This is a genomic window from Bartonella sp. MM73XJBT (assembly GCF_028618465.1).
Classification (GTDB): Bacteria; Pseudomonadota; Alphaproteobacteria; order Rhizobiales; family Rhizobiaceae; genus Bartonella.
In genome coordinates, this window is the sequence record NZ_JAQISY010000003.1 from 57,672 (window position 1) to 115,342 (window position 57,671).

Consider the following 57,671-nt stretch of genomic DNA (forward strand, 5'->3'; position numbering starts at 1 on the left):
TTGATCCACAAGGCAATGCTAGTACAGGGTTGGGAATAGATCGTAATAACCGTCCTTTGTCTTCTTATGATGTTTTGGTTTCAGGAATTTCCGTGACAAAAGCCGCTTTAAAAACAGCGGTTCCCAATCTTCATATAGTGCCTTCTACACTTGACCTTTTAGGTGTAGAAATGGAAATTTCTTCATCAAAAGATCGTATACAACGATTACGTAAGGCTCTCTATGATGATCCGCAAATGGAGAAAAAATACAGTTATATCTTAATTGATTGTCCCCCATCTCTTAATCTTTTAACTCTCAATGCTATGGGAGCTGCGGATTCTGTTTTGGTTCCTATGCAATGTGAATTTTTAGCTCTTGAGGGCTTAAGTCAATTGCTTGAAACAGTCAAACAAGTACGGTCTGTACTTAATCCATCCCTAGAAATTCAAGGTATTGTCCTCACGATGTATGATGGACGAAATAATCTTTCAAATCAAGTTGTTGAAGATGTACGTTCTTTTATGGGAGATAAAGTTTATCGTACCGTTATTCCAAGAAATGTGCGCGTATCAGAAGCACCTTCTTTTGGTAAACCAGTATTGCTTTATGATCTCAAATGTGCAGGTAGCCAAGCTTATTTACGTTTAGCATCGGAGGTGATTCAACGTGAAAAACAAGCGCATGCTGCCGCTTAAAAATGTAAAAAAATAATTTTTGTAAAGAAAACTCAAAGAGTGAAATTATGAATGATGATCAATCAAAAAAAAGACTGGGACGTGGATTAGCAGCATTGATTGGTGATATGAGTTTAAACAACAGTCTTATACGTTCACCTAATGCTGAAAAATTAACAGAGTTCAGTAAAGTTTCTGCACTTTCGGAGAGATTTGTTCCTCTTGAATCCATTTCGTGTAATCCACACAATCCGCGGCGCCATTTTACTGAATCAGAATTGGATAATTTGGCGCAATCAATTCGTCAGCATGGTGTTGTTCAACCTGTCATTGTAAGACCTTTACGTGATCACCCTCAGCGATTTGAATTAATTGCTGGTGAACGGCGGTGGCGTGCTGCACAGCGTGCTCATTTAAGTCAATTGCCGGTGATTGTTCGTGATGTGGATGATAAAACAGCTTTAGAATTGGCAATTATTGAAAATGTTCAGCGTGCTGATCTTAATCCCATTGAAGAAGCAATGGGATATGAACTTTTGTTGAATGAACATGGTTATACACAAGCAGATTTAGCACAAGTCATTGGAAAAAGCAGAAGTCATGTGGCAAATACACTTCGTTTGTTAAAGTTACCAGAAAAAGTGCAACAATTTTTAACCGATGGGCAACTTTCTGCCGGTCATGCGCGTTGTCTTATAACCGTTGATAATCCACAAGATTTAGCCGAAAAAATTATTCGTGAAGGTCTTTCAGTGCGCCAAACAGAAATACTTGCCTATGAGCAAGCTAATCCTAAGGTCAAAAAACGAACCTCTGTAGAAAAAGATGCAGAAACAAAATCTTTAGAAAAGTTACTTGCAGATGTCATCGGAATGAAGGTCATTATTCGACATGGTAAAAAAGGTGGTGATTTAAAAATACACTACTCTTCATTAGAACAATTAGATGATATTTGTCGCCGTTTGCAAAGTTAAAAAATTATTTGAAATAAAAAGAGCTCTTTTAACAACTGCTTTTTAGAATTTTGATGATTCTGTACATATGTTTTTTTGCAAATTCAATGTTGCTTGAAGGTAAAATATTTTGTTCATGAAGAGAAATTTCTTCATCTGTAAGCACATTTAATGTTGCTTGAAGTGCTAAGAGACCAACAACAAATTCTTTGGCTGTGAGATTATTTTCTTTTAAAAGACTCATAAGTTTTGTTTTATGAGAGATATAAGCGATATATCCTTCAATACTATCGTCATGCGTAATAATATCATTTTTTGCATCGGATATTTCTGACTCTGAAGATAAATTTTTACATTCTTTTCCAATTTTTTCTAGTTTTAAAAGAAAATCTTCTGTTAAAGGATAATTTGCAACGAGAGGTGATGTAAAGGAAGCTTTATTTGTTGTTTCTTTGGTTTCTTGAGCGTATGATGCAAAGGGAAAAAGGAAAAGAAGGCATAATACAAATTTAAACATGATTAAAAATTGTCCTTTCTTTTTCTGACTTCAGCAAAGACTTCTTCATCAGCTTCTTTTTCCATGGCAAGATTTTTTCTGATTACAGGGTCATCCCAACGAAGAAAGGGGTTTGTCGCTTTTTCTTGTTCTAAAGTGACAGGGAGAGTCATGGCATTTTTTTTGCGCAACAAAAAAACTTCTTCTGCTCTTTGATGAAGTTTTTGATTATCTGGATCAAGGGTCAATGCAAAAAGAGCATTGGTTTTGGTGTATTCGTGTCCACAATAAAGAAGTGTTTCATCGGGAAGTTGACGAATTTTCTTTAAAGAATCTAGCATTTGTGCTGGTGTTCCTTCGAAAAGACGTCCACAACCAAGTGAAAAAAGTGTATCTCCAGCAAAGAGTAATTTTTCTTCAGGAAGATAGTAGGACAAAGCTCCTAGTGTATGACCAGGTGTTGAAAGCGCTAAAATTGTCTGAGTGCCAAAGAAAAAACTTTCATCAGGATAAAGAGTTTTATCAAGATAAGAAATTTTTTCTTTTTCTGCTTCTGGTCCGATAATAATAGCTTTATAGACTTGTTTTAACTCTGCTAGTGCCTCCACATGGTCGTGATGGTGATGTGTTACAAAAACAGTCTGAAGTGTCCAATTACGGCGTTTTAAGGCATTATGGATAGCTTTACTTTCAGGAGCGTCAATAGCGGCTGTACAACCGCTTTTTTCATCATGAATGAGTACTCCAAAATTATCTTCTCGACAAATGAACTGTTCAATCAACATCTCTTCTCTCCATGAACAGTGTAGGTGATAAATAAAAAAAATAATTTATAATGATGGATATATTTTGTTTAAAAATCAGATTTGTCCTTTTCTGGAAAAAGTCCCTGTGAATGTTTTAGTATAAGAGGCATTTGAGTTAGCATGAAAATAACTGTTAGGGGCATAACACCAAAGACTTTAAAACTGGTCCAAAAATTATCACTGAAATTACGCCAAATTATTTCATTTAAAAGAGCAAGAAAAATGAAAAAAAACGCCCAACGATAGGTAAGTTTTTGCCATCCTAAATCATCAAGTTTTAAAGTAGAATCGAGAGCATAACGCAACAATGGTTTTTTAAAAAACATACCACCAAAAAGAATAACCGCAAATAAGCTATTAATGATTGTTGGCTTCATTTTAATAAAAGTATCATTATGAAGCCAAAGAGTTAAAAATCCAAAGACGAGAACAAATATTCCTGAGATGAGAGGCATTATGGGAATTTTTCGTGCAAGAATCCATGATAAGCCTAATGCAATAATGATTGCTACCATAAAAATAGCTGTGGCAGGAAAAATAGGTTTATGAAAATTTTTAAAAAGCCCAATATTGTTTATCAACCATTCACCTTTATAATTGGCAAGGAAAAAAACAATCAATGGTCCCATTTCTAAAAGAAATTTCAGTGTTGGTGAAAAGGACGCTTTTTGATTGTCATTGGTATTTTCCGCGTTGGGACTATTATGCGAATTGGTTTTTAATGAAGTTTTTTTCATGCGTATCTTCCTGCGATTGTTTCGGCAAAATCAGAAGCAGAAAAAGGTTGAAGATCCTCGACATTCTCTCCTATACCGATAAAATAAACGGGTAATTTATATTTTGCTGCAATGGCAACAAGAATTCCTCCCCGTGCACTACCATCAAGCTTTGTCATGACTAAACCGTTAACACCGGCAATATCGCGGAAAATATCCACTTGATTGAGCGCATTTTGTCCGGTGGTGGCATCTAGCGTTTGGAGAACTGTATGGGGGGCTTGGGGAGTGTGTTTCTTCAAAACACGGATAATTTTTGCTAATTCATCCATCAATTCAGTTTTATTTTGTAGACGTCCAGCGGTATCGATAATCAAGACATCACTGTTTGCTTTTTTGGCTTTTTCATAAGAATCAAATGCTAAACTTGCAGCATCTGCTCCTAGTTTTGTTGAAATAACAGGAGAACCTGTGCGTTCACCCCAAATATGCAACTGTTCAATAGCAGCAGCGCGAAATGTATCACCAGCAGCGAGCATCACTTTTAGTCCTCCTGCGGTAAGTTTTGCTGCAATTTTCCCAATAGTAGTTGTTTTTCCAGTACCATTTACACCAACCAGTAAAATAACATGAGGCTTATGATTAAGATCAAGTTCTAGTGGAATTGCAACAGGTTCCAAGACTTTTTTGATTTCATCTGTCATAATGGTGTAGATGTCATCTGGAGATAAATTCTTCTCATAACGACTGGAAGAAAGATTATCCGTAATACGTGTAGCAGTTTCAACACCAAGATCTGATTGAATCAGAATATCTTCCAGCTCTTGTAATGTATCTTCATCAAGCTTTCCTTTAACAAAAAGATCACTAATTGATCCGCTTAATCTTTGTGAAGAAAGAGCTAATCCCTTTTTTAGGCGTCCAAACCATGGTGTTTTTTTCTGTTCAATAGAGGATACAGAGGAAAATTCTTCAATTTTCTTCTCATGGACAGTATCTGTGACAATTACTTTTCCAGAAAGGGGAATTTTTCTAGTATCGTCTTCAACAGATGGAGTTTTCTCATCATATTTTGCAGATGGTGTCTTTTGATTTTCTATTTGTTCTGTTTTTTCTTTCTCTATAGAGAATTGTTCGTTTTTGGTGTTTTCAGTTTCTTTTGCTTTATCATCTTCATAAGAAGGTGAAACTTGTTCTTTTTCTCGTTCTTCAGATTTTTTAAAAGAAAATATTTTTTTGATAAAAGATTTTGTCATAAGGGTTTCCTGCTCAAGCTGCATTTAATTTTGGAAGGACAGCAATCAATTTATTGCCATCATGGTCAATAATAAGGGCTTGAACAATTGTTCCAGCTTTTGCACCTTTAATTTGTGTCAGAGTATAATCTTCTGTTCGTCCAATTTCATCTTTTTCAACGAGAATTGTTTGCTGGCTATTTTGTAAGCTAGCAAGATGCCTTTGGTAAGCTTCCTCACCTACTTCGCGTAATCGTTGTGCACGCATCTTAATTATTTTACGATTGATTTGTGGCATTCGCGCGGCAGGTGTTCCTTCTCTTGGACTAAAAGGAAAAACATGGAGGTGTGTTAAATGACAATCATTGACCAAGGAGAGGCTATTTTGGAACATCTCTTCTGTTTCGGTGGGAAAACCTGCAATTAAATCTGCGCCATAAACTATAGTGGGACGTTTGGAGCGCAATTCTTGGCAAAATTGAATTGCATGTTCGCGCAAATGTCGCCGTTTCATTCTTTTTAAAATCATATTATCGCCTGCTTGCAAAGATAAATGTAAATGTGGCATGATTTTTGTTTCATAGGCTAAAAGATTGATAAGTTCTTCGTCTGCTTCAATGGAGTCAATTGACGAAAGACGTAATCGAGGCAAGTCAGGAACATGATGTAAAATAGCAGAAGTTAATTTCCCTAAAGAGGCTTTTCCAGGCAGATCATGACCATAGCTTGTCAGATCGACACCTGTTAAAACGACTTCTTGAATACCGTTATCTATGAGCCGTTTAATTTGTTCAATGACAGCACCCATGGGAACTGAACGCGATGGTCCGCGCCCATAAGGGATAATGCAAAAGGTACAGCGATGATCGCATCCATTTTGCACTTGTACAAAGGCACGTGTGCGTTCTTCCATCCCGCTCACCATATGTGGAGCAATTTTTTGCACTTCCATGATGTCATTGATGCGCAACTTTTCGGAATGGTTGATGCCAAAATCAGGAAGTTGACGATAAGAATGGGCATGGAGTTTGTCCTCATTCCCTAAAACAAGATCCACTTCTGTCATTGAGGCAAAATTTTGCGCTTCTGTTTGTGCTGCACATCCCGTGACAATAATACGTGCATGAGGATTTTCTCGTCTCGCTTTGCGGATAGCTTGTTTTGCTTGTCGCACAGCTTCTGCAGTAACAGCACAGGTGTTAAAGATGATCGCACCGTCTTTGAGTTGATCTAGCCCTGAAGAAGTGCTTTCTTTGCGTATAATTTCTGATTCGTAGCTGTTTAGTCGACAACCAAATGTTACAATTTCTATAGCCATCAAAAGTGATCCTTTTTATAGCTCCCTGTTAAAGGGTTTAAAAAACCACTAAATTCATATTCAATTGGGCCGGTCATGATAATATGATCATCTTCTCTGTAAAGAATATTAAGTATTCCTCCTGGTAAATTCACATCGATATGGCGGTTTGTAAGTCCACGTCGATAAGCAGCCACCGCACTCGCACAAGCAGCGCTTCCACATGCTTGCGTTAATCCAGCTCCTCGCTCCCATGTGCGTAAATTTAGGCTTTTCTTTGACGTGACATGAACAATGGAGATATTACATCGTTCTGGAAAAAGAGGATCATGTTCAAGTTTTGGTCCATATTTTTCTAATGGAAGATGTTGAATATCGCTCTCAATAAAAAAAATAGCGTGGAGATTGCCGATGGATACAAGGCTTGCATCTTTTAAGGGACCAGCAGTAATATCGACGTGATTGGTATCGACTATTTCACGTGAAACAGGCATCTCTTCTGCATTGAAATTTGGGCTCCCCATGTCAACAGAAATGAGATTATCGGTTTGGCGTTTACCTTCAATAATTCCAGCAGATGTTTCCAATCGAAAGCTCTCACCAAAATTATGATCTGTAAGCCATGCAATGACACAACGCGTACCATTACCACAGGCTTTAGCCATTGAGCCATCAGAATTCCATATTTCAAGGCGAAAATCAGCCTCTTTTTTTGTGGCGGGGTGAAGTGCCATAATTTGATCAAAATGCGTTTGAGAATCTGCTGATAAGGCAAGAATTGCTTGTGATGTCAGAGCATGTGTGCTGTCACGCATATCAGCAACAATGATTTGATTTCCAAGACCGTTCATTTTGCTGAAGGGTGTTTTCATGAAATTTCTCTATTTTTATTGATTACCCACAAAAGATATATGACTGAATATCTTATAAATTTCTAGTACTTAATAGATAGAAAACAGGTGGAGGAATTATTTATCATTTAAAATAGGCAATTTTCATCCTGTTTTTTTTTAATTTGTTAATGTATCTTTGTAAAATGCCATATAACAAATGTTCACTCATTTCTTTGAGGGAGCTTCTTTATTGTCGTGGGAAAGAGTATAGATATGTCATTTTCAAGGGTTTCATTTTTCGTTGCACTATCAACAGTTATATTTTTAGGGGGATGTTTAACATCGCGCTTTGACAGTAATGATAGTAACAACACATTAGAAGTTTTTTATCCACTTCAACAAATAGAAACAGAAGTGATACCTGATGTATCCTCTTCTTCATTGGCTGTTGAAGCAGCAGATGCTTCGATGTATGAGAAAGGAGATTCTCAGAGTGATGGACGAATGGCTAGCCTTGAATTGCCAAGTAGTGCTGTTGATTTATTTCCTGCAAGTATTGCTGGGGTGTGGAATCTTTCTATGGGGGGAAAAGTTTGTCGAATTGCAACGCCACAAACAAAATTTGGACAAGGATACCGTGCTGGGCCCTTACACTGTCCAGGAATCCTTTCTCAAGTAAAGTCGTGGGCTGTTAAAGGGAAAAAATTATATTTCTATAATAATTCAGGGCGCGTTATTGTTGCCCTTTATTCTTCCAATGTTGATCGTTTTGAAGGACGTACACTTGATGATCGTCCCGTTATTTTAAGCCGTTAGAGCGCTTTTGACCATTTATAAAAATAAGAAATAGATGTACGGGTTTGTGAAGAAAACATCTATTTTTTATTGAAAGTGGTTTGAAAAAGGTTGTTTTATGACTTCGATTTCAATGCGTTATAAAGAGCTTATCTTAAAAGGAGAAATCAGTTTTGATCCTGCTCAATTGGCTTTGACAAAATCTTTTGATCATTTATTACAAAAAATTACAGAACAAAATATTTCCCACCCTCTAGCATTTTGGCGTTTTTTCAAGAGAAAAAAACAACCATTGTCTTATGTTTCAAGACAAGATGAAGGGGATACTTCCTTTCAGGGGCTGTATATTTATGGTGAAGTAGGACGAGGCAAAACCATGCTGATGGATTTGTTCTTTTCTTGCTTGCCGCTGGAGCATAAAAAGCGCGCCCATTTTAATGATTTCATGGCTGATATACATGAGCGTATTAATTTTTACCGTAAAGCATCAACACACAAAAAAGTTGGACAAGATAATCCTATTTTAGCTGTTGCCCAAGATCTTGCACGGGAAGCCAAAGTGCTTTGTTTTGATGAATTTAGTGTCACGGATATTGCTGATGCAATGGTGCTTGGTCGCCTTGTTGCTGCTTTGTTTGAGAAAGGGGTTTTCTTTGTTGCGACTTCAAATGTTGCTCCTGATAATCTTTATTATAACGGTTTAAATCGAGAGCTTTTTTTGCCTTTTATTCAAGCTTTGAAAACACATGTTCGCGTTTTTAATCTTGATGCAAGGACAGACTATCGGCTTGAAAAATCAAATCTACAACATGTGTATATAACGCCATTAGGGGAGCAGACAGATGAATACATGAATCAGGCTTGGGTACTAGCACTGCAGGGACACAAAGAAACATCTGATGAACTTTCTATAAAAGGGCGTCTTATTCCTATTCCACGTGTCGGTGCAGGTTGTGCACGCTTTGATTATCAAGATTTATGTGCAAAGCCTTTGGCCGCAGCTGAATATTTAGCATTAGGGGAACGTTATCATACGGTTTTTGTCGATAATGTACCGGTGATGGATGATACATATCGCAATGAAACAAAACGATTTATTTTACTTATTGATGTTCTTTATGAGCGCCACATAAGATTATTTATGTCAGCGGCGACGAAACTTGAGGATTTATATCAGGGGCATGCGCAGACGTCCGAAACATTTGAATTTCAGAGAACACAATCGCGTCTTTTTGAGATGCAAAGCGAAGAGTATTTAAAAGTTTGGGCAGAACGTTTTTTTATTTAAAGGGAAAAGTTGATTGTCGTTTTATCTTTGCGTAAACTTTAAGAATAATAACTCTTTGAATTTAAAAGAAGTGTAATAATTCTGTTGTATTTTTTAAAAATTCACTTTATCGATAAATCTATAGTAGTTTTCTAATAGCATGTTTGCGTGGAGGATTATGGCTTCTATGAAGTAAAGAAGTTGAGTGAATTTCATCTTTTTTTTCTTTTGAAGATATTGTTAAAATATGGCTAAAAGCAAAGAAAATATTTAATACCGGCGCTGGTAAGTATAGATTGAGTTTTCTAAAGTTAGGAAAAATAAAATGGCACGGAAAAAAATAGCTCTGATTGGTTCGGGTATGATCGGTGGCACTTTAGCACATATGATTGGGCTTAAAGAGCTTGGTGATGTTGTCTTGTTTGATATTGCAGAAGGTATGCCTCAGGGGAAGGCTCTTGATATTGTCGAATCTTCACCCGTTGACGGTTTTGATGTCAGTTTAAAAGGTGCAAATGCTTATGAAGCAATTGAGGGGGCTGATGTTGTTATTGTAACAGCAGGTGTTGCACGCAAACCAGGTATGAGCCGTGATGATCTTCTAGGCATTAATTTAAAAGTCATGGAACAGGTTGGTGTTGGAATTAAAAGATACGCGTCTTCAGCGTTTGTTATTTGTATTACTAACCCCCTTGATGCAATGGTATGGGCATTGCAAAAATTTTCAGGTCTTCCTGTGCATAAAGTGGTTGGTATGGCTGGTGTTCTTGATTCGGCACGTTTTCGTTATTTCTTATCTGAGGAATTTAAGGTCTCTGTTAAAGATGTGACAGCGTTTGTTTTAGGAGGGCATGGTGATTCAATGGTGCCTTTGGTGCGTTATTCAACGGTTGGTGGTATTTCTTTGCCTGATCTTGTGAAGATGGGTTGGACCACACAAGAAAGAATTGATCAAATTATCCAACGCACCCGTGATGGTGGTGCAGAAATTATTGGTTTGTTAAAAACAGGTTCTGCTTTTTATGCACCAGCAGCTTCTGCTGTTTCTATGGCTGAGGCCTATTTGAAGGACACTAAGCGTGTTGTTCCTGTTGCAGCTTATCTTTCAGGACAATATGGAGTAAACGATACCTATGTGGGTGTTCCCGTGGTGCTTGGGGCGGGCGGTGTTGAGCGGGTCATTGAAATTGATCTTGATAAAGAAGAAAAAAGTGCTTTTGAATATTCAGTGAATGCGGTTAAGAAGCTTTGTGAAGCTTGTATCGCTCTTGTACCTAGTCTTGCATAAATTGAGCAAGATTCTGTTCATTAAAATAGAGTATTTGAAATATTAGGACTTAAAAATTAATTCAAGTAATTCATAAAAGAAAAGGACAAATGCATGAATATCCATGAGTATCAGGCCAAACGTCTGCTTCATGAATATGGAGCACCAATTGCAAATGGTGTTGCTGTTTATTCTGTAGAGCAAGCTGAAAAATGGGCAAAGAAATTGCCTGGACCTCTTTATGTGGTTAAAAGTCAGATACATGCTGGTGGTCGTGGTAAAGGTAAGTTTAAAGAACTTGGTTCTGATGCAAAGGGTGGTGTTCGGCTTGCAAAATCCGTTGAAGAAGTTGTTGCAAATGTTCAAGAAATGCTTGGTAAAACTTTGGTAACCAAACAAACTGGTCCAGAGGGTAAACAAGTCAATCGTCTTTATATTGAAGATGGTGCCGATATCGAACGGGAGCTTTATCTTTCTCTTTTGGTTGATCGCAGTGTTGGTCGAGTAGCGTTCGTGGTTTCAACAGAAGGTGGAATGGATATTGAAACGGTCGCTGAAGAAACACCAGAAAAAATATTAACTCTACCCATTGATGCTACACAGGGCGTTACCTCTGATGATTGTGCAAGGCTTTGTGATGCATTAGAATTGCAAGGGTGTGCAAGAGAAGATGGAGAAAAGCTTTTTCCAATTCTCTATAAGGTGTTTTGTGAAAAAGATATGAGCCTTCTTGAAATCAATCCGCTTATTGTGATGAAAGATGGTCATTTGCGGGTTCTGGATGCAAAAGTTTCTTTTGATAATAATGCTCTGTTTCGTCATCCAGATATTTTGGAATTGCGTGATACTTCAGAAGAAGATCCCAAAGAGATCGAAGCATCAAAGCATGATCTTGCTTATGTCGCTCTCGAGGGCACAATTGGTTGTATGGTCAATGGTGCCGGTCTTGCTATGGCGACAATGGATATCATTAAGCTTTATGGAGCTGAACCAGCAAATTTCCTCGATGTTGGTGGTGGAGCTTCAAAAGAGAAGGTAACTGCTGCTTTTAAAATTATTACGGCTGATCCCAATGTTAAAGGTATTTTGGTCAATATTTTTGGTGGTATTATGCGTTGCGATGTCATTGCTGAGGGTGTGGTTGCTGCTGTTCGCGAAGTTGGTTTAAAGGTTCCTTTGGTTGTTCGTCTTGAAGGTACGAATGTTGAGCAAGGTAAAGCAATTATCAGTGACAGTGGTTTGAATGTTATTCCCGCTGACGATTTAGATGATGCTGCTCAAAAAATTGTTGCAGCCGTGAAGGGAGCTTAAGCGATGTCGATTCTTGTGAATAAAGATACAAAAGTTCTGGTTCAAGGGCTTACAGGAAAAACAGGAACATTTCATACAGAACAAGCACTTGCTTATTACGGCACGCAAATGGTTGGTGGTGTCAATCCTAAAAAGGGTGGTGAGACATGGGAAGGCTCAAAAGGTGAAACCCTTCCTATTTTTGCGAGTGTTGCAGAAGGAAAAGAAAAAACAGGCGCTGATGCTTCCGTTATTTATGTTCCTCCTGCAGGGGCAGCGGCAGCTATTATAGAGGCTATTGATGCTGAGATCCGTTTGATTATCTGTATTACAGAAGGCATTCCTGTTATGGATATGGTGAAAGTAAAGGCAAGGTTGGAAAAATCAAAATCACGTCTCATTGGTCCTAATTGCCCTGGTATTCTTACACCAAATGAATGTAAAATCGGTATTATGCCTGGTTCTATTTTTAGAAAAGGCTCTGTTGGAGTTGTTTCACGGTCAGGAACTCTAACCTATGAAGCAGTCTTTCAAACAAGTCATGAAGGTCTTGGGCAGACAACAGCGATTGGTATTGGGGGGGATCCTGTTAAGGGTACCGAATTTATTGATGTGTTGGAAATGTTTTTAGCAGATGATGAAACGCAGTCTATTGTTATGATTGGTGAAATTGGCGGTTCTGCTGAAGAAGAAGCAGCACAGTTTCTCCAAGATGAGGCAAGAAAGGGTCGCAAAAAACCGGTGGTTGGTTTTATTGCTGGTCGTACAGCTCCTCCAGGGCGTACAATGGGGCATGCTGGTGCTGTTATTTCGGGTGGAAAAGGTGGAGCAGAAGATAAAATTGCTGCTATGGAAACAGCTGGAATTCGGGTTTCTCCTTCACCATCACAGATAGGCAAAACCTTGATGTCGGTTTTGAAGGGCTAAAAGAAAACTTTATCAGAATAAGGATATATTCTTATTCTGATAAAATATTAGATGTAAAAAGGTGAAAGCTTTTTTGAACTTTCTGATTTTCGTTTGTTTTGCAAGCGTTTAAAGGTCGAAAAAAGATATAAGGAGACGGAATAAATGTTCCGGATAGGTATATGGCAAGGCAGGACGAGATAAATAGTCTTTTTGCACAAACGTCGTTTCTGTATGGTGGAAATGCGGATTACATAGATCAACTTTATGCAGAATATGAAAAGGATCCCAACAGTGTAGATTCACAGTGGCGTACTTTTTTTGAAAATCTGCATGATAAAAAAGAAGATGTTCTCAAAAATGCTGAAGGGGCAACATGGCAACGTAATCATTGGCCATTAAAGGCAAATGGTGAGCTCGTCTCTGCTCTCGATGGCGATTGGTCTGTTCTTGAAAAACATGTTGGTGATAAATTAAAAGAAAAAGCAGCAACGGGTGTTACCCCAAAAGGAGCAAGTTTTAGCGAACAAGATATTATTCAAGCAACGCGTGATTCTGTTCAGGCACTTAGAATGATTCGTGCTTTTCGAACACGGGGGCATCTTCGTGCACAGCTAGATCCTCTTCAATTGGCGGAAAAACTTGATGATTACAAGGAACTTTCTCCAGAAGCGTATGGTTTTACTCCTGCTGATTATGAGCGTCCAATTTTTATTGATAATGTTTTAGGCTTGGAATACGCAACTATCCCACAAATGCTAGAGATTCTCAATCGTACCTATTGTTCAACAATTGGTATGGAATATATGCATATTTCTGATCCTGCTCAAAAAGCATGGCTTCAAGAGCGTATTGAAGGACCAGATAAACGCATTTCCTTCACATCGGAAGGTAAAAAAGCTATCCTTAACAAACTGATTGAGGCAGAAGGGTTTGAACAGTTTTTAGATACAAAATATAAAGGAACAAAGCGTTTTGGACTTGATGGAGGTGAAGCACTCATTCCTGCTCTTGAACAAATTATTAAATGTGGTGGTGCTTTGGGAGTGCAGGAAATTATTTTAGGAATGGCTCATCGTGGTCGTTTAAACGTTCTTTCACAAGTGCTCGCAAAACCACATCGGGCTATTTTTCATGAATTCAAAGGGGGGTCTTATAAGCCGGATGATGTAGAGGGGTCGGGTGATGTTAAATATCATTTGGGGACTTCTGCTGATCTTGAATTTGATGGTAAAAAAGTTCATTTATCGCTTTTGGCAAATCCCTCTCATCTTGAGATTGTTGATCCGGTTGTTATTGGAAAAGCGCGTGCTAAACAAGATCAACTTGTGGGGCGTATGCAGACTGATTCACTCCCATTGAATGAACGTTCAAAGGTTTTACCATTGCTTATTCATGGTGATGCTGCTTTTGCAGGGCAGGGGGTTATTCAGGAAACTTTTGGACTTTCAGGTCTTAAAGGTTACAGCGTTGCCGGCTCTGTCCATGTGATTATTAATAATCAGATTGGTTTTACAACTGATCCACGCTTTTCGCGTTCTTCACCGTATCCATCAGATGTAGCAAAGATGATTGATGCGCCAATTTTCCATGTGAATGGTGATGATCCTGAGGCGGTTGTTTTTGTTGCAAAAGTAGCGACAGAATTTCGTCAAATTTTCCATAAACCGGTAGTGATTGATATGTTCTGTTATCGTCGTTATGGGCATAATGAAGGTGATGAACCTTCCTTTACGCAGCCCCTTATGTATAAGGCTATCCGTAATCACAAAACGACTCTGCAACTTTATGGAGATCAGTTAGTAGCAGAAGGGGTGGTTGCTCTAGAAGAGATTGAACAGCAAAAAAAACTATGGCGTGATAAACTTGAAGTTGAGTTTGAAGTAAGTACTTCTTATAAGCCGAATAAAGCAGATTGGCTTGATGGGAGTTGGACGGGTCTCAAAGCTTCTACGAGTGCCGATGAACAACAGTGTGGAACAACTGGTGTTGAATTAAAAACTTTACAGGAAATAGGTAAAAAACTTGTCGAGATTCCAGCAGATTTTCATGTTCATAAAACCATTCAACGCTTTTTGAGTAATCGTGCTAAAATTTTTGAAACCGGTGAGGGTGTTGATTGGGCAACGGCTGAAGCTCTCGCTTTTGGCTCATTGTGCTTAGAAGGAGCACCCGTTCGCCTTTCCGGTGAGGATGTTGAACGTGGAACTTTTTCACAACGGCATTCAGTTCTTTACGATCAAGAAAACGAAGCACGTTATATTCCTTTAAATAATTTGCAAAAGGGACAGGCATTTTATGAGGTTGTTAATTCGATGCTTTCTGAAGAAGCTGTGCTTGGTTTCGAATATGGATATTCTCTTGCTGAGCCACGAGGATTAACGCTTTGGGAAGCACAATTTGGTGATTTTTCTAATGGTGCACAGGTTATTTTTGATCAATTTATTTCGTCTGCGGAACGTAAGTGGCTTCGTATGTCTGGTCTTGTATGTTTGTTGCCTCATGGTTTTGAAGGGCAAGGGCCAGAGCATTCTTCAGCACGTTTAGAGCGTTTTCTGCAACTTTGTGCGGAAGATAATATGCAGGTTGCAAATTGCACGACACCTGCAAATTATTTTCATATTTTACGTCGACAGATTAAACGTGATTTCCGTAAACCATTGATTTTAATGACACCAAAATCGCTTTTACGCCATAAAAGAGCAGTTTCCTTTCTCAGTGAAATGGGACCAGAAATGGGTTTTCACCGTTTGTTGCTTGATGATGCTGAGGTTCTCAAAGATTCTGTGATTAAATTGCAAAAGAATAATAAAATTCGCCGTGTCGTTCTTTGTACTGGAAAGGTTTATTATGATCTTTATGAAGAACGTGAAAAAAGGGGGATTGATGATGTTTATTTGCTTCGTGTTGAACAGCTTTATCCTTTTCCTGCGAAAGCCTTGGTGGATGTGTTATCGCGCTTTTTGCAGGCAGAAATTGTTTGGTGCCAAGAGGAACCAAAAAATATGGGGGCTTGGTCATTTATTGAGCCTTATTTAGAATGGGTTTTGACGCATATCAATGCGCAATATTCACGTGCGCGTTATGCAGGGCGTCCTGCAAGTGCATCACCGGCCTCTGGGTTAATGGTGAAACATCTTGAACAGCTTGCTGCGTTTCTTGAAGACGCGTTGGGCTCTTAAATTTATGACTACTCTGATATATGGAAAAATATTATGACTACTGAAATCCGTGTTCCTACTTTGGGCGAATCGGTTACCGAGGCAACTGTTGGTAAATGGTTTAAAAAGCTTGGTGACGCTGTTGCTATAGATGAGCCTTTGGTTGAATTAGAAACTGATAAGGTAACAGTTGAGGTTCCCTCACCTGTTGCAGGAAAATTATCTGAAATCATTGCAAAGGAAGGCGATACAGTTGGAGTTAATGCGCTCTTAGGGAGAGTTGAAGCTGGAGCAGCTGGTGTTACCAAAACATCGCCGTCTTCTGAGACATCTGGATCTGCCACTCCCGCTCAATCGGAGCAGTCTCTTTCACATGATACAATGCCTCCAGCACCTTCAGCAGCAAAATTGATGGCAGAAAATAATATTGCAAAAAGTGATATTTCAGGTTCTGGAAAACGTGGACAAGTTCTCAAAGAAGATGTGCTTGGTGTGATGACACAGGGAACAAAAGCATCTACTCCTATGACTTCTACAGTTAGCTCTTCTTCTGTCTCCAGCTCTTCAGCTGCTCCTGTACAGGAAATCCATGAAGAGCGGGTTCGTATGACAAAATTACGTCAAACAATTGCTCGTCGTCTTAAAGATGCACAGAATACTGCAGCAATGTTAACCACATTTAATGAGGTGGATATGTCTGCGGTGATGGATTTGCGTAAGCGTTATAAGGATATTTTTGAAAAAAAGCATGGTGTTAAGCTTGGTTTTATGGGCTTTTTTACTAAAGCTGTTTGTCATGCATTAAAAGAACTTCCTGCTGTTAATGCAGAAATTGATGGAACAGATATTATTTACAAAAACTATGTCAATGCCGGAATTGCGGTTGGAACGGATAAAGGGCTTGTAGTTCCGGTGATACGTAATGCAGATCAGATGTCGTTGGCAGAGATTGAAAAAGAAATTGGTCGTTTGGGGCGTCTTGCTCGTGATGGAAAATTAGCGGTTTCTGATATGCAAGGTGGAACTTTTACCATTACTAACGGGGGGGTTTATGGATCATTAATGTCTACGCCGATTTTAAATGCACCACAATCTGGTATTTTGGGAATGCATGCGATTAAAGAGCGAGCAATGGTTGTGGAGGGACAAATCGTGATTCGCCCCATGATGTATCTAGCACTTTCTTATGATCATCGTATTGTAGATGGCCAAGAAGCTGTAACTTTCCTTGTGCGTGTTAAGGAAAGTTTAGAAGATCCGGAACGCCTTGTTCTTGATTTGTAAAAGTACAATTTTCGGGACGAAAGGAAGAACGGATGTCTTATGATGTGGTTGTGATTGGAGCGGGGCCGGGTGGTTATGTCGCAGCGATAAAAGCGGCGCAATTAGGGCTTAAAACAGCAATTATTGAAAAACGGGTAACATTAGGGGGGACATGTCTTAATGTTGGCTGTATTCCTTCTAAAGCATTGTTACATGCCTCAGAAGTGTTTGCTGAAACACAACATGGTTTTGAAACACTTGGTATTTCTATTGCAAAATCAAAGCTTAATCTTGAGCAGATGATGGCGCATAAAAAAGCTGTTGTGACAGCTAATACGAGTGGTGTCTCTTTTTTGATGAAAAAAAATAAAGTTGACACTTTTTTTGGTACAGCCAAAATTTTAAGTGTAGGTCATGTGGAAGTCGTTGCTCGGGATGGTAGTACACAAAAGATTGAAACAAAGAATATTGTGATTGCTACGGGTTCAGAGAGTTCAGGCATTCCGGGTGTGAATGTTGACGTTGATGAAAAGGTTGTCGTTTCTTCTACGGGAGCTCTTACTCTTGAAAAAGTACCGACACGTATGATTGTTGTGGGGGCTGGGGTTATTGGTTCAGAGCTTGGTTCAGTTTGGAGTCGTTTAGGTGCTAAGGTAACCATTATTGAATATCTTAATAAAGTTTTAGGATCAATGGATGGTGAAATTTCAAGGCAGTTCCAAAAAATAATGGAAAAACAGGGAATTGAGTATAAGACTAATGCAAAAGTAACAGCTATTACGCGATCTGCTTCAACGGCTCAGGTGAGTTTTGAAGCCGCTAAAGGTGGTGCTTCTGAAACTTTAGAGGCTGATGTTGTGCTCATTGCGACGGGACGTTCTCCATACACGGAAGGTCTTGGTTTGAGAGAGGCGGGTGTTCAGATAGATGAGCGTGGCTTTGTTGTTATCGATGCACAGTGGCAGACAAATATTCCAGGAATTTATGCGATTGGTGATGTTGTTAAAGGACCAATGTTGGCGCATAAGGCAGAGGAAGAGGGTATGGCTGTAGCGGAAATTTTAGCGGGTCAAAAGGGGCATGTTAATTTTGATGTCATTCCTAGTGTTGTCTATACACAACCGGAAATTGCTAGTGTAGGGAAGACAGAAGAAGAACTTAAAGCTGCTGGTATTGAATATAATGTTGGTAAGTTTCCTTTCATGGCTAATGGTCGTGCACGTGCCATGCAAAGGAGTGATGGGTTTGTTAAAATCCTTGCTGATAAAAAAACAGATCGGGTGTTAGGGGGGCATATTCTTGGATTTGGTGCTGGTGAAATGATCCATGAAATTGCGGTTTTAATGGAATTTGGGGGAGCTTCAGAAGATTTGGGGCGTTGTTGCCATGCGCATCCTACTTTATCAGAAGCTGTACGAGAGGCAGCTTTAGCGACATTTGCTAAACCACTTCATATCTAGATGCGCTTTGAGCGTTCTATGATATGTTTCTTGAAAAAGCCTAAAAGATACTTTATCGGTGGTTTTATTGTTGTGTGTTTTGGAAAAAACCGCCCCTTATAAGGGCGGTTTTTCTGTATTTTTTGTTGGTGTATAAAGATTTATTTTTTCTTTGCCCTAAAAGACAATCTCTCAAACCGAATCAATTTGTAATAAGATTGATTTGTCTTAAGCAAATTTCCTTCTGTTGAGCATTGATGTAATGCATTGCTAGAGGTTTGAGGGATAAATTTTCTCTTCAATATTTCATTCAAAGATACATTTCTCCATTTGGTTGATGCAAAAAAATAGATGCCTTTTATATTTATAACAGTGTCTTATATAAAGAGACATCTCTTAAGGCACCCAAGCCCATTTCACGGCGGCGCCCGTGAATGGTATAGCGATAAAGCCATTGAGCACCGTCATCTTTACGCTTGTGAAGAAGTAAAGCCAGCACCATCATTATATTTGCCAGCTCCCAATGTTGCGACAGCCCTTGGCACTTAAGACGATTCATAAGAGCCATTTTTAGTCCTTTCTTATACAGTTTTTACTCACACGCCAGCCCCGCTTTTGACGTGCAAGCAAATGATTTTGATTGATGCAACATAAACAGATTTGAAATGAGAGAATCTTACGTTATTCGAGGGTCTCATTCAATATGAACAACGCTAAATTATCATTATAAATCAATATCTTGTATCACCGTTAAAAGACAATCTTTTATAGTGCTACAGATTTAAAACTGTATTTTTTTCTCTTCTTGTTGCTCTCTTATCCAGGTGGAAAGCCCCATGCGATCGAGATATTTGAGAAAAGGTTGTGGTGGTAGTTCTTCTACGTTGACCATTGTTTTAACATCCCATTCACCAGTAGCAATAAGAAGTGCTGCTACTGCTGCTGGTACACCAGCGGTATAGGAAATGCCTTGTGCACCGGTTTCGTTAAAAGCTTGTTTGTGATCGGCTATATTATAGATAAACATTTCTCTTGGTTTGCCATCTTTTTCACCTTTAATAAGATCTCCAATACAGGTTTTTCCTGTGTAGTCTGGTGCTAAAGAAGCTGGATCGGGTAAAACAGCTTTTACAACTTTTAAGGGGACAACTTCTTGACCTTCTGCCGTTTTAATAGGCTGTTCAGATAAAAGTCCAAGATTTTTCAAAACAGTAAAAACAGTAATGTAATGTTCACTAAATCCCATCCAGAAACGGACATTTTCTACATCGAGATTTTTGGATAATGAATGAATTTCATCATGTCCCGTCATATAGGCTTTTTGTTTGCCAACAATTGGGAGATCCCATTCATTACTGACTTCAAACATTTTATGGGAAACCCATTTTTTATTTTGCCAAGACCATACTTGTCCTGTAAATTCTCGAAAGTTAATTTCTGGATCAAAATTGGTGGCAAACCAACGTCCATGGGTGCCGGCATTAATATCAATAATATCAATATCGGTGATCTTATCAAAATAATTCTCACGTGCTAATGCTGCATAAGCATTCACAACGCCTGGATCAAAACCAGCACCTAGAATAGCAGTAATCCCAGCTTTTTCACATTCTTGACGCCGAGGCCATTCATAATTGCCATACCAAGGTGGTGTTTCGCAAATTTTCAGGGGGGCTTCGTGAATGGCAGTATCAATGTAAGCGCATTTGGTTTGGATACAAGCAGAAAGAACAGACATGTTAAGAAAGGCTGAACCCACATTGATGACAATTTTACATTTGGTCTTTTGGATCAGTTTTACAGTTTCTTCTATATTCATTGCATCGAGTTGGTGACTTTGAAGAACGCCTTGCTCTTTCATAGTGTTTTTTTCTTTAATAGAGGCAATGATGGCTTCACACTTTTTGAGGGTTCGTGAAGCAATATGAATTTCACCAAGAATATCGTTGTTTTGAGCACATTTGTGCGCAACAACCTGTGCAACACCTCCAGCACCAATAATGAGAATATTTTTCTTCATTGTAGGTTTATCTCCTTTTTAATACTGCTTGTTGTAGAATGTTTTTAATGGCTCTTTTTTATGAAAGACTTGTTTGATAATCATGATAATTAAATTGACGTTGAAGTGTTAGTGTACCATCAAATTCTTTGATAACAATGGCAGGCATTGCAACGCCATTAAACCAGTTTTTCTTGACCATTGTATAACCGGCTGTATCCTGAAAAGACAGTCTGTCACCTATTTTAAGAGGTTCTGGAAACTGAAATGTTCCAAAAATATCACCAGCAAGACAAGATTTTCCGCATATCATAATTTCGTACGGTCCTTGATTTGGTTCTAATTTGGCGTTCTCACGATAAATGAGAAGATCAAGCATATGCGCTTCAATGGAGCTATCAACGATAGCAAGTTTTTTTTCATTATACAATGTATCAAGAACACTTACTTCTAGTGTGGTGCTTTTTGTTATAGCAGCTTCTCCTGGTTCTAGAAAAATGGTAACATCATAGTTTTTTGAAAAATCTTTTAAACGTTTTGCGAAAGTTTCTAAAGGATAATTTTCAGCCGTAAAGTGAATTCCACCGCCAAGGCTAATCCAGTCAACTGCAACAAAAAGTTCTGCAAATTTTTCTTCCATATGACTGAGCATTTGATTGAAAAGATTGAAATCAGCATTTTCGCAATTGTTGTGAATCATGAGGCCATTTATGAGTGGTAGAACTTCTTTTATAGCATTTTGATTGATTTCTCCTAAACGACTAAAAGGGCGGGAGGGGTTGGCAAGATCAAAATTGGATGCACTGATTCCTGGATTTAACCTTAAACCTCGTTGAAGAGTTTTTGTTGCATCAGAAAAACGTTGAAGTTGTTGGATGGAATTAAAAATAATTTTGTCTGCATAGCTACAGACTTCATTAATTTCATGATCTGCCCAAGCAACCGAATAAGCATGAGTTTCTTTACCAAATTTTTCTCTTCCCAAACGCAGTTCATATAGGGATGATGACGTAGTTCCATCCATAAATTCAGACATGACATCAAAAACACTCCATGTGGCAAAACATTTCAAAGCAAGCAAAATTTTTGCTCCAGATATGCTGCGTAAGCGATCGATAACTTCCATATTTTTGATGAGCTTAGATTTATCTATAAGATAATAGGGGGTTTTTATCATTGCTTATCCATTCTCTTTTGAAGGATCTTATTCTTGAGATCAACGTTTAGTACAAAGAACAACAGAATGTCTCTAGAAAAAACAGTTTTAAAAAAAGAATCTGTTTCTGTCTAGCGGTAGAAAGGCTTTCTGTAACTGCGTTTTGTTTTTGTAGTTTGAGATTCGCATTATGTGTATGAAAAAAAAATTGTATTATGCTTTCGCTCTTGTACTTATGGGCAGTTTTTTCCTTATAACAACCAATATTGTTAATTTGGTGCAAGATAAGAGCGATGTTGAAGCCAAACTGGTGTCTTCAGACTTTGTTAACGAGAGTTCGGTACCTTTGATTTTGACAGGGCGTAGAGAACTGAATGGTTTTAAGGGATATCATAATTATCGGCGTGGTTATGTTAAGTATAGAGATAATTGGTGGTATCCTGAAGCAGCTTTCGCTGCGTTACCACATTCAGAAACGAAACATGTGCCATTAAAAACTGTCTTAGAGGACAAAAGGGTATTTTTAATTTCTTCTTTGGAGAAAAAACAACCATGGATGCCTAAAAAACACGTGGAATCTTGTCGGGCGCGTTATCGTTCTTATAATAAAAACGATAATAGTTATCAGCCTTTCCATGGTCCTCGTAAGCAGTGTCTTTCGCGTTTTTTTAAGTGAAAATTATTAAATAGAGAAAAATTTCTTTCAAGCCTTGTCGTGCTCATTCTCGTTCTTAAAATAAAGAGGGAGTGTGTATGCAGTGTCTGCTTTTTTTATGTAACAGTTGTTTTTTAAAAATTTTAACCACTTTTAAGTTTTATTAAATCTTATTATCGTTAAGTGTGTGATAAGGGGGGTGATAAGGTAAATTTTTATTTTGTCATCGACAAAATATTGAAGGATGATATGGAGTTTTAAGAATGACAACACGGGAAGCAATGTTGATGTTGCTCGTTTTGCTTCCCTTTGGTGGAAGTGCTGTCATCAGTTTGTTTCGTTCGACAGCAAAAAATAATGAAGCATGGTTTGCTGGGGTTGTTGCACTTTTCAGTCTTTTTTTTACAGTTATACTTTATCCATCGGTGCATGGAAATCGCGTGGTACGTTTAGATATTTCATGGCTTCCAGAATGGGATGTTAATTTGATCTTCCGTATGGATGGTCTGGCGTGGCTTTTTTGTTTGCTCATTACAGGAATTGGACTTCTTGTTGTTGTCTATGCGCGTTATTACCTGGATCAGGCGGATTCTGTACCGCGTTTTTTTTCTTTTTTTCTGGCCTTTATGGGATCAATGACAGGGATAGTCTTATCTGGCAATCTCGTTTTTTTGGTTATTTTTTGGGAACTCACCAGTATTTTTTCTTTTTTGTTGATCGGTTATTGGTACCATAATGCAAGTGCGCGTGAGGGAGCACGCATGGCTTTAACAATCACAGGTTTTGGTGGTTTTGCTCTTTTTATTGGTGTTTTATTGATTGGTCATATTGTTGGTAGTTTTGATTTGGATAAGGTGTTGCATTCTGGGGAGATGATCCGATCAAGTGTGCTTTATAATCCTGTCCTTATTTGTATTTTATTGGGAGGATTAACAAAAAGTGCACAGTTTCCTTTTCATTTTTGGTTACCTGGTGCGATGGCTGCTCCAACACCGGTATCGGCTTATTTACATTCGGCAACAATGGTAAAAGCAGGGTTGTTTTTGCTTGTTCGTTTATGGCCTGTGCTCTCTGGAACGGAAACTTGGTTTTGGTTGGTAGGCTTTTCAGGACTGTCAACCTTGCTGCTTGGTGCTTATTTTTCCATGTTCCAGCAAGATTTAAAAGGGTTACTTGCTTACTCAACGATTAGTCATCTTGGATTGATTACCACACTTTTAAGCCTTGGTAGTTCGCTTGCATGTGTTGCGGCAATCTTTCATATGGCTAATCATGCTACTTTTAAAGCTTCTTTATTTATGGCTGCTGGCATTATTGATCATGAGACCGGAACACGTGATATGCGTAAGTTGACAGGTCTTTATCGTACTATGCCTATTACAGCAACTCTTGCTTTGGTTGCGAGTGCGGCGATGGCTGGAGTTCCTTTGTTAAATGGCTTTTTGTCGAAGGAAATGTTTTTTGCTGAAGCGGTTGAAATGCATATGGACTCATGGCTCGATTGGATTGCACCATATGTGGCAACGCTCGCTAGTCTGTTTAGTGTGACTTATTCTATACGTTTTATTCATGGTGTTTTTTTAGGGGCAAAACCTATTAATTTACCCAAAACCCCGCATGAACCACCGCATTTTATGCGTTTACCTATGGAACTTTTGGTGTTTATTTGTTTGGCAGTTGGTATTTTTCCTAATTTAACAATAGGACCTATTTTGGATAATGCTGTTGTCTCTGTTTTAGGACCCATGACAATTCCTTATAGTTTGGCTGTTTGGCACGGGCTTAATACGCCATTAATGATGAGTTTTGTGGCTTTATCAGGAGGCGGATTGCTTTATGTCTTCGGGCATCGTTATTTTTTATCTTGTGATGATGGTCCTCCTTTTTTTCGTCATTTGAAAGGAACACGCATTTTTGAACGCGTTCTGGTGATTATTTCTTGGAAATGGGCACGGGCGCTGGAAGCAGTTTTGTCGACACGTCGTTTGCAAATGCAATTACATTGGATTTTTTTGCTGTGTTTTGCATTTGTTGGTCTTTTGCTTTGGTACGACGGTTTTATTTCAGCGGGATCGTTACCGCTTTTTCCGCTTGATATTCCTTTTCTTGCTGTTTGGCTGGTAGGTGGATCCTGTGCTCTTTTGGTTGCTTGGCAAGCAAAATTTCATCGCCTTGCATCACTTATGCTGTTGAGTGGAGCTGGTTTGATGACTTGTGCAACCTTTTTGTGGCTCTCCGCACCCGATTTAGCAATAACACAATTGGTTGTTGAGGTGGTGACAACCGTTTTATTATTGCTTGGCTTGCGGTGGTTGCCTAAGCGTTTATATAATCCTGATCCAAACCATGTTTGTTTTTATGTGCGTTTTCGTCGTGTTCGTGATTTCATTATAGCTGTTATGGGAGGTGTTGGTGTTGCATGGCTTTCTTTTGCAATGATGACACGTCCTCAGGGTTCAACAGTTGCTGATTTTTTTCTAACAAATGCTTATAGTGGTGCTGGTGGTCGCAATGTTGTGAATGTGTTGTTGGTTGATTTCCGTGGTTTTGATACCATGGGAGAAGTTGTCGTCTTAGGTGTTGTTTCACTCACGGTTTTTGCTCTTTTACGACGCTTTCGTCCTGCTCCTGAAAGTATTGATGCGCCTTTTCAACAACGTGTTCAGAAAGCTTTTGATATGGAACAGCCTGATAGGGATGTGGGGGATAGCGTCTTGAACTATCTTGTTGTTCCTGCTGTTATTATGGGATGGCTCTTTTCGGTTATTATCGCTTTTTCTGTCTATTTATTTATGCGCGGGCATGATCTTCCGGGCGGTGGATTTGTTGGTGGTGTGACTTTAGCGATAGGCTTTATTTTGCAATATCTTGCCCGTGATATTCGTTGGGTGGAAAGCCATTTGAAGGTTTTGCCATTACGCTGGATGGGCTTTGGTTTGTTGTTATCAGTCTTGACGGGAGTGGGAGCTTGGTTTTTTGGAACTCCTTTTTTAACCTCTTTTTTCCAATATACGCATCTGCCACTGATTGGAAAGATTCCTATGGCTTCTGCTTTTTTATTTGATCTTGGTGTGTTTTCTCTTGTTTTGGGGGCAACAGTTCTCATTTTAATTGCACTGGCACACCAGTCTATTCGTAGTTATCGAATCGGTAAGAAACCTCTTTTGAAAGAGAAGGAAAATTAATGGAAATTGTTCTTTCTTTGGCTATAGGTGTTCTTGTTGGATCAGGCATTTGGCTCATTTTACGTCCACGCACTTTCCAAGTCATTCTTGGTTTGTCTTTGATCTCCTATGGAGTCAATCTTTTTATGTTTTCAATGAGTAGACCACGTAGCAATGCTGCGCCGATTGTTGATCCTACTAAAGTGATTAATCCAGAAAATTACGTTGATCCTCTTCCGCAGGCATTAGTTTTAACAGCAATTGTGATTGGTTTTGCAACGACAGCTCTCTTTTTGGTTATCCTTCTTGTTTCACGCGGATTAACAGGTTCAGATCACGTTGATGGACGTGAGGTGCAATGATGGAAGAATACCAGCGCCATCTTCTCATTTTGCCTATTGTTTTACCATTAATCACTGGAGCTCTCCTGCTTTTTTATGATGAACGCCGTGCAAAACTTAAGTCATTCATAAGTCTGTTTTCTGCTGGATTGTTGGTTATTATCGCCATTTTATTGGTTATGCGTATTCTTGAAGTTGCACCAGCTGCAGAGGTTTATCGGCTTGGCAATTGGCCTTCTCCTTTTGGAATTATTTTGGTCCTTGATCGCTTAAGCGCTATGATGCTTGTACTTTCCAGCTTGTTAATGGTTGCTGCATTGGTTTTTGCACGAGCACATTGGTATAAAGCTGGTCCTCATTTTCAGTCATTGATGCAGTTTTTCATGGTTGGAATAAATGGTGCTTTTTTAACAGGGGATTTGTTCAATTTATTTGTGTTTTTTGAAGTCATGTTAACCGCTTCTTATGGGCTTGCCTTGCACGGTTCTGGTCAATTACGTGTGCGTGCTGGATTGCATTATGTGGTGATTAATCTTGTTGCTTCGTTGTTGTTTCTCGTTGGTACGGCACTCATTTATGGAGTCGTTGGTACCTTGAATATGGCTGATTTGGCTGTAAAAATAAAACATATAGCTTCTGCGGATATTGTTCTCTTTGAAATAGGGGCTGCACTTTTGGGGATCGCTTTTTTACTCAAAGCAGGGATGTGGCCACTTAATTTTTGGTTGATACCAACTTATAGTGCAGCAGCAGCACCCGTTGGGGCTTCTTTTGCTCTTTTGAGCAAGGTGGGTATTTATATTATTTTACGTCTGACATTGTTATGGTTTGGTCCTGAAAGTGGATATTTTAGCTATTTTGGTCACATGATTTTGTTTTACGGTGGGTTGATTACCATAGCTTTTGGTTTTATTGGAATTTTGGCTAGTCAAATTTTGGTACGTTTGGCAGCTTATAGCGTTCTTGTCTCTTCTGGTACATTGTTGAGTGCAATTGGGATTGGCCATGCAGCACTGACAGCAGGCGCACTCTTTTATATCGTTTCTTCAACTTTAGCTCTTGGTGCTTTTTTTCTTTTGGTGGAACTTGTTGAACGCTGTCAGGATGTAGCGGCGAATGTTTTGACTGTTACAATGGAAGTTTATGGAGACGATGAAGAGGAGGAAGAAGATGAAGTTGGTACCTATTTACCAGTAACTTTAGCGATTCTCGGGGGATGTTTTTGTATCTGTGCCCTCTTAATTATTGGGTTGCCGCCTTTTTCTGGTTTCGTGGCTAAATTTATGATGTTTATGGCAATTTTAAACCATACTAAGGGAGATTTATCTGTTTTCCTACCGGCTTACCAAGATTGGCTGTTTGTGATTTTTGTCTCCCTATCTGGTTTTGCAACTTTAATTGCTCTCACAAGAATGGGTACTCGAACTTTTTGGGTTTCTCTTGAAGGGAGAATTCCGCGTGTGCAGGTGATTGAATTTGCACCTATTGCTGCTCTGCTGGCTTTGTGCTTTCTCATAACAATTTTAGCTGCTCCTGTTAGCCATTATATGTCTGAAACAGCTAAAGCTCTATATAATCCTCAAAACTATATTGGAAGCGTTTTAGAAGATTTTTCTTTTGAGAATGGGGAGATCAATCAATGAATTATTTTTGTTCTTTCCCTCTTTTCAGTACGGCAATCGTTTTTATGTGGTTGACCTTAAATGGTTTTAGTTTAGGTCAATTACTTTTAGGGATTATCGTTGCTTTGTTTAGTGGTTGGATGATGCGGTTTCTTGAGCCGGAAAAAATCACCGTTAAAAGTTGGCGTGCAGTTTTTCGTTTAATTTTTCGCGTGTTTATCGATTCTATTATTTCAAATGTTTCTGTGGCTTGCTTTGTTTTGACAAAAAGATCTCAAAAGCAGCACTCTGATTTTATTGTGGTGCCCCTTTTGCTCGAAAGTCGTACTGCTTTGGCAGTTTTAGCATGTATTCTCTCTGTTACTCCAGGAACCGTTTGGATTGCTTATAATAGAAAAAATAGTGAGCTTTTACTCCATGTTTTAGACTTTAAAAATGGATATAATTATCAACAGTCGATTAAACAACGCTATGAGCAATTGCTTTTGGAGATTTTCTCATGAGTATGATGATTCTTTATTGGGGGATTTTTCTGTCGCAGTTTTTTTTAAGTTTGGCAATGATTTTTGCGCTATTTCGATTAATTCGTGGTCCACGGGCGCAGGACCGCATCGTGGGATTGGATGCTCTTTATGTAATAACTATTCTTTTGTTTCTTACATTTGATCTTCGATCAGGAACAACTATTTATTTTGTAGCACCTCTCATTATTGGATTGTTAGGTCCTGTATCAAGTATTGCTTTGGCAAAATTTCTCATGCGGGGAGAAATTATTGAATGAAAGATGATATCTCACTTGTGGTTGCTGTTGCTATTACAGTTTTTTTAGTATTGGGGTCTGGTCTCACATTGATTGGAACGATAGGATTGGTGCGTCTTTCCAGTTTTTATAAGCGTTTGCATATGCTTTCACTCAGTACAAGTTGGGGAGCTGGAAGTATTCTTATCGCATCGTTTCTTTATTCTATTTTTGTGGATCACCATTTTGTGTTTCATGAAATATTATTGATGACTTTTTTACTTGTAACGATACCAGTGGCTTCTATGCTGGTATCACAGGCAGCAGCTTATCGACATCATTCAGAAAATACATCAGAAAAACCGCTGGCTCTTTTATCACATCAGACGACAGAACAACCGCCTACATCAGAAGAAATATTATGCGATGAGAACCAGCGCGATTCTTGATATCAAGTGTCTTTTTTATTTTATTGCGCGCTTTGTTCTTCTATACAACGAATAGGATTTTCTTCTTTTGGATCATTGATGAGATCATAAAATAAAGCCTCATTTTTCGTTGTCCACCATACATATTGTCCGCTTACATATTTTGCTCCAGAAGCAGCAATAACATTGGAACCAACAATACGCTTTCCTTTCCATTTGAAATCAACAAGCGCAATATCACCAGCAGTGTAATAGGTTGCTTCAATAGATTCTTTATTCTTTCCCATATCGCATTGATAGGTAGCAATTTCTGTCGTTGGTGCTGGATCATCTGGGACCTCAATGACTAAAGAACCTGCCAAGGCATTGATTGAACTGCAGAATAATAAACTTAAAGCGGCACAAGACCGTAGCTTAGAAGAAGTTTTTTTCATAATATTCCTTTCATTCTTTAGAATAATAATGTTGATTCATCTTTACAAAGGATAGGTTTTTTCTGTTCTGGATCATCCACGAGATCATAAAGTGTGATTTCTTTGTTCTTTTCCCACCAGATATACTGGGCCCCCGCATATTTTACTCCAGAAGTAGCGATAACATTAGCAGCAATAACGCGATCACCTTTCCATTTGAAATCAACCAACGAAATATTTTCAGCGTTGTGATAGGTTGCTTCAACGCGTTCTTTACTTATTCCTGTATCACATTGATAGGTTATTTTTTGTGTTATTGGCTCTGGATTATCTGGTATCTCAAGGATTATAGAGCTAGCAAAGACATTGCTTGAGCTAAAAAGTGATAAACTTGAAGCGGCCAAAAATCCTAAAATATGTAGAGTTTTTTTCATAATGCTTCCCTATATTGCACGACAGAATGATTTGATTGATACGATGGTGTCCACGGCAGGATTCGAACCTGCGACCCCAGGATTCATACCACTTCGATTTTCATCGCCAGCGTTAAAAGCTGTTTGTGGTCTGGACTGTCTCTTCACCATAAAGCTTATGCCTTTTAGGTGCTGCCCGTTCAGTCTCTACACCTTCCTCTCCTTATAACAGAGAGGCTTGGCTCGGGATTGGCATATGGTTTCCCATGAAGCTTTCCCCGAATTTGAGCAGATCCACTTTGAGGATTTCTCCTCAAGGCGCCCAATTTCTTTAGGAATCCTGTGCTCTATCCTACTGAGCTACGCAGACATCATCATATCTCTTTCTTTAATAGAAGTATAAAAACGAATCAATTATATTCAATATGAATTAACGAATTTCCGTTAATTTTTGTTCCAAAAAGGCTAAAACTGCATTTGATGGAACATTTTTTGCAATAAATGATTGTCCAAGTCCGCGTGTTAAGATGAACGTTAAGTTGTTTTGCGAAACCTTTTTATCTTGAGCAATGAAAGTCATCAGTGTTTCAGTATCTGGGAGTGTACCTGCGATATCTTTTAGTTGTGTAGGCAATCCTACAGCTTTAAAATGGGCTTCAATGCGCTGTGTGAGTGTGGTATCTATTAAATTCAGTTGTGCGGAAAATTGGTGGGCTAGAATCATACCAATTGATACAGCTTCACCATGGATTAAACGGTTTGAGTCATAAGCGGTTGCTGTTTCAAGCATGTGTCCAAATGTATGACCAAGATTTAGGAGTGCACGTTCTCCCGTTTCATATTCATCACGTGCTACAATGTCCGCTTTAAATTGGCATGAGCGGACAATGGCTTCTGTTCGCATAGAGCCATTGGAGAAAACTTTTTGTCCATTTTTTTCAAGCCATACAAAGAAATCAGGCTGGTTAATAAGACCATATTTGACCATTTCCGCATAACCAGCGCGAAATTGACGCGGTGGCAATGTATCAAGGATACAAGTGTCAGCAATAACGCATTGCGGTTGATAAAAAGTGCCAATAAGATTTTTACCATATTGGCTATTAATACCTGTTTTTCCTCCCACAGAGGAGTCAATTTGTGCAAGTAGTGTTGTGGGTATTTGAATGAAGTTCATACCGCGGCGGATAACACTTGCGGAAAATCCTGCCAAGTCGCCAATGACACCACCACCAAAAGCAATAACGCAGTCACCTCTCTCTAGACGTGCAGCAAGAATTTTATCAATGACGCTTTGTAGGGTGGAAAAGCATTTTGATTGTTCTCCTGCTTCTACAACGATGGGAACAGTATGAATTTTATTTTTTGTTAATTCTTTCTGTAATGTCTCTAAATGGAGGGATGCAACATTTGTATCTGTAACAATTGCCAAACGTGTTGGATGAGAATCTGTTTGGTGGAGAGAATGTTTAATCTGCAAAGCTGCTTGTGTAATGAGATTTGGTCCAATGATAATATCGTAACAATGTTTGTCCAGCTTAACAGTAACGGTTTTGGTGTGCATGCTTTTTGTTCCTATGGTCATTTTCTTTTATCGAGGTAGTGCTGTACAGATCGTATAACATTTTTTGCGACGGTAAGACGGCTTTCTTTATGCGTGTTAATTGTTAAGTTTGCCTTTGCATAAATAGGATAACGCTGTTCCATGAGTTTTTGCATGGTTTCTTTAGGGTTTGTTGTTTGGAGAAGTGGTCGCGTTTTGCGCTTTGAGACACGTTGCATGAGGATATCAAGGTCGGCTTTGAGCCAGATAGATATACCATTTTGGTGAATAGTTTTTCGGATGTCTTGATTTATGTAGGCACCACCACCGGTTGCTAAAACAAGAGGACTTTTTTTGATGAGATTGAGAATAACACGCTGTTCAAGAGCACGGAATTCTGATTCACCATAAATTTTAAAGAGTTCGGTAATGGTCATTTTTGAAGCTTTTTCGATTTCCTGATCAGAATCATAAAAGGGCAAACGAAGCATGGTGGCAACGCGTTTGCCGATGACTGATTTACCTGCACCCATCAGACCAACAAAGACAAGAGCGCGTTTATCAAGGGATGATAAGAGCTGGCTCTTTATCTGTGTCATCGGAATATGTTTTGATCGATTATTGTCCATAATTTATTTCGGCATTTATCTACATTAAAGTCAATTCCTGTTAATCTTTGTAAGGCATAATTCAACGGACGGAATGGTTCTGGAGAGAGTTTATTATCTTATGCCAACATTGACTAGATTTTTAATGATTCTTTTTATTTCCTTTGTTATTCTTTTTAGTATCATGGTTGCTCTTGTTGTGTTTGTTAAACCCGTAACTGTGGATATGTATGTTGATGTCCCTTTGGATTCATTAAATCTTTCTTCAAAAGGGGATCAAGGAAATGAAAAGTGATATTGTAATAGACCGTTTTCTTGAAATGATGAGTGCTGAACGAGGCGCTTGTGACCATACACTTGCGGCTTATCAACATGATTTGCAGTGGGCAGAGGGCGTATTGTCTTCACACTCTGTATCACTTTTTTCAGCGCAAAAAGAAGATTTAATTGGCCTTTTATCACTTATGCACACTCTTGGTTGTGCAGCGTCTTCACAGGCGCGTCGTTTATCGACTTTGCGTCAATTTTATCAATTTCTTTATGCTGAAGGATTGAGAGAAGATGATCCTTCCCATGATATTGATGCACCTCGTCAGGGGCGCTCTTTGCCAAAAATCATAAGTGAAGATATGGTAACGAAATTGCTTGATTTGGCACAAGAGGAGGTTGTCCAAGCAAATGAGGGGTCAAAAAATTATTGGCGCGCATTGCGTCTTCAGTTGTTGATTGAAATGCTTTATGCAACAGGACTGCGTATTAGTGAATTGGTGAGTCTTCCAGTACAGGCTATCCGAGGGAAAGGATACAGTTTTTCGGTTCGTGGTAAGGGTAAAAAAGAACGAATGGTGCTGTTATCAAAAAAAGCTTGCCAAGTTCTTTCGCAGTGGTTGGAATTGCGTGATCAGGGAAAAGATGCAAAAAGTCCTTATCTTTTTCCTGCCCATTCACAGACAGGGTATATTGCTCGACAAGTTGTGGCACGGGAGTTGAAAAGTCTTGCTAAAAGAGCAGGAGTAAAAAGTGACGACTTTTCTCCCCATGTGTTGCGTCATGCTTTTGCTAGTCATCTCTTGCAAAATGGTGCTGATTTGCGTGCTGTTCAACATTTGTTAGGTCATTCTGATATTGCGACTACTCAGATTTATACCCATGTATTGGAAGCAGGGCTTTATCGCCTCGTTAATGAGCATCATCCTCTTGCTGATGAGCAGAAGGCTCAATAAGAATAAGGTGATGTTTTTGAAAAATACTTTATAAAATGGATTATAAGTGTATAAGTGACACCAAATAAGTTGGGTAGAATGTATAATTATCTTGATTTTGAAAAACCAGTTGCTGATCTCGATGGAAAAATTCTTGAATTAAAACAGATTTCTCAAGAAGAAGGCAGTCTTGATATGAGTGATGAGATCGCACGCCTTGAAGTGCGTTCTCAAACGGCATTGCGCGATATTTATAAAAAGTTATCGCCATGGCAAAAAACACAAGTGGCGCGTCATCCTGATCGTCCCCATTTTATGGATTATTCTGCGCGTTTGCTAAGCGATGTGACACCTTTGGCAGGAGACCGAAAATTTGCTGAAGATGAGGCTATCCAAGCAGGATTTGCACGCTTTAGGGGAGAGGCAGTTGCTTATATAGGTCAAGAGAAAGGTCATGATACGCAAACACGTTTGCGCTATAATTTCGGTTCTGCTCGTCCAGAAGGTTATCGCAAAGCCGTACGTATTATGGAAATGGCTGACCGTTTTGGTTTGCCACTCCTGACTTTTGTTGATACGGCAGGTGCTTATCCTGGTGTAAGCGCTGAAGAACGCGGTCAAGCAGAAGCAATTGCTCAATCAACAGCAGCAACTTTACGCCTAAAAGTTCCCGTTGTTTCGGTCGTTATTGGTGAAGGTGGTTCAGGGGGAGCGATAGCAATTGCTGCTGCTAACAAAGTTTATATGTTAGAACATGCCATTTATTCTGTTATTTCTCCAGAAGGCGCTGCTTCTATTTTATGGCGCGATTCAACCCGTGCAAAAGATGCTGCAATGAATATGCGTATTACTGCTCAAGATTTATATCGGTTAAAGATTATTGATGGCATTATTCCTGAGCCTTTAGGAGGAGCACATCGAGGTAAAGAGGTCGTGATTGATGAAACAGGCGCGGTTATTGCAGAGGCTTTAAAGGAGATGGCTGGAAAAGATGGTGAAGCTCTTAAACAAGAGCGTTGGGAAAAATATCTTCAGATTGGTCGATCTTTAACATAAGTTATTTTTTATGAGGGGATGGATTGGAGTTGTATTCGATGATATTCAACAGATTCCTCGCAGTGTGTGTGTTGTTTGCAATGGGAATATTGATGGCATGCGAAGGAAGATTGCCAGCTTCTATTCGCGCTAAAGTTGAACAGCCTCTTCCCCAAGAAATTCAAAATAGAATGGTTTTGTATGATATCGATCCTTATGCACCAATAATGATGCGTTTTTTTAAGGAAGAAAATGTTGCTGAAATTTGGAAGCAGTCTCGTTCAGGGACTTTTATATTGATGGCGCGTTATGGCATTTGCAAGTGGTCTGGTCAGCTTGGACCTAAATATAAGGAAGGGGACCTTCAAACACCGGAAGGTTTTTATACCATTAGTGCAAGTCAAATGAATCCTTATTCGAAATATTACCTTTCTTTTAATATAGGATTTCCCAATCTCTATGATCAAGCCCATGGACGAACAGGAAGCAATCTGATGGTACATGGTTCTTGCTTTTCTGCCGGTTGCTATTCTATGAGTGATAAGAATATGGCACAGATTTATGCCTTTGCACGGGATGCCTTTAGAGGTGGACAAAGAGAATTTCAGTTGCAGGCTTTTCCTTTCCGCATGACCGATGCTAATATGGCGCGCCATAAATCTGATCCTCATTATCAATTTTGGCTTATGCTGAAGGAAGGGTATGATTTTTTTGAAGAAAATCGTACTCCTCCAACGGTTGAGGTTTATGAAAAACGTTACGTTTTCAATCGTGGACTTAATAAAACTTCAAGTGTTCTAGCGCCCTGAGTGTCATCGTCTCGTAAAATAGGGATTTTTCCAAAGAGGCAAAAAGATCTCTTTGCTTCTTTGGAATGCTTTATTTCTTGTATCACTAAGACTGTAAAATATTGTTTTTCAGTACGGTGATATAAGGTGTGTTCACGCATATTAAAAATATCCTATCATGTATGAGATTGTTTTTTTACATAAACCAAGGAAAACGTTATGTGTTTTAAGCGGAATATGTGGGGCAAGGCTTTTTCGCTAAACTTGTGAAATGAATCACATAAGTGATTGGCAGGGGGAATCTATTCAAGATAAAGAGATTAGATTTATCATAATTCATTGTCTTGCAACTTAGATGAGAGATCCTGATACTATAAGATTCTTTTATTTCAGATTCCTCTCATGTTGAATCACTCAAAATTATTTTCTCATCTATTATAAGTTATTATAAGTGGGGTTGGCATGTGGATAAAAACATTTGAAGATGGAGAATAAATTCTTCTTATAAACTCTCTTAAATGCAAGGATGGTTATAGCTGTATGGATTGAAAAAGTATGCCGATGCCAGTTTGCATTTTCATGCAGATAAAGATGGTGGTGCACAATTGATTTACCTTTATGCCATTCACAGCATTATAGGAAGTGCTTGCAGAATCGGCTTGAGACATTGAAACACGTGCTTTTTAAAAAAGCGCGTGAATTGTCCATACAATAATGTTCTATTTACATGGACCTGATATTATTAAGATACCACCACTTTTAAGAGAAACGGGACTCTCATAAGTGCTTAGGCATCGCTCTCTGATTTAAACGCTTTCCCTCTGCTAAAAGTGTGATCACTAAGCGCTATTGCGGTTTTCTCTGTATTTTCCTTTCTCACACAAGCAAAGAGGTGACTTTCTACACCGAGCTCTCTTCGCTTTAAGATACTTCTAGATGTTGCTTTTAAAATATAAAGGCAAGTTGAAAACGTAAAAATTCAAGGTGTATTTTTTCTTAAAAAGTTAATACTTTGATTTATCATGATAAATTAATATTTTTTTAACTTTAATAACTCAAAATACCGTAAGTTTCTCTGACCTTAAATCCTCTTATATTGAATCAATTGAAATTGCCTGCTTGCATGTTATACATGGAGGTGATGTGTGGCTAAAAATACTTTAAAAAATGCTCTCAAGTGTCAAGAGCTGTTGCCACATTGGGAGCTGGCAAATAAGATGATGATGCGGTCTTGCATCTTTATACGCGTAAAGATGGTGGTGCATAATGTATTTACCATTATCCCATCTATGGATTCTGCCGTGAAATGCGCATTGGGTGGGTTGAGGAATATTCCTTGAAAACAAGCGCGTGAATGAGCAACGTAGTGGTGTTTTGTGGCGTTCCCTTTTTTGTGAGAGGCATGTTTCCATAAATAGAAAAACCAATCTGATTATGGATTGATAAGGAGCAAAAATTTTCGTCTTTGATGAGAAAGAGATCAAATGATATATGTTAGCGCTTGTAGTACAATGTAAGAGGGCTTTTTTGAAAGGCGCCTCTATTCTTCCTTAAAGATGGTAGTAAAGATTAAAATTTCATGCCTGGAATAATGAGGGGATTATCCATTATAGCAGTTTTGTCCGCATTATCTATTGCTGGCTTGTTAAAAAAGGCATTGAAGAGTTTTTCTATTGCTTCTTTTTCAACATCATCGGCAATGATGACAAAACGTGTTTGTATTGTTCCTTTAGGCCATTCTGGAAGTCTTATTGGTGGGTGAAAAAATGTCTGTATACCGTGTAAAACAAGTGGGCGGTGTGGGTCGTCACGCAAGGCGATAATTGCTTTAATACGTAGTATTTTTGCGCCATAAAAGTCGTTTAGGAGATCTAGAAAACTATGAAGAGCAGTATAATCTATAGGCTCTTTACAGTCTAATGACAAAGCTTGGATGTTTGAGTGGTGCGTATGATCATGGGAAGTAAGGGTGCGTCCTTGTTGAAGTTGTGCATTTTCTGCTTTTTCATCCCATAATGTTTTGCTTATTAATGCATTTAAACAGCACTCATCAGAGTGGACATCAATAATTTGTGCCGTAGGGTTCATTATTTTGAGTGTCTTAAGCAGTGTATTTGAAAGCAGTTTTGGATTGGTAAGGTCTGTTTTGGTGAGGATAATTTTGTCAGCAAGTGCTAATTGTTTGTGTATTTCGGGATAGCGTTTGAGTATGGAAAGAGTGTTTAAGGTATCAAATGTTGCAAGAACAGTTTCAATCGATAATGTTTGCATTAACGATGGATGGCTTAAAAGAGCTTGTAAAATAGGCGCTGGATCAGCCATCCCTGTTGTTTCAATGATAATGCGATTGAGTTGCTTAAGATTGCCCGTTTGAACGCGATTGACTAAATCGGTTAATGTATCGATAAGATCACTGCGCAAATTGCAGCATAAGCAACCATTGGCAAGTTCAATAATTCCTTCTGTCGTTTTTTCAACGAGAAGATGGTCAATACTTACTTCACCAAATTCATTGATGATTACAGCACAATCAGCCAAAAGAGGATTGCGTAGCATTTTGTTGAGCAAAGTTGTTTTGCCAGAGCCTAAAAAGCCGGTAATAAGCGTGAGGGGAATGCGCTTTATTTTCATGTTTATCATCGACCGTGGTTTGCGGCTTTTTTTATAGAGTTTTTTGCTGGTTTTTTATGCGGAATGTAAAGTTTTTTTAGCGACTTTACTGTGATTGTAGGTTCCTGAGGTGCACTAATGAGTCGTACTTGTAGAGGAAGTACGAAGGGGGGTGGATCAGTAATAAAAGGTGAAGAAAAGATAATTTTTCCTTGAGCGTCATAAGAATTCGCATGCATTTTTATGGCTTCAGGAGTGCACATTTGTTGTTTCATATCGCTTACTTGTGTTCTCTTTGTACCATAGGGTTTTAGCGTTGTCAGTGTTAATTGGGGCGTTCCTTTATGTAAAAAACCTGTTTCGAGTAGTTGTGCGGCATTTTCTTCTCTTTCACTTACATTGTTTGCTCCTAAAATAACCGCAATAATTGTGCGTTTACTGCGGGTGGCGGAGGCAACAAGATTAAAACCAGAGGCACAAATGAAGCCTGTTTTCATGCCATCTATGCCATTAAAACGTCCAATGAGGTTGTTTGAATTGGGTTGGATTTTTCGTTTGTTACCAAAATCAATGGCAGGAATAGAAAAATAATGAGCATATTGAGGAAATTCACGACGAATTTGAATCGCTAAAAGAGCAATATCACGTGCGGTGGAGTAATTTTGTGGGTCTGGTAATCCACTTGCATTGGCAAAATGTGTATCAAACATTTTTAAACGTTGGGCTTCAGCATTCATTTTTTGTACAAAAGCTTCTTGTGAACCGGCAACCGCTTCACTCATGGCAATGGCTAGATCATTGGTAGAGGTCGTCAAAGTAATGGTTAAAGCTGTGTCAAAGGTAAGGACAGAACCAGCTTTATAGCCTGAACGGTGTGCTGGAGCTTTTGCTGCATATTGGCTAATAGTAATCTGTTTTTTGGGCGAAATTTCCCCTGCACTCATGGCGCGGAAAATGACATAGGCGGTCATTAATTTTGTTAAGGAGGCTGGATACCAACGCTCAAAAGCTTGATTGTGCGCTAAAATACGCTCCGTTGTAACATCAACAGATATAAAGGGCTGAGACAGAGCAAGAGTACTTGTTAAGCTCAAAATGAAAGATAAAAAAAGATTCGTGAAGAGTCGTCGCATTAAGTTTAAATCCAATACCTTCTTATCAGGGACTAAGAATTGTTTTAATTTAGTACAAAAAGCTTTTAAGTCTATGATCTAGAGGGTAAATGGTTCATACTGTATGCGTTTTTCTGCTGAGATAGAATCACTATCATGCTTCATTTTTCCCCTTTGTCTTCAACTTTATGGCTTGTAAAAGCCTTCATGCAATATCTTTTCACTAAGAGATATCGCGCAACGCTTTACCTTATGTTGGTCATGTTCTTCATGGAAGAAGATCATGTTATTGTGCTGTTTATCGACGCATTTTTTTAAAGAGTTTTTTATTTTATCTTCCATCCTATCTCTTAGCACGGCTTGTAAATGTATAATATATAAGCCATCATTTTTATGCTTATAGATGTACAGATTATCATTATATTCTATTTACTAATTTCCAATATTGCAACTGTTCTTGTGTTGAGATAGTTTATGGTCAGTATATTTACTTCTTACTTACAATATTTTGTTCAGGCATTGCTTTCTTTTAAATAAGTTGCAAGCAATTTTTTTGATGTATCTTTATAGGTGGATAAGAGAGAAAATGTGCCTGTATTTAGTATTTTAAACTGCATATCTTAATAAAAGAGATCATTATTTTATAAATCAATATTTTGATTATGATCTTTTAGCTTTTCAAGCTTTTTAATAGCACAAGCGGGGAGCGGTGGAGGACTAGGATCTTGGGCTGCTAATAAAAGCAGTTCATCACAGGCTTTTTCTGTTTTTTGAACGAGTTGGTTTAGAAAATCGCGTTTGCTTAAACCAGCTTCTATAGGGGGAAGAATGCGAACGCGAATTGTTCCAGGATAGCGGCGAAAATTGCCTCGTGGCCAATATAAACCGGCATTGTGGGCAATGGGAACAACTTGAAGTTCGAGTTCATTGTAGAGAGCAACAATTCCTGATTTGTAATCTGGTTCCTGTCCTGGCTGTCGGCGTGTTCCTTCGGGAAAGATCAAAATTTGGCGCCCTTGTTTTGCTTTTTCTTTGGCTTTTTGTATGATGGTTTTTAAGGCTTTAATAGGTGTTGTTCGGTTAATTGGGATAATTTGTGTTTTTGCCATGTACCAGCCAAAAAGTGGAATCCATGTCAGTTCACGTTTTAAAATAAGAGCGGGGTCATCCAAGTGAGGGACAAGACCAAAAGTTTCCCATGCAGATTGATGTTTTGGAGCAATGATATAGGCTCCTTTGGGAAGATTTTCTAAACCTTCAATTTCATAGGTTGTGCCAGCAATGTATTTTTGCAAAAAAAGAGTGACACGCGCCCATGTTTTGGGAACAATCCAAGCTGTTTTGCGTGGCATTAAAAAATAGACAGGCGCGTAAAGAATCATTTGTACAAAAGTGGCTGTGTAAAAAGCGAAGGTAAACAAAAGAGAACGAAGGATGAGCACTATACTTTCCCATTTTATATTTATAAGAAGATTGGATATATAACGTAATTTATACGAGAAAACATCTTTCTTTCTATTTTTTCAAAAGTCTATTTTCGGAAACCTATTTTCCGATATTTAACAAAATAAGGAAAAAAGGTTGATGAAACGACAAGAAAACCAAAACAAACTTTTTATTCCACGGATTTTATCTATTGCTGGGACTGATCCTTCTGGTGGCGCTGGAATGCATGCGGATTTAAAGGTTTTTTCAGCCATGAAAACCTATGGTATGAGTGTGGTTACAGCTGTCGTTGCACAAAATACGCAAGGTGTTCGTACTTTTCAAGCATTGGATGCTTCTTTTGTTGCTGATCAAATTGATTCAGTTTTTGAGGATATTCATGTTGATGCTGTTAAAATTGGTATGGTGGCAAATGCTCAGATTGCACAGGTTATTGCAGAGCGTCTTGCTTATCATAAAGCGCGCTTTATTGTTTTTGATCCCGTTATGGTAGCAAAAAGTGGTGATGTTCTTTTACAGCCTGATACGATTGAAATAATGCGTGATGTTCTTGTTCCTATGGCAACTTTGATCACACCAAATTTACCGGAGGCAGCTTTGTTGTTGGGATGTGAGGTGCAATGGTCGTTAAACGCTATGTACCAGTATGCTCCACAGCTGTTGGCTCTTGGTTGTAATGCCGTCCTGTTGAAGGGTGGACATTTGAACGCTCTTGCTAAAGAAAATATGGAAAATCACAATTGTTCTAGCCCAGATCTTTATTGTGATGGTGAGGATCTTGTCATGCTTGAAGCTGTGCGACTCATGACTACTCATGATCACGGTACGGGTTGTACTATTTCCGCTGCAATTGCAGCTTTATTGCCAACACAGCCTTTGCTTTGTGCGGTTAAACAAGCAAAGGACTATTTGCATGGGGCGTTATCTGCTGCGACTGCTTTGCAAGTAGGGAAAGGACGAGGTCCCCTTCATCATTTCTATGAATTATGGAAGAATGTATGAAACAATCTTCTGCTCTGTTTTGTGTTTTGTCGTTATACTTTCCGTGGTTTTATAAAAACTTATCAAAACAAGTGCCGTTTGATACGCGGTTTTGTGCTAGGTGGGAAAAGGTAAAATATTGACAACTTATTGGTTTTATAGATATTTTTACCATTAAAGGAGAATTACATTAAAATGGACTTTGATATCTAAAATTGCAAAAAATTGCAAAAAAAAGCAAGAACCGGAATTTGGGAGTGAAAATGAGAGAAAGCTTTGAAAGTTTTTAAAAGTCTTTGAACTTCCTTTGAGAGTTTTTTACAAGCCTGTGAAAAAAATGAATTGCTGCAAAAACTTGTATCAATGTAGTTTGACAGTAGGTTTTATACTAAGTAGGAAAAGGTTGGATTAGGTAGGAATAGGTGGTAATTTGTTGTTTTTATGGTTATTTTTTACCATTAAATGCGCGTTTTGTCAAAATAGATTTTGACACCTAAAATTGCGAAAATTACCGAAAATCAGAAAAAAGTGCGTTTTCATGGTAAAAATGAGAGAAGGCTTTGAAAGGTCTTTGAAGACCCTGTGAAAACACCTTAAAAACCCTTTAAAAGAAAATAAATTGGTACAAAACCTGGTGTCAAAATATACAAAACCTGCTGGCAAGCTACAATTCGTAAGAGTAAGTCTACCAATACAGAAATCAAATGGAGCGGGCGATGGGATTCGAACCCACGACCCCAACCTTGGCAAGGTTGTGCTCTACCCCTGAGCTACACCCGCTCACCGATTCGAAACATTTTTTGCTTCAGATGCTGCTTGTATGGCGTAGGCTTTAGCGAATTGCAACAAAAAAATAACATGTCAGTTTGATTTATTTTGTAAATGTTTCACAAATAAAAATAAAGATTGATTTTGGCAGGACTTTTCAATAAGTTAACTCCTCTTTCATTGGAGCAAAAAAGGGGCGGAGTAGAATGTTGAAAAGAGTCAATATCTTATGGACTGTGATTGCAACTGTTTTTGTCATGAATAGTTTTGCAAAAGCAGATGATCACGTTAAACACATTAAAGTTGCAGTTACACAAATTATGGCACATCCTGCTGCGGATACTGTTCGCAAAGGAATTCTGGATGTGCTGGAAGAAAATGGTTATAAGCAGGGTGAAAATTTGGAACTGACTTTTTTGTCAGCACAGGGCAATATTTCTACAGCAACACAAATTGCACGTAAATTTGCTGGTGATAAACCCGATGTTATCGTAGCAATTACTACGCCTTCAGCACAAACAATGCTTGCGGCAACAAAAACAATCCCTATTGTTTTTGCTGCAATTTCTGATCCTATTGGAACCAAAATAGTCTCTTCACTTACCAAGCCTGGTGGTAATGTCACGGGATCTTCTGATCGTATAGATGTGGCAGGAAGCATTAGACTTTTGCAAGAAGTAAAGCCAGATTTAAGAAAAATTGGTTTTCTTTATAATGCTTCAGAAGCCAATTCTGTTGCAACACTGAAGACGTTAAAGGATATAGCAGATAAAGCTGGAATTGAAATCATTCCTTCATCGGCACCTAAACCTTCTGATGTTCAGGCGGCAACACGCGCTTTAATTGGTAAGGTGGATATTATTTTTATTCCTGCGGATAATACGGTGCTTTCTGTTTTAGAAGGGGCAGTACAAGTCACACAGGAAGCAAATATGCCTGTATTTACGGTTGATGCTAATTCTATTGGACGTGGTCCTTTTATGACACAGGGCGTGAATTTCTATGATGTAGGGGTTGAAGCTGGAAAATTGGTTGTGCGTATTCTAAAGGGGGAAAAGCCTGGCGATATTGATGTTGTGCAAGCAGTTAATAATGATATTAGAATTGATATGAAAGCAGCACAAAAGGTTGGTATTATTATTCCACAAACAGTGATAGAACGTGCAACAAAGGTTATTCAATAATCTTGCATTGATGTAATGTTAACGCGGTAAAAGTACATTAATTTAATAGGGTTAGTCTTTGGATGAGTATGTTTGCGTTTTCTGGTGCGGTGGAATTAGGACTTATTTATGCGTTCGTTGCTATAGGGGTTTATCTTTCCTTTCGCGTCTTGGATTTTCCGGATTTAACGGTTGATGGTTCGTTTCTTCTTGGATCGTGTGTTTGTGGTGTATTGATTCTTTTAGGTTTAAATGCGTGGGTTGCTATGGTATGCGCTTTTTTTGCGGGTATGGTGGCAGGTTTTTTAACAGCTTTGCTCAATTTGCGTTTTGGCATTTTGAACCTTTTGGCTTCTATTTTGACAATGTCAGCACTCTATACAGTTAATCTTCGTATTATGGGGATTATGGGAGGCTCTAATATTAATTTGGCGCTTTCTGATACGGCTTTAACACCTTTTTATAACCTGTTTGGTCTGTCTGATATTTTCGTGCGGCCTCTTTTCGTTGGTACTGTCTTGCTGGTGGTGGCATTTTTAATCTGGCGCTTTTTGGAAAGTGAAATAGGTCTTGCTATGCGTGCAATGGGAGCTAATCCACGGATGGCTACCGCGCAAGGTGTTCATACCTCAGCATTGATTTATTTTGGTATGGGGCTTTCCAATGCTTGTGTTGCGCTTGGCGGATCCCTTTATATTCAAACTGCCATTGCTACCGATATTACTGGTGGAGCTGGTACAATTGTTTTTGGTTTAGCGGCGGTTATTATTGGGGAAACCCTCTTTCGTACGCGCAATATTTTTTGGATCATTGTCAGTTGTATTGTTGGATCTGTTCTTTATCGTGTGGCTGTGCAATTTGCTTTTGAGGCAAACGGCATTGGTATTGATACATCGACGGATCTGCAGTTAATTACTGCGCTGCTCGTTGTTTCAGCCCTTATTATACCACGCTATTGGGGGAGACGTAAATATGATTGAGTTTTCTCACGTCAGTGTTACTTTTAAACCGCAAACCCCATTAGAAAAACAGGCTTTAATTGATATTAATCTTAGGATTGATCAGGGTAGTTTTGTTACAGTTATTGGGTCAAATGGCGCTGGTAAATCAACTTTGCTTAGTGTTTTAGCTGGCGCAATTTTGCCCACCACAGGAAAAGTGGTTATCAATGGGCAAAATGTTTCTAGGCAATCAGTCAGTGAGAGAGCTGGAAAGATCGCTTGTGTTTTTCAAGATTCATTAATGGGAAGCTGCGGTTCTTTAACAATTGAAGAAAATTTGGCTCTTGCTGCTCTTCGAGGAAATCGCCGTGGTTTGCGCTCAGCCTTAAATCATGAAAAACGGCAATTTTTTCGAAATGAAATTGCTCAATTAGGCATTGGTCTTGAGGCATATATTCACAATCCTATGGATAGTTTGTCAGGAGGACAACGCCAAGCAGTTTGTCTTGTGATGGCGACTTTAGCTCATGCAGATGTTTTATTGCTTGATGAACATACCTCAGCATTAGATCCTGGAATGGCTGATTTTGTGATGCAACTGACCGAAAAAATCGTTGAAGAGAAAAAATTAACAACTATTATGGTGACGCATTCTATGCGTCAGGCTCTTGATCATGGAGATCGTACATTAATGCTGCATGGCGGAAAAGTGATTTTGGATGTTTGTCAAGAAGAGCGTAAGGGCTTGAATGTGAATGATTTAATTGGCATGTTTCAAAAAGTACGTGGGGAAGCTCTTGATGATGATGCACTGTTAATGGATTGATATTTTGGCTCAGAAAAAAGCGCATGAAGTTGGTCAGTTTCTAACGCGTCTTTCACGTGCTTTTCCTATTGTTCTCATTTATGGACCAGATCGCGGGCTTGTTTGTGAATCTGCAAAGCGTTTTGCCAAGCTTACACAGGTTGCAGTAGATGATCCATTTTCAACGATTCGTTTGGATGCTGCTGAGATTGATAAAGATCCTGCTCGTTTGGGAAATGAAGCGCGTACTTTATCGCTGTTTGGCGGTGACCGTTTAATATGGATCTCTAATGGTGCTAATCAAAAAGGTTTTCTTACAGCTTTGAAGCTTCTCATTGAGGAGCCACCAGAAAAAAGTTTTATTCTTATTGAAGCAGGCGATTTAAAAAAAGGAACGGGCTTACGCAATGTTATTGAAACGGCATCAGGAGCAATGGCTTTGCCTTGTTTTGCCGATGATGCTCGTTCTCTTGATGCTCTGATGGATGAGGTTTTAGGTTATTTTCAAAAATCCCTTTCTTTAGATGCGCGAAAATGGTTACACGAAAGTTTGGGAGGGGATCGTCTTGTTTCTCGGAGTGAATTAGAAAAGCTTTGTCTTTATGCTTCAGAAAGATATATCACGCTTGAGGATGTGAAAGCTGTTGTAAGTAATGTGAGTGCTGTTTCTCTAGATGAAGTGGTTGATGCGCTTTTATTGGGAGATATCAGAAATTTTGAGGCGCATTTTAGCCAACATGCAACACAACATGGGACAGTTTTTTTTATTTTAAGTACAGCACAAAGGCATTTTCAGCAATTACAGCTGTTGCGTTATCAAGTGGAGGTGGAAAGAAAATCTCCTTCTGTTGTGGTTGCTCAGGCTCGGCCTCCGATTTTTTTTCAGCGGAAAAAAATCGTGGAGCAAGCTTTAAGATATTGGAAGTTAGAACATATTGCTTATGCTATGGAAAGAATTCAAACTGCTGTTTTAGAGAGTCGTAAAAACCCACTTTTGAGTGAAGCTATCATTCGTCAAGCTTTGCTAGGGCTTACAATTGTTGCACGGCGCCAAATGGCTGCTTAAAATACTCAGTTGTTATGAAAGATTACAATTTTTTCTCATAAGGTTTATTTGTTTTTGAATGATAGGAGCCTTTCATAGGGTGATTTGATGTGATTTGCATGTGTTAGAGGGATATTTAAAACGGGAAGGCAGCCTCACTGAAAGAAAATATCAAAATGTAAAGCTGAAAACCTCTTCCTATCTCTCATTCTTTTTTCAGCTTTGCGATTTTTTCAAGCATCTACGGGCATGTCTTTTTAATAATGGAGCTTACACATTGCGTCAGGCTTTTGTTTCTCACACACTTTCATGGAGGCATGTTTTTTTATAAAGCACAGAGCGCCGGAAAACAAAACGCCATTGTGGTGCACATTTATAGCAGTTGTTTTTATGAAACCTCTTTTAATACTCCTAAGTTCATTTCATAGCGCTGTTTGTGAATGGTATAAAAGCCAGCACCATCTTTACGCTTATGAAGATGCAAATCCACAGCGCCTTATTTTTGTCCTCTTCCAATGTTGCGATAGCTCTTGACACTTGAGAGCATTCATAAGAGGCGTTGTTACTCCTTTTTTTATGGTTGTTATTTATATGTCATCATTGCTTTTGATTTGCAACTGAGTGATTATTAATGAATAATAGGTTTGAGGTGAAAAAATCTTATTATCTTCAGGGGACCTTATTGCGGTTGTAAGATAAAAAATATTATTACAAATCAAATGTTTGTGTTTATTATTCATATAATCTTTTTGATGAAAATAAGAGATCTATGGAAAGGGCGTTTTTGTAGGTTTGCTGACAGGTGAATGTTGGTTTTATTTATGCGTTTGTCTGGTAATAAGAATGTTATGTTATTTTTTGCAAAACTTTCTTTGTTGATAGAGTGAATTTTTCTCCATATTGGCTTGATTTATAGCATGAGGAGAAGAAAAATGCTCTTAAAATAGTGATTTTTTACATGATTTATTGAGTAGAATTTTCAATATTTGAAAAATTTTATTGATTGTTGTGGTCCGATGTGGGCTGAAACATGAGCTTTATGCGAAGAAGTTATATCTACTCGCAGTTTTGGGAAATTTGTGGACAAATTGTAGCTTTGCGACCGTTTTCATAGAGTCTTTAAAGGTAGAAAGATGTTTCCTATTCGCTTTGTCATAAAAAGATGCTGTTTTATGGAGAGAGGTTGTTATTTTTGCTCAAGAGTTTAAAAGAAACTATTTGTGTCATGGTGTCTGTTTGTCAGTAAGAAGTGACAAATTTTAGAGCTTGATGTTACATTTTTTCTTACTATTTTGGGGAGCATTTTCCAGATAAAAAAGTAAATTGTTAGTTGATTGAGCAGGGGATTATTAGGTAGATCGCGTGATCTTATTATTTGTTCTTTTGTCGGATTGTGGTTTTTTAATATTTGGTAGATAACTCTTGAACAAACAGGCAGATAAATTGTGGCTTTGTGACCGTTTTCACAGAGTCTTTAAAGGTGAAAGATGCTCCATATTCGGTTTGAAAAAATAGCTCTCATTGGTATTGGTCTTATTGGTTCTTCTTTAGCAAGGGTGATTAAACAGAAGAATCTTGCTACTCAGATTTCTATTGCAACGCGTCGTCAAGAAACATTAAAAAGAGCGCGTGAATTGGAACTTGGGGATTTTTATACAACCGATAATGCAGAAGCGGTTGAAGGTGCAGACCTTGTTCTTGTTTCTGTTCCTGTTGGAGCAAGTGCTGAGGTGGCAAAAACTATTGGTGATCATTTAAAACCTGGGGCAATTGTGAGTGATGTTGGCTCTACAAAAGCTTTGGTTATTGCAGAAATGGCACCTTTATTGCCCAAAACGGTCCATTTTATTCCTGGTCATCCGATTGCTGGAACAGAATATTCAGGACCAGATGCTGGTTTTGCTGATTTGTTTATGAATCGCTGGTGTATTTTAACACCTTTTGCTGAAAGTGATGCTACGGCTGTAGCGCGGTTGACAGCGTTTTGGGAAGCTTGTGGTGCGCGTGTCGAAAAAATGGAGCCTAAACATCATGATCTTGTGTTGGCTATTGTTTCGCATTTGCCACATTTGATTGCTTATAATACTGTTGGAACAGCAAGTGATCTAGAAAAGGTGACCAATTCAGAAGTGATTGCTTATTCTGCTTCAGGTTTTCGTGATTTTACCCGTTTGGCATCTTCTGATCCTGTTATGTGGCGTGATATTTGTTTGCATAATAAGGATGCTATTTTAGAAATGTTGAGTCGTTTTAGTGAAGGGCTTACTTCTTTAGAACAGGCAATTCGTTTGGGAGATGGTGAGACACTGTTTAACTTTTTTACACGCACACGTGCTGTGCGTCGTAGTATTATTGATGCGGGGCAGGAAATTGATGCCCCCGATTTTGGGCGCCACAGTGTTTCTAAAGAAGGTGGATAAAAAAGAGGTTTTTGTTGAATTTTCCTTAATTTTTTCGAGGAATTTATATTCCTTTAAGTGATAAATTGTTATACGGAAATATCTCTTTTGGCAGCTTGTTTTATCTTACGACACTGCTTATGAATGATATCAGATGAGGTCTATTGGCATGAATCTCTTGACATATGCAAGGTATAAATTGGCATCGTCATTTTATTTGCCAACTCCCAATGTGGAGATAGCTTTTGCATGAAAATGGGTAATGAGAAGTATTTGTATTTCTTTACTTAAAGTTTTTTATCCATATGCTGGCCCTTTTTGTGATGCGTAAGGGAAGAGTTGTTAATTGATTTGTTATGAACAAGGTTGAAATGAGAGAATCTTGTAATTTTCGGTTTGTTCATTGAGCATGAGAAACAATACATTATTTTTATAAATTAGTATATTAATAGAGAAAAGATAAGCGATTGTTTGGGTATAGAGACTGAGGCTCAAAAGATTTTATGGTTGTAAGATGGTTATCTAGAGCATAGGGATACCCAAAGTAATTATAGAATTTAAAGTTCTTCTTTTAAGTGTTTGGAGAGCTTAATATAATGCAATGCTTTGTGGTTATTTCTAGATTATATTCGTGAGATATATTTTATGCGCAAGTTGTTTTGTCGCTGTTATGAGCGTGTTGTGACATCGCAAAAAGATGATTGAGAGTGGTGTATCTAAGTTTGCCATATCATAGTTTTTTTGGTGTGGGTTTATATCACTGTATCACATTTTTTATTTGTAATATCAATGTGTTATTTCTATTAATTTTCAGCATTTTTTGCTTTTGATGCGTAAAATGTTTTGAGTTGTTGTTTTCCTTTTTGTCATATAAGCTAGGCTTGAACGTATTAATTATTGCCCTTTATATTAAGGGGTGTTTATTTTTAGATTTTGATGATTTTTATGAAGCTTGTAGAGACTAGGAAAGAGTATTACCAGAAAGTATTGAGATTTGTTAAGGAATATCTTTTGGTATAGCTATCGTATTCTTGTTGATGCAGTAAGTCATTATTGGCGTGATAATGGAAGTGCTTTTGCTAGTCATGTCGCGCTGTCGGGGCTTTTAGCATTTTTCCCTTTTTTTATTTTTGGAACATCTCTTGCTAGTTTTTTTGGTGCTTTTACATATACGCCGCAAAAAATTAAAGCGCTTGTGCAATTGTTGCCAGATGTCATTGCAGAGCCTTTATCGCAAGAAATTATCAGTGTTTCAACCATTCAGCGCGGGGATGTGTTAACACTTTCTGTTATTGGGGCGGCTTATTTTGCTTCGAATGGAATAGAGGCATTGCGTGCAGCTTTGAATAAAGCTTATCGGGTTGTCGATCGACGCAGTTTATTGTTTTGTCGCTTTCAAAGTTTGTTTTTTGTCATCCTTGGAGCTTTGGGTCTTGTGGTGATCAGTTTCCTGTTGATTTTGGCACCTCTACTGATCAAAGTTATGCAAAATCATTCTTTTTTCATTACCGAACATATCGGTATCATTCGTGTATGGCGTTATATAATCGCGGCAGTTGTTTTATTTGTAAGTCTTTTGATTGTTCATAAATGGCTTCCAGCAGAGCAGCGGAAGTTTGTAGATATTTTACCAGGAATCGTTGTGACAATGTCGGTGTGGTTTATGGCTTCTATTGCTTTTGCACAGTATTTAACAATGTTTGATTACATTTCTATCTATGCAGGATTAGCCTCTATTATGGTTGCTATTATTTTCCTTTATATATTAAGTGCAATTTTTATTTTAGGAGGTGAAATAAATGCAGCAATTATATTTTATCGCAAGCATTTACAACCTTCAAATGAATGAAAGAACCTTTTTTGTGTGAAAGAAAGTCAAGAGATCCATAAACGAATCAAACCTACTATCAGTTTGTTGATTGATGCGGATGCTTGTCCTGTAAAAGATGAAGTTTACCGTGTGATGAATCGTTATCAGCTCAAAACATTTGTGGTGGCAAATCGCTTTTTGGCTCTTCCAGATGAAGAGCTTGTTGAAAGAGTGATTGTACCTGGTGAATTCAATGGCGCAGATGATTGGATTGTTGAACATGTGCATGAGGCAAGTATCGTTATTACCAGTGATATCCCTTTAGCAGCACGAGTTGTGAGAGCTGGGGGTGTTTGTCTTTCGCCAACGGGGCGTATTTTTGATGTCAATTCTATTGGACAAGCTTTGGCAATACGCAATTTGATGGAAGATTTGCGTGGACAGGGCAATATGACAGGTGGTCCTCGTCCTTTTGGTCGCAAAGATCGTTCTACTTTTTTGTCAGCACTGGATTTAGCGATACAACGTTTAAAAAGGCGTGGTCATTAGGTTATTGTGCTTCTCTTATGACAGCTTTTATAAGCGCTTTGGCGTCGTCATTGGCCCATGGAGCAGCACCATTATATGAGGCGATGAGATGACCATTTTTATCAATCAGAAGTGTGATAGGTAATCCTAGAGCAAGCCCTTGTTTTCGCAGGTTGTTGAAAATATTCATTGTTTCATCACGATAATAGATTAAATTGTCAGCATTCACATTCTGTAAAAATTGTTGAATTTTGGGGGGAGAAGCTGTTTTATCGGTATTAATAGCGATTACATCGAAATTTTCTCCACCAAATTCACGTTTTAATGCTGCGAGTTCAGGCATTTCTGTGCGACAAGGAGCGCACCAAATAGCCCATAGATTAAGCAATATTGATTTTCCGGTAAATTCTGCGAGTGTGTGATCTTTTCCCTGAAGATCTTTGAAAGAGAGTTCCTTCATATCTAAGGGTGTAGCAGCAAATCGCATATTCGTAAAAAAACCTTTTGCGGTTTTTTGGAGCGCCATTATTTTTTCTTCTTGTGCCTTTTTGCTCTCCTCTTCTGAAATAAAGTTGGCAACAAAAGACGCTCTCTTGTTATAAGAGCCTTTTGTGACGTATAAACTGATACCAGCTAAGATTATGGCAATAAAAAAGGATGCAATGAAGAGCCTCTTTTTATTGTTCTTTTTTCGGTTGCTAACAGTTTGAGGAATCATGATTTTTATCCTTTTTAGGGGTGTTTTTAGAGTATGACAGATGAAAAGCTAAAGAACCAAATGTGGGGTGGCCGGTTTATAGCAGGACCTGCTGCCATTATGGAAGAAATTAACGCCTCGATAGATTTTGATCAAAAACTTTATCAGCAAGATATTGAAGGTTCACTTGCGCATGCTGCCATGTTAGCGCAAACAAAGATTATTTCGCAATCAGATTATGAAAAAATTGTTCATGGTTTAGAATGTATTCGTCAAGAAATTGAGGATGGTACATTTGTGTTTTCACGAAAGCTGGAAGATATTCATATGAATATTGAAGCACGGCTCTGTGAATTGATTGGTTCTATTGCGGGGCGTTTACATACGGCGCGTTCACGCAATGATCAAGTGGCTGTCGATTTTCGTTTGTGGGTGCGTGAGGCAACAGAAAAAATAGCGCAAGCTTTAAAGGGATTAATAGAGCAATTGCTTGTTCGAGCAGAACAACATGTTGATAGCTTTATGCCTGGATTTACACATTTACAATCGGCACAGCCTGTTACCTTTGGTCATTATATGATGGCTTATGTTGAAATGTTTGGTCGAGATTTATCACGGATGCGTGATGCCATCAAACGCATGAATGAATCGCCTTTAGGCGCTGTAGCTTTAGCTGGTACAAGCTTTCCTATTGATCGTTTTATGACAGCAAAAGCACTAGGCTTTCGAGAACCAACACGCAATTCGATTGATAGTGTTTCAGACCGCGATTTTGCCTTAGAATTTTTAAGCGCTGGTGCCCTTTGTGCAATGCATCTTTCGCGTTTAGCCGAAGAAATTATTTTATGGTCAAGTGAACAATTTCATTTTATTCGTTTATCGGATGCTTTTTCCACCGGATCATCCATTATGCCACAGAAAAGAAATCCTGATGCAGCGGAACTTGTGCGCGCCAAAAGTGGACGACTAAATGGTGCACTCATAGGTTTGTTAACGGTCATGAAAGGATTACCCCTTGCCTATTCAAAAGATATGCAAGAAGATAAAGAATATGTGTTTGATGGAGCCTTAAATCTCGAATTATCACTGGCAGCAATGACAGGGATTATAGGGGATTTGCACGTTAATAAAGAAGCAATGAGGCAAGCAGCAGATTTGGGTTATGCAACGGCAACAGATTTTGCTGATTGGTTGGTGCGTGAATTAGGGCACCCTTTTCGTGAAGCACACCATATTACGGGGCGTGCTGTAGCGTTAGCAGAAAAAAAACAGTGCAGCCTTAATGCCTTATCATTGAGTGAACTTCAAACCATATGTGCAGAGATTAATGAAACAGTTTTTGATGTTTTAACGGTTGAAAAATCAGTTGAAAGCCGTAAAAGTTTTGGGGGGACGGCGCCTTCAGAAGTGCTTTATCAAATTCACTATTGGAAAAAATATCTTGTTACAGCTTAAAGGATGGAATTTATAATCCAACAAAATACAATAAAAAGAAAGATCGATAGGAGAGCAAAGGGCAGATGAAAATTATTTTAAGGAATTTAACAATTGTCCTTTTGGGAGGTATTGTTGTTGTTGGATGTGGACGTAAGGGATCATTGGAGATGCCACCTCTCAATGTGGAGAAGTCTAGGCAAGGCGCATCTGTTACTAAAGATGAAGAAGATAAGCCTTTTATTCTTGATCGTTTGATAAAGTAGGAGGGAAATGTGCAGTTTTTCTCTTATCATCAAGCTATGTTATATGCTGAAGGTCTTCCGATTTCGACTCTTGCGCGGGATGTGGGGACACCGTTCTATTGTTATTCCGCTAATGCATTGGTTACACGCTTTCAGGACTATAAAAAGGCATTTCAAGATATGCCTAGTTTGATTGCGTATGCAGTCAAAGCCAATTCTAATCAAGCTATTTTACGGCTTTTAGCAGCAAATGGATCGGGAGCTGATGTGGTTTCAGAAGGCGAATTACGGCGCGCGCTTGCCGTTGGTATTCCTGCCCACAACATTGTTTATTCTGGTGTTGGGAAAACAGTCAGAGAGATAGATTTTGCTCTTGCCCAAGATATTTATTGTTTTAATGTTGAATCAGAGCCAGAACTAGAACAATTGTCACGGCGTGCTGTGGCGCTTGCAAAGACAGCACGGGTTTCACTGCGCATTAATCCAGATGTTGATGCAAAGACTCATAAGAAAATTACTACAGGAAAGTCTGAGAATAAATTCGGTATTCCATTGTTGTTTGCAAGAGATGCCTATAAAAAAGCTGCCTCTCTCCCTGGATTGCAGGTTTGCGGTGTCGATATGCATATTGGGAGTCAGATCTGTGATTTAAAACCTTTTGAGGAGTCATTTCTTATCATTACAGATTTTGTGCGCCAATTATGGAGTGATGGTTATACGATAACACATATCGATATTGGCGGTGGGCTTGGTATACCATACGGAAATGAACAGCATGCTATACCCTCTCCTTTTGAGTATGCAGCATTGGTGAAAAAGCATATTGCACCTTTAGGGATCAAGATTATCGTGGAACCAGGACGTAGCATTGTTGGTGAAGCGGGTGTGTTGGTGGCATCTGTTGTTTATTTGAAAAAAGGTGAAGGGCGAAATTTCGTTATTGTTGATGCGGCAATGAATGATTTTATGCGTCCAACACTTTATGATGCTTGGCAAAATGTGCTCCCTGTAAAACAAACACCAAAAGATGCATCACTCATTCGTGCGGATATTGTTGGTTCGGTTTGTGAAACCGGAGATTATTTAGCATTAAATCGTCATGTACCAATTTTAGCACCAGATGATCTTTTGGTGATTACCGGAGCAGGCGCTTATGGTGCGGTAATGGCGAGCACCTATAATAGCCGGCTTTTAATACCGGAAGTTCTTGTCCAAGATACACGTTATGCGGTTATTCGTCCACGTCTTGATTATGCGCAATTGATAGGATGTGATCATATTCCAGATTGGATTGAGCGTTGCTAAGTACTTTTGGTCTTATTTTGACTCAATTTTGATGAAACAGTTCATTCTTTGAAAGGTATTTTCTGTGGGATTTACTGTGAGTTCTATAAAATATTTTCTTTCAATACGGTGAGAGAAGGTACATTTATCTATCTTTAAAATATCATGTCTTTTCTCTCTGATTGCAGTTTTCTTTTGCATCACCTAAGTGTAAAAGTGTAAAGTTTTACGAATATTTAGGGCAGGATTTGCTTGGTAAGCTTATAAGGTGAATCACATAAGTGGTTGGAAAGTAAAACTGACCTGAGAGAAAACAATCTGGTTACAGGTTGGTGGGGATTAAAGAATCTTCGTTTTTTTTAGGCGAGGAGGAGATCAAGATCTCAATTCACCGTTGTACAAGGGGAAAAATATTTGTCTATGGAAAATGAAAACATCAAAAGTTTTGTAATCATAAAGCTTTTGTGTGTGCGCGTTTTTATGTGGTTTATCCTCTTATTTGAGCGGATATGGGTACAGTTGTTGCCGTTTTTCCTCGTTCTTAGTCTTTTTTGTTCGCTTAGTTGGTTGGGTATTTTTAGCATTCTCAGTTATTGGCCCCATGTGCTCTTACTTGGGCTTATGTTTTGCTTGGCTGTGGGAAGTTTATTTTTTCTTCGACGTTTTCGTTTTCCTACAATGAGGGAAGTAAATCGGCATCTTGAACAAGTCAATGGGCTTAAAAATCAACCCATAAGCGTTCAAACAGATCATTTATGTGCTGAAAATGATGACGGTTTTCATGCAATTATTTGGCGTGAACATCAACGTCGCATGGCGAGACAATTATCCAATTTAAAAACAGGATTTATTTCTCTTAATATTGTGGCTTATGATCCTATGGCTCTGAGAACTGTTTGTCTCCTGCTTTGTGTGTGTGCTTTTAGTTTTTCTTTTGGCTCTTTGGGGGGACGTTTGGCAGATGCATTTGATTTGCGTCCTGTCATTGATGAAACATCTATGCGGATTGATGCTTGGGTCACACCACCTGCTTATACTGGTGTGGCACCTCTTTATTTAACAAAAGATGAGAAAACACAGGTGACAATTCCTCAAGGGAGTGACCTCGTTATCCGTGTTGTTAATGGGGCTGGCATTACAGTAAAAGCAATTTCTGAAAAAGATGGGCAAGAAGTTTTGTTTGCCAAGAAAAATGAAAAGGTGGCTTTGGATAAGCCAATCATTCATTTTGAAACACATTTAGAACATTCAATAGATTTATTGGTTTCATCACGGCATAAGCAACAGAAGTGGCATTTGCAGGTGATTAAAGATCAGCTCCCAACAATTCGTTGGTTGGAAAAGCCAGGGCGAATTTTGACTGGTTCGTTAGAATTACAATATGAACTGGATGATGATTATGGAGTGACAAAGGCTTTTGTTGAAGTAGAGCCTTTTTTAAAGCAACACAAAAGTACTGTTGCTCTTTATAGGGCGCCTGAAATAAAACTACTTTTGCCACGTGGTGGAAAGGGTAAAATGCGGATGGTACAAGATGTATCAGCACATCCATGGGCTGGTGCGGAAGTTAAAATTACTTTGCTGGCAGAAGATGGGGCGGGACAACAAGGGCGGAGCAAAACTTTTGTGATGACACTCCCACAACGTGTGTTTTCGAATCCTGTTGCACGTGCGGTGATTGAACTGCGTCGTTTACTTGCTCTTGATGCTTCTATGCGGGAACGTGTCCTCGATATGCTTTCTGCGTTGTTTGTGCGTCCAAAAGATGGGCTGCAAAATTTCACACATTTTCTTGTTCTACAGAGTGCATGGACAAGGCTTTCTATGGCAGAGACAGAAGATGATTTGCGCGGTATCATTGATTATTTATGGCAAATTGCCTTGGGTATTGAAGGTAATCAGCTCGAATCTGTGCAGAAAAATTTAAAACAAGCACAGGCTGCTTTGCGTGATGCACTTCGTTATGGTGCTCCAGTAGCAGAAATTGAACGGCTTATGGCAGATTTACGCCAAGCTATGGATACCTATATTCACGCTTTGGCTGAACGTGCACAAGACAAGAATCATTCTAACAATGATAATCTTCGTCGTCCAAATCTTTCAGAGGATTCACTAGAAAAAAAGCTCAATCTCATTGAAGAAATGGCAAAAACCGGTTCCTCTTTAGCAGCTGAACAGTTGTTGGCTGAAGTAGAACAGACTCTTGATCATTTGCAAGTTCAAAAAGGGGATCAAGGTGGTGAGAAGCAGCAGAACCAATCTGCTAAGATGAAAGAAAAAATGGATCAGCTTGGAGATTTAATGCGGCGTCAGCAAGAAATTCTCAATGAAACACACCAATTAGAAAAAAAACGACAAAGTGGGGAAAACATACCAGAACAGCAAAAGAAATCTTTAAAAAAACGTCAGGCTGAGTTGCAGTCTGAATTGTCTATGTTAGAAAAAGAACTCTCTGCGCAAGGGTTTGAAGCGCATGATGCATTCAAAAAGGCAGAAGAAAAAATGAATTCTGCTGGAGATGCTCTTGAGCAGGGAAACAATCAAATATCTATGCAAAATCAGTCAGATGCTTTAGAAGATTTGCGGCAAGGTGCACAAAATATTGTGAAAAAAATGCGTGAAATGCTTAAAGAGGCTAGAGATAAGCAAAATGCTGCTTCTGGCGCTAAAGATCCATTAGGACGTCCACTTTCTTCAAAAACAGATCAAGAAGGAAAAGAAGGTACGAAAATACCACAAGAAAGTGATCAAATGCGAGCACGACAGATTTTAGAAGAAATTCGCAAACGTTTGGGTAAGGAGCATATCCTAGAAGTAGAAAAAAACTATCTTGAAAGATTGCTTCATTTTAATTAATTACTTTGTTCTCTTTTAATCGATGCAAAAAGGGCGTATTAAAAGTTGAGGCACAAGGTTTAAAGATGAGGGGCATGATGAAATCGCTTATCCACTGTAATCAATAAAATGTTCTATAGGTTGTTTTGTTATTTGGGTTTGAAATATGCAACATTCAAAGCTTTTGACATTGTCGATAAAAGGCAGAAATCCATATAAATGGGGATAGGAAGGCCTGTAATGTTTAAAGTTTTTTTCTACACGGTATGTTGAGTTGGATATAGTCACACTGAGAGATTTTTATGCTTCGGCACTGGGGTTGCGCGTGCAGGCAACATTGTGTGACCAATTAAATTTCTGGTGGCCTGATATTACTGATAAACGGGTGATGGGACTGGGATATGCACTTCCTTATCTTTCTGTGTTGCGTAGACGTGCACAACAATGTTTTGCTTTTATGCCAGCTTCTCAGGGTGCTGAACCTTGGCCTTGTGCTGAGAAAGTTGCTACAGCACTTGTTTTTGAAGAGGATTTGCCGCTGCCTGATGCTTCGGTTGATTGTGTTTTATTGGTACATGCACTGGAATATACAGAAAATTCTTTCGAAACACTCAATGAAATATGGCGTATCTTAGCGCCCAATGGGAGTTTGATTGTTATTGTTCCTAATCGTTCTGGTTTTTGGGCACGCAATACTTCCACACCGTTTGGTTACGGTGAGCCTTATAGTCGACAACAGATTGCTCGCCTGTTTGAAAGAACAAATTTTGTTTCTCAATCAGTGCAAGAAATTGTATATTATACACCTTCTTCTGGTTCTATCTCACGGCTCTTTTCGTTTTTTTATGAACCATTTGCCCGTCATCTTTTGTCTTATTTTGGTGGACTCTTGATGTGTCAGGCGCAGAAACGTGTTTATCAAGGTCTGCTTGTACAGCGTCGTCAATCGCGGCGCGTTTTTATTCCTGCATTATCACCCCAAGCCTATGAGAGTTCTTCCCATCTCATGCCCAATTCCATTTCACGAAAGCGCTCACGAAAGTTATCATGTAAAATTTCATTGAGTATATCCTTTTTAACTG

Annotated in this window: 48 protein-coding genes, 1 tRNA gene and 2 pseudogenes (2 of these 51 cut by a window edge); 33 read left to right on the forward strand and 18 right to left on the reverse strand. The window is 38.6% G+C overall.

The genetic code is table 11. The features are described 5' to 3' along the window. Nucleotides 1-677: the 3' portion of a ParA family protein gene (locus PVV69_RS01660; RefSeq protein WP_273719669.1), read on the forward strand. The gene continues 121 nt to the left of window position 1, outside the view; 677 of the gene's 798 nt are visible here — the last part of the coding sequence; its start codon lies off the left edge, out of view; its stop codon occupies nucleotides 675-677. Between the two features lie 47 nt (nucleotides 678-724). Continuing rightward, complete coding sequence (locus PVV69_RS01665) at nucleotides 725-1,630, forward strand: ParB/RepB/Spo0J family partition protein (protein ID WP_273719670.1); 906 nt, start codon at nucleotides 725-727, stop codon at nucleotides 1,628-1,630. A 28-nt stretch (nucleotides 1,631-1,658) separates the two neighbouring features. Here the strand turns inward: PVV69_RS01665 and PVV69_RS01670 are convergent, their stop codons facing one another. The 6 genes from PVV69_RS01670 to dapF form a co-directional block, all read right to left on the reverse strand. Then, on the reverse strand, nucleotides 1,659-2,126 hold the full coding sequence (locus tag PVV69_RS01670) for a hypothetical protein (RefSeq protein WP_273756211.1): 468 nt from the start codon (nucleotides 2,124-2,126) through the stop codon (nucleotides 1,659-1,661). A 2-nt stretch (nucleotides 2,127-2,128) separates the two neighbouring features. Further along, nucleotides 2,129-2,890: a hydroxyacylglutathione hydrolase gene (gloB, locus tag PVV69_RS01675; RefSeq protein ID WP_273756212.1), complete on the reverse strand. Its 762-nt coding sequence runs from the start codon at nucleotides 2,888-2,890 to the stop codon at nucleotides 2,129-2,131. A gap of 68 nt (nucleotides 2,891-2,958) precedes the next feature. Then, a complete protein-coding gene (locus tag PVV69_RS01680; protein WP_273756213.1) occupies nucleotides 2,959-3,648 on the reverse strand; it encodes a septation protein A in 690 nt (229 codons plus the stop codon). Then, a complete protein-coding gene (gene ftsY, locus PVV69_RS01685; protein ID WP_273756214.1) occupies nucleotides 3,645-4,883 on the reverse strand; it encodes a signal recognition particle-docking protein FtsY in 1,239 nt (412 codons plus the stop codon). The genes PVV69_RS01680 and ftsY overlap by 4 nt, the downstream gene beginning before the upstream one ends. Before the next feature lie 13 nt (nucleotides 4,884-4,896). Then, nucleotides 4,897-6,180, reverse strand: coding sequence for a tRNA (N(6)-L-threonylcarbamoyladenosine(37)-C(2))-methylthiotransferase MtaB (gene mtaB, locus PVV69_RS01690; RefSeq protein WP_273756215.1), 1,284 nt, complete (start codon nucleotides 6,178-6,180; stop codon nucleotides 4,897-4,899). Next, on the reverse strand, nucleotides 6,180-7,031 hold the full coding sequence (gene dapF, locus PVV69_RS01695) for a diaminopimelate epimerase (protein WP_273756216.1): 852 nt from the start codon (nucleotides 7,029-7,031) through the stop codon (nucleotides 6,180-6,182). The genes mtaB and dapF overlap by 1 nt, the downstream gene beginning before the upstream one ends. Nucleotides 7,032-7,265: 234 nt before the next feature. Here dapF and PVV69_RS01700 point away from each other — a divergent pair, with 234 nt between their 5' ends. The 8 genes from PVV69_RS01700 (at nucleotide 7,266) to lpdA (ending at nucleotide 18,401) form a co-directional block, all read left to right on the forward strand. After that, nucleotides 7,266-7,808: an AprI/Inh family metalloprotease inhibitor gene (locus PVV69_RS01700; RefSeq protein WP_273719677.1), complete on the forward strand. Its 543-nt coding sequence runs from the start codon at nucleotides 7,266-7,268 to the stop codon at nucleotides 7,806-7,808. Between the two features lie 97 nt (nucleotides 7,809-7,905). Further along, nucleotides 7,906-9,075: a cell division protein ZapE gene (gene zapE / locus PVV69_RS01705; RefSeq protein ID WP_273756217.1), complete on the forward strand. Its 1,170-nt coding sequence runs from the start codon at nucleotides 7,906-7,908 to the stop codon at nucleotides 9,073-9,075. 304 nt (nucleotides 9,076-9,379) lie between these two features. Continuing rightward, nucleotides 9,380-10,342, forward strand: coding sequence for a malate dehydrogenase (gene mdh, locus PVV69_RS01710; RefSeq protein ID WP_273756218.1), 963 nt, complete (start codon nucleotides 9,380-9,382; stop codon nucleotides 10,340-10,342). A gap of 93 nt (nucleotides 10,343-10,435) precedes the next feature. Then, nucleotides 10,436-11,632: an ADP-forming succinate--CoA ligase subunit beta gene (gene sucC / locus PVV69_RS01715; protein WP_273756219.1), complete on the forward strand. Its 1,197-nt coding sequence runs from the start codon at nucleotides 10,436-10,438 to the stop codon at nucleotides 11,630-11,632. 3 nt (nucleotides 11,633-11,635) lie between these two features. Continuing rightward, entirely contained in the window at nucleotides 11,636-12,538 is a 903-nt protein-coding gene (gene sucD / locus PVV69_RS01720; protein WP_273756220.1) for a succinate--CoA ligase subunit alpha, read from the forward strand. A 161-nt stretch (nucleotides 12,539-12,699) separates the two neighbouring features. Beyond that, nucleotides 12,700-15,699, forward strand: coding sequence for a 2-oxoglutarate dehydrogenase E1 component (locus tag PVV69_RS01725; protein WP_273756221.1), 3,000 nt, complete (start codon nucleotides 12,700-12,702; stop codon nucleotides 15,697-15,699). 33 nt (nucleotides 15,700-15,732) lie between these two features. Next, nucleotides 15,733-16,962: a 2-oxoglutarate dehydrogenase complex dihydrolipoyllysine-residue succinyltransferase gene (odhB, locus tag PVV69_RS01730; RefSeq protein WP_273756222.1), complete on the forward strand. Its 1,230-nt coding sequence runs from the start codon at nucleotides 15,733-15,735 to the stop codon at nucleotides 16,960-16,962. 32 nt (nucleotides 16,963-16,994) lie between these two features. Then, on the forward strand, nucleotides 16,995-18,401 hold the full coding sequence (gene lpdA / locus PVV69_RS01735) for a dihydrolipoyl dehydrogenase (RefSeq protein WP_273756223.1): 1,407 nt from the start codon (nucleotides 16,995-16,997) through the stop codon (nucleotides 18,399-18,401). A 361-nt stretch (nucleotides 18,402-18,762) separates the two neighbouring features. Here the strand turns inward: lpdA and PVV69_RS01740 are convergent. From PVV69_RS01740 to PVV69_RS01750, 3 genes and pseudogenes are all read right to left on the reverse strand, one after another. Beyond that, nucleotides 18,763-18,948, reverse strand: a pseudogene (locus tag PVV69_RS01740) (integrase); the annotation flags it as partial. A gap of 213 nt (nucleotides 18,949-19,161) precedes the next feature. Continuing rightward, nucleotides 19,162-20,400 carry a saccharopine dehydrogenase family protein gene (locus tag PVV69_RS01745; RefSeq protein WP_273756224.1) on the reverse strand — a complete coding sequence of 413 codons (1,239 nt, stop codon included), beginning with the start codon at nucleotides 20,398-20,400 and terminating at the stop codon, nucleotides 19,162-19,164. 58 nt (nucleotides 20,401-20,458) lie between these two features. Then, complete coding sequence (locus PVV69_RS01750; protein ID WP_273756225.1) at nucleotides 20,459-21,556, reverse strand: carboxynorspermidine decarboxylase; 1,098 nt, start codon at nucleotides 21,554-21,556, stop codon at nucleotides 20,459-20,461. A 169-nt stretch (nucleotides 21,557-21,725) separates the two neighbouring features. On the opposite strand from PVV69_RS01750, the gene PVV69_RS01755 reads away from it, so the two are divergent. The 7 genes from PVV69_RS01755 (at nucleotide 21,726) to mnhG (ending at nucleotide 28,505) form a co-directional block, all read left to right on the forward strand. Further along, the gene (locus PVV69_RS01755; protein WP_273719687.1) at nucleotides 21,726-22,211 is read left to right on the forward strand and encodes a BA14K family protein; all 486 of its coding nucleotides are present in this window, start codon (nucleotides 21,726-21,728) and stop codon (nucleotides 22,209-22,211) included. 242 nt (nucleotides 22,212-22,453) lie between these two features. Further along, on the forward strand, nucleotides 22,454-25,375 hold the full coding sequence (locus PVV69_RS01760) for a monovalent cation/H+ antiporter subunit A (protein ID WP_273756226.1): 2,922 nt from the start codon (nucleotides 22,454-22,456) through the stop codon (nucleotides 25,373-25,375). Continuing rightward, nucleotides 25,375-25,716: a Na+/H+ antiporter subunit C gene (locus PVV69_RS01765; RefSeq protein WP_144751771.1), complete on the forward strand. Its 342-nt coding sequence runs from the start codon at nucleotides 25,375-25,377 to the stop codon at nucleotides 25,714-25,716. Before PVV69_RS01760 ends, PVV69_RS01765 begins: the two co-directional genes overlap by 1 nt. Beyond that, on the forward strand, nucleotides 25,716-27,338 hold the full coding sequence (locus PVV69_RS01770) for a monovalent cation/H+ antiporter subunit D (RefSeq protein WP_273719764.1): 1,623 nt from the start codon (nucleotides 25,716-25,718) through the stop codon (nucleotides 27,336-27,338). Before PVV69_RS01765 ends, PVV69_RS01770 begins: the two co-directional genes overlap by 1 nt. Further along, on the forward strand, nucleotides 27,335-27,820 hold the full coding sequence (locus PVV69_RS01775) for a Na+/H+ antiporter subunit E (protein WP_273719689.1): 486 nt from the start codon (nucleotides 27,335-27,337) through the stop codon (nucleotides 27,818-27,820). Before PVV69_RS01770 ends, PVV69_RS01775 begins: the two co-directional genes overlap by 4 nt. Continuing rightward, entirely contained in the window at nucleotides 27,817-28,098 is a 282-nt protein-coding gene (locus PVV69_RS01780) for a K+/H+ antiporter subunit F (protein WP_273719690.1), read from the forward strand. Before PVV69_RS01775 ends, PVV69_RS01780 begins: the two co-directional genes overlap by 4 nt. Further along, on the forward strand, nucleotides 28,095-28,505 hold the full coding sequence (gene mnhG, locus PVV69_RS01785) for a monovalent cation/H(+) antiporter subunit G (RefSeq protein WP_273756227.1): 411 nt from the start codon (nucleotides 28,095-28,097) through the stop codon (nucleotides 28,503-28,505). The genes PVV69_RS01780 and mnhG overlap by 4 nt, the downstream gene beginning before the upstream one ends. 20 nt (nucleotides 28,506-28,525) lie before the next feature. Here the strand turns inward: mnhG and PVV69_RS01790 are convergent, their stop codons facing one another. From PVV69_RS01790 to PVV69_RS01805, 4 genes and pseudogenes are all read right to left on the reverse strand, one after another. Next, the gene (locus PVV69_RS01790) at nucleotides 28,526-28,918 is read right to left on the reverse strand and encodes an MliC family protein (protein WP_273756228.1); all 393 of its coding nucleotides are present in this window, start codon (nucleotides 28,916-28,918) and stop codon (nucleotides 28,526-28,528) included. Nucleotides 28,919-28,935: 17 nt separating this feature from the next. Then, entirely contained in the window at nucleotides 28,936-29,331 is a 396-nt protein-coding gene (locus PVV69_RS01795; protein WP_273756229.1) for an MliC family protein, read from the reverse strand. 409 nt (nucleotides 29,332-29,740) lie between these two features. After that, nucleotides 29,741-30,874: a 3-dehydroquinate synthase gene (gene aroB / locus PVV69_RS01800; protein WP_273756230.1), complete on the reverse strand. Its 1,134-nt coding sequence runs from the start codon at nucleotides 30,872-30,874 to the stop codon at nucleotides 29,741-29,743. Beyond that, nucleotides 30,849-31,482 (reverse strand): annotated as a pseudogene (locus tag PVV69_RS01805) (shikimate kinase). Before PVV69_RS01805 ends, aroB begins: the two are co-directional and overlap by 26 nt. Nucleotides 31,483-31,745: 263 nt before the next feature. Between PVV69_RS01805 and PVV69_RS01810 the strand changes: the two are divergent. The 3 genes from PVV69_RS01810 (at nucleotide 31,746) to PVV69_RS01820 (ending at nucleotide 34,507) form a co-directional block, all read left to right on the forward strand. After that, a complete protein-coding gene (locus PVV69_RS01810; protein WP_273756231.1) occupies nucleotides 31,746-32,684 on the forward strand; it encodes a site-specific tyrosine recombinase XerD in 939 nt (312 codons plus the stop codon). A 78-nt stretch (nucleotides 32,685-32,762) separates the two neighbouring features. Continuing rightward, complete coding sequence (locus PVV69_RS01815) at nucleotides 32,763-33,719, forward strand: acetyl-CoA carboxylase carboxyltransferase subunit alpha (protein WP_273719765.1); 957 nt, start codon at nucleotides 32,763-32,765, stop codon at nucleotides 33,717-33,719. 38 nt (nucleotides 33,720-33,757) lie between these two features. Further along, nucleotides 33,758-34,507: a murein L,D-transpeptidase family protein gene (locus PVV69_RS01820; protein ID WP_273756232.1), complete on the forward strand. Its 750-nt coding sequence runs from the start codon at nucleotides 33,758-33,760 to the stop codon at nucleotides 34,505-34,507. Between the two features lie 1,548 nt (nucleotides 34,508-36,055). On the opposite strand, the gene PVV69_RS01825 is transcribed toward PVV69_RS01820, so the two are convergent. The 3 genes from PVV69_RS01825 to PVV69_RS01835 all read right to left on the reverse strand — a co-directional run bounded on the left by PVV69_RS01825 (nucleotide 36,056) and on the right by PVV69_RS01835 (nucleotide 39,650). Next, on the reverse strand, nucleotides 36,056-37,117 hold the full coding sequence (locus PVV69_RS01825; protein ID WP_273756233.1) for a GTP-binding protein: 1,062 nt from the start codon (nucleotides 37,115-37,117) through the stop codon (nucleotides 36,056-36,058). A 5-nt stretch (nucleotides 37,118-37,122) separates the two neighbouring features. After that, the gene (locus PVV69_RS01830) at nucleotides 37,123-38,229 is read right to left on the reverse strand and encodes a D-alanyl-D-alanine carboxypeptidase family protein (protein ID WP_273756234.1); all 1,107 of its coding nucleotides are present in this window, start codon (nucleotides 38,227-38,229) and stop codon (nucleotides 37,123-37,125) included. A 620-nt stretch (nucleotides 38,230-38,849) separates the two neighbouring features. Continuing rightward, the gene (locus tag PVV69_RS01835) at nucleotides 38,850-39,650 is read right to left on the reverse strand and encodes a lysophospholipid acyltransferase family protein (protein ID WP_273756235.1); all 801 of its coding nucleotides are present in this window, start codon (nucleotides 39,648-39,650) and stop codon (nucleotides 38,850-38,852) included. Between the two features lie 142 nt (nucleotides 39,651-39,792). On the opposite strand from PVV69_RS01835, the gene thiD reads away from it, so the two are divergent. After that, nucleotides 39,793-40,656: a bifunctional hydroxymethylpyrimidine kinase/phosphomethylpyrimidine kinase gene (thiD, locus tag PVV69_RS01840; RefSeq protein ID WP_273756236.1), complete on the forward strand. Its 864-nt coding sequence runs from the start codon at nucleotides 39,793-39,795 to the stop codon at nucleotides 40,654-40,656. Between the two features lie 684 nt (nucleotides 40,657-41,340). On the opposite strand, the gene PVV69_RS01845 is transcribed toward thiD, so the two are convergent. Beyond that, nucleotides 41,341-41,415 (reverse strand) — tRNA-Gly (locus PVV69_RS01845). A 194-nt stretch (nucleotides 41,416-41,609) separates the two neighbouring features. On the opposite strand from PVV69_RS01845, the gene PVV69_RS01850 reads away from it, so the two are divergent. The 7 genes from PVV69_RS01850 to PVV69_RS01880 all read left to right on the forward strand — a co-directional run bounded on the left by PVV69_RS01850 (nucleotide 41,610) and on the right by PVV69_RS01880 (nucleotide 50,115). Next, on the forward strand, nucleotides 41,610-42,587 hold the full coding sequence (locus PVV69_RS01850) for an ABC transporter substrate-binding protein (protein ID WP_273756237.1): 978 nt from the start codon (nucleotides 41,610-41,612) through the stop codon (nucleotides 42,585-42,587). 62 nt (nucleotides 42,588-42,649) lie between these two features. Beyond that, a complete protein-coding gene (locus PVV69_RS01855; RefSeq protein WP_273756238.1) occupies nucleotides 42,650-43,546 on the forward strand; it encodes an ABC transporter permease in 897 nt (298 codons plus the stop codon). After that, a complete protein-coding gene (locus PVV69_RS01860) occupies nucleotides 43,539-44,333 on the forward strand; it encodes an ABC transporter ATP-binding protein (RefSeq protein WP_273719706.1) in 795 nt (264 codons plus the stop codon). The genes PVV69_RS01855 and PVV69_RS01860 overlap by 8 nt, the downstream gene beginning before the upstream one ends. Before the next feature lie 4 nt (nucleotides 44,334-44,337). Continuing rightward, the gene (gene holA / locus PVV69_RS01865) at nucleotides 44,338-45,378 is read left to right on the forward strand and encodes a DNA polymerase III subunit delta (RefSeq protein WP_273756239.1); all 1,041 of its coding nucleotides are present in this window, start codon (nucleotides 44,338-44,340) and stop codon (nucleotides 45,376-45,378) included. A 1,466-nt stretch (nucleotides 45,379-46,844) separates the two neighbouring features. Next, a complete protein-coding gene (locus PVV69_RS01870; protein WP_273756240.1) occupies nucleotides 46,845-47,777 on the forward strand; it encodes a prephenate/arogenate dehydrogenase family protein in 933 nt (310 codons plus the stop codon). 973 nt (nucleotides 47,778-48,750) lie between these two features. Then, the gene (locus tag PVV69_RS01875; protein WP_273719709.1) at nucleotides 48,751-49,605 is read left to right on the forward strand and encodes a YihY/virulence factor BrkB family protein; all 855 of its coding nucleotides are present in this window, start codon (nucleotides 48,751-48,753) and stop codon (nucleotides 49,603-49,605) included. A 15-nt stretch (nucleotides 49,606-49,620) separates the two neighbouring features. Continuing rightward, nucleotides 49,621-50,115, forward strand: coding sequence for a YaiI/YqxD family protein (locus PVV69_RS01880; RefSeq protein WP_273756241.1), 495 nt, complete (start codon nucleotides 49,621-49,623; stop codon nucleotides 50,113-50,115). Nucleotide 50,116: 1 nt separating this feature from the next. Here PVV69_RS01880 and PVV69_RS01885 read toward each other — a convergent pair whose 3' ends face one another. Continuing rightward, entirely contained in the window at nucleotides 50,117-50,812 is a 696-nt protein-coding gene (locus PVV69_RS01885) for a TlpA disulfide reductase family protein (protein ID WP_273756242.1), read from the reverse strand. Nucleotides 50,813-50,845: 33 nt separating this feature from the next. Here PVV69_RS01885 and argH point away from each other — a divergent pair, with 33 nt between their 5' ends. The 5 genes from argH to PVV69_RS01910 form a co-directional block, all read left to right on the forward strand. Further along, nucleotides 50,846-52,246 carry an argininosuccinate lyase gene (argH, locus tag PVV69_RS01890; protein ID WP_273756243.1) on the forward strand — a complete coding sequence of 467 codons (1,401 nt, stop codon included), beginning with the start codon at nucleotides 50,846-50,848 and terminating at the stop codon, nucleotides 52,244-52,246. A gap of 65 nt (nucleotides 52,247-52,311) precedes the next feature. Then, nucleotides 52,312-52,491, forward strand: coding sequence for an LPS translocon maturation chaperone LptM (locus tag PVV69_RS01895; RefSeq protein WP_273719713.1), 180 nt, complete (start codon nucleotides 52,312-52,314; stop codon nucleotides 52,489-52,491). Between the two features lie 9 nt (nucleotides 52,492-52,500). Continuing rightward, nucleotides 52,501-53,775 (forward strand): diaminopimelate decarboxylase, encoded by a 1,275-nt coding sequence (gene lysA, locus PVV69_RS01900; RefSeq protein WP_273756244.1) that lies wholly within the window; start codon nucleotides 52,501-52,503, stop codon nucleotides 53,773-53,775. A gap of 399 nt (nucleotides 53,776-54,174) precedes the next feature. Then, entirely contained in the window at nucleotides 54,175-56,610 is a 2,436-nt protein-coding gene (locus PVV69_RS01905) for a TIGR02302 family protein (protein ID WP_273756245.1), read from the forward strand. 253 nt (nucleotides 56,611-56,863) lie between these two features. Continuing rightward, on the forward strand, nucleotides 56,864-57,671 hold the 5' portion of the coding sequence (locus tag PVV69_RS01910; protein WP_273756246.1) for a class I SAM-dependent methyltransferase. Its footprint extends 17 nt past the window's final position; only the first 808 of its 825 coding nucleotides appear in the window; it begins with the start codon at nucleotides 56,864-56,866; its stop codon lies beyond the right edge, outside the window.

Excerpts from the sequence above, each read along its gene's own strand:
- PVV69_RS01665 (WP_273719670.1), top strand. The coding sequence starts at position 725 with ATGAATGATGATCAATCAAAAAAAAGACTGGGACGTGGATTAGCAGCA.
- PVV69_RS01670 (WP_273756211.1), bottom strand. The coding sequence starts at position 2,126 with ATGTTTAAATTTGTATTATGCCTTCTTTTCCTTTTTCCCTTTGCATCA.
- gloB (WP_273756212.1), bottom strand. The coding sequence starts at position 2,890 with ATGTTGATTGAACAGTTCATTTGTCGAGAAGATAATTTTGGAGTACTC.
- PVV69_RS01680 (WP_273756213.1), bottom strand. The coding sequence starts at position 3,648 with ATGAAAAAAACTTCATTAAAAACCAATTCGCATAATAGTCCCAACGCG.
- ftsY (WP_273756214.1), bottom strand. The coding sequence starts at position 4,883 with ATGACAAAATCTTTTATCAAAAAAATATTTTCTTTTAAAAAATCTGAA.
- mtaB (WP_273756215.1), bottom strand. The coding sequence starts at position 6,180 with ATGGCTATAGAAATTGTAACATTTGGTTGTCGACTAAACAGCTACGAA.
- dapF (WP_273756216.1), bottom strand. The coding sequence starts at position 7,031 with ATGAAAACACCCTTCAGCAAAATGAACGGTCTTGGAAATCAAATCATT.
- PVV69_RS01700 (WP_273719677.1), top strand. The coding sequence starts at position 7,266 with ATGTCATTTTCAAGGGTTTCATTTTTCGTTGCACTATCAACAGTTATA.
- zapE (WP_273756217.1), top strand. The coding sequence starts at position 7,906 with ATGACTTCGATTTCAATGCGTTATAAAGAGCTTATCTTAAAAGGAGAA.
- mdh (WP_273756218.1), top strand. The coding sequence starts at position 9,380 with ATGGCACGGAAAAAAATAGCTCTGATTGGTTCGGGTATGATCGGTGGC.
- sucC (WP_273756219.1), top strand. The coding sequence starts at position 10,436 with ATGAATATCCATGAGTATCAGGCCAAACGTCTGCTTCATGAATATGGA.
- sucD (WP_273756220.1), top strand. The coding sequence starts at position 11,636 with ATGTCGATTCTTGTGAATAAAGATACAAAAGTTCTGGTTCAAGGGCTT.
- PVV69_RS01725 (WP_273756221.1), top strand. The coding sequence starts at position 12,700 with ATGGCAAGGCAGGACGAGATAAATAGTCTTTTTGCACAAACGTCGTTT.
- odhB (WP_273756222.1), top strand. The coding sequence starts at position 15,733 with ATGACTACTGAAATCCGTGTTCCTACTTTGGGCGAATCGGTTACCGAG.
- lpdA (WP_273756223.1), top strand. The coding sequence starts at position 16,995 with ATGTCTTATGATGTGGTTGTGATTGGAGCGGGGCCGGGTGGTTATGTC.
- PVV69_RS01745 (WP_273756224.1), bottom strand. The coding sequence starts at position 20,400 with ATGAAGAAAAATATTCTCATTATTGGTGCTGGAGGTGTTGCACAGGTT.
- PVV69_RS01750 (WP_273756225.1), bottom strand. The coding sequence starts at position 21,556 with ATGATAAAAACCCCCTATTATCTTATAGATAAATCTAAGCTCATCAAA.
- PVV69_RS01755 (WP_273719687.1), top strand. The coding sequence starts at position 21,726 with ATGTGTATGAAAAAAAAATTGTATTATGCTTTCGCTCTTGTACTTATG.
- PVV69_RS01760 (WP_273756226.1), top strand. The coding sequence starts at position 22,454 with ATGACAACACGGGAAGCAATGTTGATGTTGCTCGTTTTGCTTCCCTTT.
- PVV69_RS01765 (WP_144751771.1), top strand. The coding sequence starts at position 25,375 with ATGGAAATTGTTCTTTCTTTGGCTATAGGTGTTCTTGTTGGATCAGGC.
- PVV69_RS01770 (WP_273719764.1), top strand. The coding sequence starts at position 25,716 with ATGGAAGAATACCAGCGCCATCTTCTCATTTTGCCTATTGTTTTACCA.
- PVV69_RS01775 (WP_273719689.1), top strand. The coding sequence starts at position 27,335 with ATGAATTATTTTTGTTCTTTCCCTCTTTTCAGTACGGCAATCGTTTTT.
- PVV69_RS01780 (WP_273719690.1), top strand. The coding sequence starts at position 27,817 with ATGAGTATGATGATTCTTTATTGGGGGATTTTTCTGTCGCAGTTTTTT.
- mnhG (WP_273756227.1), top strand. The coding sequence starts at position 28,095 with ATGAAAGATGATATCTCACTTGTGGTTGCTGTTGCTATTACAGTTTTT.
- PVV69_RS01790 (WP_273756228.1), bottom strand. The coding sequence starts at position 28,918 with ATGAAAAAAACTTCTTCTAAGCTACGGTCTTGTGCCGCTTTAAGTTTA.
- PVV69_RS01795 (WP_273756229.1), bottom strand. The coding sequence starts at position 29,331 with ATGAAAAAAACTCTACATATTTTAGGATTTTTGGCCGCTTCAAGTTTA.
- aroB (WP_273756230.1), bottom strand. The coding sequence starts at position 30,874 with ATGCACACCAAAACCGTTACTGTTAAGCTGGACAAACATTGTTACGAT.
- PVV69_RS01810 (WP_273756231.1), top strand. The coding sequence starts at position 31,746 with ATGAAAAGTGATATTGTAATAGACCGTTTTCTTGAAATGATGAGTGCT.
- PVV69_RS01815 (WP_273719765.1), top strand. The coding sequence starts at position 32,763 with ATGTATAATTATCTTGATTTTGAAAAACCAGTTGCTGATCTCGATGGA.
- PVV69_RS01820 (WP_273756232.1), top strand. The coding sequence starts at position 33,758 with ATGATATTCAACAGATTCCTCGCAGTGTGTGTGTTGTTTGCAATGGGA.
- PVV69_RS01825 (WP_273756233.1), bottom strand. The coding sequence starts at position 37,117 with ATGAAAATAAAGCGCATTCCCCTCACGCTTATTACCGGCTTTTTAGGC.
- PVV69_RS01830 (WP_273756234.1), bottom strand. The coding sequence starts at position 38,229 with ATGCGACGACTCTTCACGAATCTTTTTTTATCTTTCATTTTGAGCTTA.
- thiD (WP_273756236.1), top strand. The coding sequence starts at position 39,793 with ATGAAACGACAAGAAAACCAAAACAAACTTTTTATTCCACGGATTTTA.
- PVV69_RS01850 (WP_273756237.1), top strand. The coding sequence starts at position 41,610 with ATGTTGAAAAGAGTCAATATCTTATGGACTGTGATTGCAACTGTTTTT.
- PVV69_RS01855 (WP_273756238.1), top strand. The coding sequence starts at position 42,650 with ATGAGTATGTTTGCGTTTTCTGGTGCGGTGGAATTAGGACTTATTTAT.
- PVV69_RS01860 (WP_273719706.1), top strand. The coding sequence starts at position 43,539 with ATGATTGAGTTTTCTCACGTCAGTGTTACTTTTAAACCGCAAACCCCA.
- PVV69_RS01870 (WP_273756240.1), top strand. The coding sequence starts at position 46,845 with ATGCTCCATATTCGGTTTGAAAAAATAGCTCTCATTGGTATTGGTCTT.
- PVV69_RS01885 (WP_273756242.1), bottom strand. The coding sequence starts at position 50,812 with ATGATTCCTCAAACTGTTAGCAACCGAAAAAAGAACAATAAAAAGAGG.
- argH (WP_273756243.1), top strand. The coding sequence starts at position 50,846 with ATGACAGATGAAAAGCTAAAGAACCAAATGTGGGGTGGCCGGTTTATA.
- PVV69_RS01895 (WP_273719713.1), top strand. The coding sequence starts at position 52,312 with ATGAAAATTATTTTAAGGAATTTAACAATTGTCCTTTTGGGAGGTATT.
- PVV69_RS01905 (WP_273756245.1), top strand. The coding sequence starts at position 54,175 with ATGGAAAATGAAAACATCAAAAGTTTTGTAATCATAAAGCTTTTGTGT.